The 57,039-nt window shown below is 64.1% G+C and carries 58 protein-coding genes and 3 tRNA genes (2 of these 61 running past the window's edge); 33 read left to right on the forward strand and 28 right to left on the reverse strand.

Going from position 1 to position 57,039, the window contains the following annotated elements; all coding sequences use genetic code 11:
• A protein-coding gene (locus SLQ31_RS17420; RefSeq protein WP_319434909.1) for a TetR/AcrR family transcriptional regulator crosses the window boundary here: on the forward strand, positions 1–276 show its end. The gene continues 360 nt to the left of window position 1, outside the view; only the last 276 of its 636 coding nucleotides appear in the window; its start codon lies off the left edge, out of view; its stop codon occupies positions 274–276.
• 104 nt (positions 277–380) lie between these two features.
• Positions 381–881 (forward strand): DUF5994 family protein, encoded by a 501-nt coding sequence (locus tag SLQ31_RS17425; RefSeq protein WP_319434911.1) that lies wholly within the window; start codon positions 381–383, stop codon positions 879–881.
• 67 nt (positions 882–948) lie between these two features.
• Here SLQ31_RS17425 and SLQ31_RS17430 read toward each other — a convergent pair whose 3' ends face one another.
• The 4 genes from SLQ31_RS17430 to SLQ31_RS17445 all read right to left on the reverse strand — a co-directional run bounded on the left by SLQ31_RS17430 (position 949) and on the right by SLQ31_RS17445 (position 4,683).
• The gene (locus SLQ31_RS17430) at positions 949–1,152 is read right to left on the reverse strand and encodes a cold-shock protein (protein WP_108053573.1); all 204 of its coding nucleotides are present in this window, start codon (positions 1,150–1,152) and stop codon (positions 949–951) included.
• A gap of 79 nt (positions 1,153–1,231) precedes the next feature.
• Positions 1,232–2,635 (reverse strand): DEAD/DEAH box helicase, encoded by a 1,404-nt coding sequence (locus tag SLQ31_RS17435; RefSeq protein ID WP_319434915.1) that lies wholly within the window; start codon positions 2,633–2,635, stop codon positions 1,232–1,234.
• A gap of 201 nt (positions 2,636–2,836) precedes the next feature.
• Positions 2,837–3,721: a cyclopropane mycolic acid synthase family methyltransferase gene (locus SLQ31_RS17440; RefSeq protein ID WP_319434917.1), complete on the reverse strand. Its 885-nt coding sequence runs from the start codon at positions 3,719–3,721 to the stop codon at positions 2,837–2,839.
• 50 nt (positions 3,722–3,771) lie between these two features.
• Positions 3,772–4,683, reverse strand: coding sequence for a cyclopropane mycolic acid synthase family methyltransferase (locus SLQ31_RS17445; RefSeq protein WP_319434919.1), 912 nt, complete (start codon positions 4,681–4,683; stop codon positions 3,772–3,774).
• A gap of 75 nt (positions 4,684–4,758) precedes the next feature.
• On the opposite strand from SLQ31_RS17445, the gene SLQ31_RS17450 reads away from it, so the two are divergent.
• Positions 4,759–5,310, forward strand: coding sequence for a class I SAM-dependent methyltransferase (locus SLQ31_RS17450; protein ID WP_319434921.1), 552 nt, complete (start codon positions 4,759–4,761; stop codon positions 5,308–5,310).
• Positions 5,307–6,014, forward strand: coding sequence for a hypothetical protein (locus SLQ31_RS17455; protein ID WP_319434923.1), 708 nt, complete (start codon positions 5,307–5,309; stop codon positions 6,012–6,014). The genes SLQ31_RS17450 and SLQ31_RS17455 overlap by 4 nt, the downstream gene beginning before the upstream one ends.
• Here SLQ31_RS17455 and SLQ31_RS17460 read toward each other — a convergent pair.
• Positions 6,011–6,871: an NYN domain-containing protein gene (locus tag SLQ31_RS17460; RefSeq protein WP_319434925.1), complete on the reverse strand. Its 861-nt coding sequence runs from the start codon at positions 6,869–6,871 to the stop codon at positions 6,011–6,013. The genes SLQ31_RS17455 and SLQ31_RS17460 overlap by 4 nt on opposite strands.
• Positions 6,872–7,027: 156 nt before the next feature.
• On the opposite strand from SLQ31_RS17460, the gene SLQ31_RS17465 reads away from it, so the two are divergent.
• Together SLQ31_RS17465 and SLQ31_RS17470 are read left to right on the forward strand one after the other, a co-directional pair.
• Positions 7,028–8,278: a L,D-transpeptidase gene (locus tag SLQ31_RS17465; RefSeq protein ID WP_319434926.1), complete on the forward strand. Its 1,251-nt coding sequence runs from the start codon at positions 7,028–7,030 to the stop codon at positions 8,276–8,278.
• A gap of 165 nt (positions 8,279–8,443) precedes the next feature.
• Entirely contained in the window at positions 8,444–9,712 is a 1,269-nt protein-coding gene (locus SLQ31_RS17470) for a L,D-transpeptidase (RefSeq protein WP_319434927.1), read from the forward strand.
• A gap of 9 nt (positions 9,713–9,721) precedes the next feature.
• On the opposite strand, the gene SLQ31_RS17475 is transcribed toward SLQ31_RS17470, so the two are convergent.
• A complete protein-coding gene (locus tag SLQ31_RS17475; protein ID WP_319434929.1) occupies positions 9,722–10,315 on the reverse strand; it encodes a hypothetical protein in 594 nt (197 codons plus the stop codon).
• 216 nt (positions 10,316–10,531) lie between these two features.
• Between SLQ31_RS17475 and usfY the strand changes: the two genes are divergently transcribed.
• Together usfY and SLQ31_RS17485 are read left to right on the forward strand one after the other, a co-directional pair.
• On the forward strand, positions 10,532–10,843 hold the full coding sequence (usfY, locus tag SLQ31_RS17480; protein ID WP_319434931.1) for a protein UsfY: 312 nt from the start codon (positions 10,532–10,534) through the stop codon (positions 10,841–10,843).
• 380 nt (positions 10,844–11,223) lie between these two features.
• On the forward strand, positions 11,224–13,884 hold the full coding sequence (locus SLQ31_RS17485) for an IniB N-terminal domain-containing protein (protein WP_319434932.1): 2,661 nt from the start codon (positions 11,224–11,226) through the stop codon (positions 13,882–13,884).
• 61 nt (positions 13,885–13,945) lie between these two features.
• Here SLQ31_RS17485 and SLQ31_RS17490 read toward each other — a convergent pair whose 3' ends face one another.
• The 7 genes from SLQ31_RS17490 to SLQ31_RS17520 all read right to left on the reverse strand — a co-directional run bounded on the left by SLQ31_RS17490 (position 13,946) and on the right by SLQ31_RS17520 (position 21,817).
• Positions 13,946–16,648, reverse strand: coding sequence for a fumarate reductase/succinate dehydrogenase flavoprotein subunit (locus SLQ31_RS17490; RefSeq protein ID WP_319434933.1), 2,703 nt, complete (start codon positions 16,646–16,648; stop codon positions 13,946–13,948).
• Entirely contained in the window at positions 16,648–17,379 is a 732-nt protein-coding gene (locus SLQ31_RS17495; protein ID WP_413642570.1) for an ABC transporter ATP-binding protein, read from the reverse strand. The genes SLQ31_RS17490 and SLQ31_RS17495 overlap by 1 nt, the downstream gene beginning before the upstream one ends.
• A gap of 23 nt (positions 17,380–17,402) precedes the next feature.
• Entirely contained in the window at positions 17,403–18,269 is an 867-nt protein-coding gene (locus SLQ31_RS17500; RefSeq protein ID WP_413642364.1) for an ABC transporter permease, read from the reverse strand.
• On the reverse strand, positions 18,266–19,699 hold the full coding sequence (locus SLQ31_RS17505; protein WP_319434938.1) for an ABC transporter substrate-binding protein: 1,434 nt from the start codon (positions 19,697–19,699) through the stop codon (positions 18,266–18,268). Before SLQ31_RS17505 ends, SLQ31_RS17500 begins: the two co-directional genes overlap by 4 nt.
• Before the next feature lie 25 nt (positions 19,700–19,724).
• Positions 19,725–19,952, reverse strand: a complete 228-nt coding sequence (locus SLQ31_RS17510) for a ferredoxin family protein (protein ID WP_319434940.1) — start codon at positions 19,950–19,952, stop codon at positions 19,725–19,727.
• Positions 19,949–20,692 carry a GntR family transcriptional regulator gene (locus SLQ31_RS17515; RefSeq protein ID WP_319435809.1) on the reverse strand — a complete coding sequence of 248 codons (744 nt, stop codon included), beginning with the start codon at positions 20,690–20,692 and terminating at the stop codon, positions 19,949–19,951. Before SLQ31_RS17515 ends, SLQ31_RS17510 begins: the two co-directional genes overlap by 4 nt.
• 222 nt (positions 20,693–20,914) lie before the next feature.
• Positions 20,915–21,817 carry a LysR family transcriptional regulator gene (locus SLQ31_RS17520; RefSeq protein WP_319434941.1) on the reverse strand — a complete coding sequence of 301 codons (903 nt, stop codon included), beginning with the start codon at positions 21,815–21,817 and terminating at the stop codon, positions 20,915–20,917.
• 82 nt (positions 21,818–21,899) lie between these two features.
• On the opposite strand from SLQ31_RS17520, the gene SLQ31_RS17525 reads away from it, so the two are divergent.
• From SLQ31_RS17525 to SLQ31_RS17545, 5 genes are all read left to right on the forward strand, one after another.
• A complete protein-coding gene (locus tag SLQ31_RS17525; RefSeq protein WP_319434942.1) occupies positions 21,900–24,251 on the forward strand; it encodes a hypothetical protein in 2,352 nt (783 codons plus the stop codon).
• A 187-nt stretch (positions 24,252–24,438) separates the two neighbouring features.
• A complete protein-coding gene (locus tag SLQ31_RS17530; RefSeq protein ID WP_319434943.1) occupies positions 24,439–25,464 on the forward strand; it encodes an ABC transporter substrate-binding protein in 1,026 nt (341 codons plus the stop codon).
• Complete coding sequence (locus SLQ31_RS17535; protein WP_319434944.1) at positions 25,461–26,255, forward strand: ABC transporter ATP-binding protein; 795 nt, start codon at positions 25,461–25,463, stop codon at positions 26,253–26,255. Before SLQ31_RS17530 ends, SLQ31_RS17535 begins: the two co-directional genes overlap by 4 nt.
• On the forward strand, positions 26,242–27,078 hold the full coding sequence (locus tag SLQ31_RS17540) for an ABC transporter permease (protein ID WP_319434945.1): 837 nt from the start codon (positions 26,242–26,244) through the stop codon (positions 27,076–27,078). Before SLQ31_RS17535 ends, SLQ31_RS17540 begins: the two co-directional genes overlap by 14 nt.
• A 48-nt stretch (positions 27,079–27,126) precedes the next feature.
• Positions 27,127–28,215, forward strand: coding sequence for a metallophosphoesterase (locus tag SLQ31_RS17545; protein ID WP_319434947.1), 1,089 nt, complete (start codon positions 27,127–27,129; stop codon positions 28,213–28,215).
• A 9-nt stretch (positions 28,216–28,224) separates the two neighbouring features.
• On the opposite strand, the gene SLQ31_RS17550 is transcribed toward SLQ31_RS17545, so the two are convergent.
• Both SLQ31_RS17550 and SLQ31_RS17555 read right to left on the reverse strand, forming a co-directional pair.
• On the reverse strand, positions 28,225–28,965 hold the full coding sequence (locus SLQ31_RS17550; protein ID WP_319434949.1) for a glucose 1-dehydrogenase: 741 nt from the start codon (positions 28,963–28,965) through the stop codon (positions 28,225–28,227).
• 36 nt (positions 28,966–29,001) lie between these two features.
• Positions 29,002–29,790 carry a DUF4239 domain-containing protein gene (locus SLQ31_RS17555; RefSeq protein WP_319434951.1) on the reverse strand — a complete coding sequence of 263 codons (789 nt, stop codon included), beginning with the start codon at positions 29,788–29,790 and terminating at the stop codon, positions 29,002–29,004.
• A 63-nt stretch (positions 29,791–29,853) separates the two neighbouring features.
• Between SLQ31_RS17555 and SLQ31_RS17560 the strand changes: the two genes are divergently transcribed.
• Both SLQ31_RS17560 and SLQ31_RS17565 read left to right on the forward strand, forming a co-directional pair.
• Positions 29,854–30,642: an alpha/beta hydrolase gene (locus SLQ31_RS17560; RefSeq protein ID WP_319434952.1), complete on the forward strand. Its 789-nt coding sequence runs from the start codon at positions 29,854–29,856 to the stop codon at positions 30,640–30,642.
• 61 nt (positions 30,643–30,703) lie between these two features.
• On the forward strand, positions 30,704–30,934 hold the full coding sequence (locus SLQ31_RS17565) for a deoxyribodipyrimidine photolyase (RefSeq protein ID WP_163697257.1): 231 nt from the start codon (positions 30,704–30,706) through the stop codon (positions 30,932–30,934).
• A gap of 1 nt (position 30,935) precedes the next feature.
• On the opposite strand, the gene SLQ31_RS17570 is transcribed toward SLQ31_RS17565, so the two are convergent.
• From SLQ31_RS17570 to SLQ31_RS17590, 5 genes are all read right to left on the reverse strand, one after another.
• A complete protein-coding gene (locus SLQ31_RS17570; protein ID WP_319434954.1) occupies positions 30,936–31,526 on the reverse strand; it encodes a TetR/AcrR family transcriptional regulator in 591 nt (196 codons plus the stop codon).
• A 4-nt stretch (positions 31,527–31,530) separates the two neighbouring features.
• Positions 31,531–32,229 (reverse strand): crotonase/enoyl-CoA hydratase family protein, encoded by a 699-nt coding sequence (locus SLQ31_RS17575; protein WP_319434956.1) that lies wholly within the window; start codon positions 32,227–32,229, stop codon positions 31,531–31,533.
• 86 nt (positions 32,230–32,315) lie between these two features.
• Entirely contained in the window at positions 32,316–33,125 is an 810-nt protein-coding gene (locus SLQ31_RS17580) for a hypothetical protein (protein ID WP_319434958.1), read from the reverse strand.
• A gap of 63 nt (positions 33,126–33,188) precedes the next feature.
• Entirely contained in the window at positions 33,189–33,890 is a 702-nt protein-coding gene (locus SLQ31_RS17585; RefSeq protein ID WP_319434959.1) for a hypothetical protein, read from the reverse strand.
• 37 nt (positions 33,891–33,927) lie between these two features.
• Positions 33,928–34,644 (reverse strand): MBL fold metallo-hydrolase, encoded by a 717-nt coding sequence (locus SLQ31_RS17590; protein WP_319434961.1) that lies wholly within the window; start codon positions 34,642–34,644, stop codon positions 33,928–33,930.
• 146 nt (positions 34,645–34,790) lie between these two features.
• Between SLQ31_RS17590 and SLQ31_RS17595 the strand changes: the two genes are divergently transcribed.
• The 12 genes from SLQ31_RS17595 (at position 34,791) to SLQ31_RS17650 (ending at position 41,563) form a co-directional block, all read left to right on the forward strand.
• Positions 34,791–34,863 (forward strand) — tRNA-Thr (locus SLQ31_RS17595).
• 61 nt (positions 34,864–34,924) lie between these two features.
• Positions 34,925–34,998: transfer RNA gene (locus SLQ31_RS17600), tRNA-Met, on the forward strand.
• Positions 34,999–35,042: 44 nt separating this feature from the next.
• The gene (gene rpmG, locus SLQ31_RS17605) at positions 35,043–35,210 is read left to right on the forward strand and encodes a 50S ribosomal protein L33 (protein ID WP_005143733.1); all 168 of its coding nucleotides are present in this window, start codon (positions 35,043–35,045) and stop codon (positions 35,208–35,210) included.
• 92 nt (positions 35,211–35,302) lie between these two features.
• Complete coding sequence (hadB, locus tag SLQ31_RS17610; protein WP_319434970.1) at positions 35,303–35,731, forward strand: (3R)-hydroxyacyl-ACP dehydratase subunit HadB; 429 nt, start codon at positions 35,303–35,305, stop codon at positions 35,729–35,731.
• Between the two features lie 2 nt (positions 35,732–35,733).
• Entirely contained in the window at positions 35,734–36,246 is a 513-nt protein-coding gene (hadC, locus tag SLQ31_RS17615; protein ID WP_319434972.1) for a (3R)-hydroxyacyl-ACP dehydratase subunit HadC, read from the forward strand.
• Between the two features lie 132 nt (positions 36,247–36,378).
• Positions 36,379–36,451: transfer RNA gene (locus SLQ31_RS17620), tRNA-Trp, on the forward strand.
• A gap of 102 nt (positions 36,452–36,553) precedes the next feature.
• Positions 36,554–36,997 carry a preprotein translocase subunit SecE gene (gene secE, locus SLQ31_RS17625; protein WP_319434975.1) on the forward strand — a complete coding sequence of 148 codons (444 nt, stop codon included), beginning with the start codon at positions 36,554–36,556 and terminating at the stop codon, positions 36,995–36,997.
• 115 nt (positions 36,998–37,112) lie between these two features.
• Positions 37,113–37,814, forward strand: a complete 702-nt coding sequence (gene nusG, locus SLQ31_RS17630; RefSeq protein ID WP_319435810.1) for a transcription termination/antitermination protein NusG — start codon at positions 37,113–37,115, stop codon at positions 37,812–37,814.
• Positions 37,815–37,850: 36 nt separating this feature from the next.
• Entirely contained in the window at positions 37,851–38,282 is a 432-nt protein-coding gene (gene rplK / locus SLQ31_RS17635; protein WP_108053213.1) for a 50S ribosomal protein L11, read from the forward strand.
• Positions 38,283–38,345: 63 nt separating this feature from the next.
• On the forward strand, positions 38,346–39,059 hold the full coding sequence (gene rplA, locus SLQ31_RS17640; RefSeq protein WP_319434977.1) for a 50S ribosomal protein L1: 714 nt from the start codon (positions 38,346–38,348) through the stop codon (positions 39,057–39,059).
• 282 nt (positions 39,060–39,341) lie between these two features.
• Entirely contained in the window at positions 39,342–40,334 is a 993-nt protein-coding gene (locus tag SLQ31_RS17645; RefSeq protein ID WP_319434979.1) for an NAD-dependent epimerase/dehydratase family protein, read from the forward strand.
• Positions 40,331–41,563 carry a glycosyltransferase family 4 protein gene (locus SLQ31_RS17650; RefSeq protein WP_319434981.1) on the forward strand — a complete coding sequence of 411 codons (1,233 nt, stop codon included), beginning with the start codon at positions 40,331–40,333 and terminating at the stop codon, positions 41,561–41,563. The genes SLQ31_RS17645 and SLQ31_RS17650 overlap by 4 nt, the downstream gene beginning before the upstream one ends.
• 107 nt (positions 41,564–41,670) lie before the next feature.
• On the opposite strand, the gene SLQ31_RS17655 is transcribed toward SLQ31_RS17650, so the two are convergent.
• From SLQ31_RS17655 to SLQ31_RS17675, 5 genes are all read right to left on the reverse strand, one after another.
• Positions 41,671–42,528, reverse strand: coding sequence for an endonuclease/exonuclease/phosphatase family protein (locus SLQ31_RS17655; protein ID WP_319435811.1), 858 nt, complete (start codon positions 42,526–42,528; stop codon positions 41,671–41,673).
• A 189-nt stretch (positions 42,529–42,717) separates the two neighbouring features.
• On the reverse strand, positions 42,718–43,665 hold the full coding sequence (locus SLQ31_RS17660; RefSeq protein ID WP_319434983.1) for an endonuclease/exonuclease/phosphatase family protein: 948 nt from the start codon (positions 43,663–43,665) through the stop codon (positions 42,718–42,720).
• Positions 43,666–43,793: 128 nt separating this feature from the next.
• Complete coding sequence (locus SLQ31_RS17665; RefSeq protein WP_319434985.1) at positions 43,794–44,342, reverse strand: low molecular weight phosphatase family protein; 549 nt, start codon at positions 44,340–44,342, stop codon at positions 43,794–43,796.
• A 38-nt stretch (positions 44,343–44,380) separates the two neighbouring features.
• Positions 44,381–45,841, reverse strand: coding sequence for a sugar transferase (locus SLQ31_RS17670; RefSeq protein ID WP_319434988.1), 1,461 nt, complete (start codon positions 45,839–45,841; stop codon positions 44,381–44,383).
• 30 nt (positions 45,842–45,871) lie between these two features.
• Positions 45,872–48,196, reverse strand: a complete 2,325-nt coding sequence (locus tag SLQ31_RS17675) for a UDP-glucuronate decarboxylase (RefSeq protein ID WP_319434990.1) — start codon at positions 48,194–48,196, stop codon at positions 45,872–45,874.
• A gap of 484 nt (positions 48,197–48,680) precedes the next feature.
• On the opposite strand from SLQ31_RS17675, the gene SLQ31_RS17680 reads away from it, so the two are divergent.
• Both SLQ31_RS17680 and SLQ31_RS17685 read left to right on the forward strand, forming a co-directional pair.
• The gene (locus SLQ31_RS17680) at positions 48,681–49,598 is read left to right on the forward strand and encodes a class I SAM-dependent methyltransferase (protein ID WP_319434992.1); all 918 of its coding nucleotides are present in this window, start codon (positions 48,681–48,683) and stop codon (positions 49,596–49,598) included.
• A gap of 106 nt (positions 49,599–49,704) precedes the next feature.
• On the forward strand, positions 49,705–50,442 hold the full coding sequence (locus SLQ31_RS17685; RefSeq protein WP_319434994.1) for a methyltransferase domain-containing protein: 738 nt from the start codon (positions 49,705–49,707) through the stop codon (positions 50,440–50,442).
• 21 nt (positions 50,443–50,463) lie between these two features.
• Here the strand turns inward: SLQ31_RS17685 and SLQ31_RS17690 are convergent, their stop codons facing one another.
• From SLQ31_RS17690 to SLQ31_RS17700, 3 genes are all read right to left on the reverse strand, one after another.
• Entirely contained in the window at positions 50,464–51,384 is a 921-nt protein-coding gene (locus SLQ31_RS17690; protein WP_319434995.1) for a glycosyltransferase, read from the reverse strand.
• Positions 51,378–52,475, reverse strand: coding sequence for an NAD(P)-dependent oxidoreductase (locus SLQ31_RS17695; RefSeq protein ID WP_319434997.1), 1,098 nt, complete (start codon positions 52,473–52,475; stop codon positions 51,378–51,380). The genes SLQ31_RS17690 and SLQ31_RS17695 overlap by 7 nt, the downstream gene beginning before the upstream one ends.
• Before the next feature lie 73 nt (positions 52,476–52,548).
• Positions 52,549–53,412, reverse strand: coding sequence for an SMP-30/gluconolactonase/LRE family protein (locus SLQ31_RS17700; protein WP_319434999.1), 864 nt, complete (start codon positions 53,410–53,412; stop codon positions 52,549–52,551).
• Between the two features lie 200 nt (positions 53,413–53,612).
• On the opposite strand from SLQ31_RS17700, the gene SLQ31_RS17705 reads away from it, so the two are divergent.
• From SLQ31_RS17705 to SLQ31_RS17720, 4 genes are all read left to right on the forward strand, one after another.
• Entirely contained in the window at positions 53,613–55,049 is a 1,437-nt protein-coding gene (locus SLQ31_RS17705) for a hypothetical protein (protein ID WP_319435001.1), read from the forward strand.
• 16 nt (positions 55,050–55,065) lie between these two features.
• Complete coding sequence (locus SLQ31_RS17710; RefSeq protein ID WP_319435003.1) at positions 55,066–55,902, forward strand: 6-hydroxymethylpterin diphosphokinase MptE-like protein; 837 nt, start codon at positions 55,066–55,068, stop codon at positions 55,900–55,902.
• A complete protein-coding gene (locus tag SLQ31_RS17715; RefSeq protein ID WP_319435005.1) occupies positions 55,899–56,861 on the forward strand; it encodes a Gfo/Idh/MocA family oxidoreductase in 963 nt (320 codons plus the stop codon). Before SLQ31_RS17710 ends, SLQ31_RS17715 begins: the two co-directional genes overlap by 4 nt.
• 112 nt (positions 56,862–56,973) lie before the next feature.
• On the forward strand, positions 56,974–57,039 hold the 5' portion of the coding sequence (locus tag SLQ31_RS17720; protein ID WP_319435007.1) for a hypothetical protein. Its footprint extends 834 nt past the window's final position; only the first 66 of its 900 coding nucleotides appear in the window; its start codon is at positions 56,974–56,976; its stop codon lies beyond the right edge, outside the window.

Consider the following 57,039-nt stretch of genomic DNA (forward strand, 5'->3'; position numbering starts at 1 on the left):
GACTACTTCCGGCCACAGCTGGCCACGCAGATCGGGATGTGGAAGACGCAGCTCTCATTGCTGCTCACGGCAGGACAGGAACGTGGCGACATCCGCCGAGACCGCCCTAGCGAGGACCTCGCCGACGCTGTGCTGGCGCTGATTCAGGGCGCGTTCGTGCTGACCTTGTCGACTCGTGACGAGCGGACCCTCACTACGGTCTGCACCACGATCAGGGAACTCGTCGAACCGCCGAAGTCAGCTGGTCCGGCGAACTCGGAGCGGGCCGCAGAGTAGACTGGGGGCGGTCCGTTCGCACGATGTCCGCGGATCGACCAGCCTGCTGCGTGAGGAACGCCAATGGATGAACTCGTTACGGCAGCAGCAATCTCATGAACGGCATGCGCGGGCCGCGCCGCAGAGCCAGCCCGGTTCGTCTCAGCCTCAACGACATTCTGGGCGGAGAGATCGACGGAGCGTGGTGGCCACGCACCGGATCGCTGGCCAGTGAACTACCCGACCTGATCGACGTGCTGCACACGCCACTGGGCGAAATCATCGACATCGACATCAACTGGTCGGCAACCGCCGCCGCACCGATCTTGGATGCCCACTTCTCGAACGCCATGCGCGCGATGCGGTGGAACGACAGTCGCCAGCGCATCATGGTCATCGTCGGCAAGAGCGGATGCGCGCGACTGCTGGTGATCCCACACACGACGACCCAAGCGCTCGGGCGGATGGTGATGCGCCGGGCGGCCACGATGCCGCTCATCGGTGATGACCACGATGTTCCGGAGTATGCGGTGGCTGATCAGGTCATCCGTGCCGCGCGGGCGCAAAGCGCGGCCGGGACGGCCCGCTCGCTGGACGGCCCTGCCGTCGACGCCGCCAAGAGCTAGCTGACCAAAAACTAGGGGCTGGTACGGCATTGCCGTACCAGCCCCTAGTGGTGGTATTGGGGTTCGATCAGACCGCGGAGACCTGCGTCGCCTGGGGGCCCTTGGGTCCCTGTCCTACCTCGAACTGAACACGCTGGTTCTCCTCGAGCGACTTGAAGCCGCTGCCCTGGATTTCCGAGTAGTGAACGAACAGATCCTGATCGCCACTGTCGGGAGCGATGAAGCCGAAGCCCTTTTCGCCGTTGAACCATTTCACAGTTCCCTGTGCCATCTGTCTTTCTTCTTTCTTCAGTTAGATGCCCGAAGACATCCAATGCTTCGCTCCGACGGGTCCGCCGGGACGAAATCTATTACGTGCCAACCGCAGAGCTCGGCCGGCTGGAGCGACGACGGCCGGGTTGGCCACCGCCATGCTGACTACCGTTGTGCGGGGCACCGCCGCGCTGGCCACCGCTGCTGCGCTGCCCACCGCTACGTTGGCCGCCACCGCGCTGACCACCGCCGGACTGCCCACCACGTGGGGGGCGGCCCTGAGTAGAGGGGCGGCGCTGGGGTGCGGCGACTGTAACGACTGCTGGTTGCTGGTAGGGGGCGACCTCTCCGACGAGCGCCTGAACTTCCGCCGAATTGGCCGAAACCTGTTGGGGTGCAACGTTGATGCCAGCCTTGCGCAGCAATGCCTGAGTGTCGCGACGTTGCTCGGGGAGCACCACGGTCACCACGTCGCCGGCCCGGCCCGCGCGTGCGGTACGGCCCGAGCGGTGCAGGTAAGCCTTGTGCTCGGCGGGCGGGTCGATGTGCACGACCAGCTCCACGTCATCTACGTGGACGCCGCGAGCGGCGATGTCGGTGGCGACCAGCACTCGCGCAGTGCCCGCGGAGAACGCCGCCAGGTTGCGGTCGCGTGCCGGCTGAGAAAGGTTGCCGTGCAAGTCAACTGACGGAATTCCAGCCTCAGTCAGCTGCTTGGCCAACTTGCGGGCGTGATGCTTGGTGCGCAGGAACAGGATTCGACGCCCGGTTCCGGAGGCCAGCGTGTGCACCAGTTGCTTCTTGGCGTCGACGCTGGCCACGTGGAACACGTGATGGGTCATGTCGGCCACCGGCGACTGGTCGGAGTCGACGGCGTGCGAGACCTCGTTACGCAGGAACCGGGTGACCAGCTTGTCGACCCCGTTGTCCAGGGTCGCGGAGAACAGCAAGCGCTGCCCGCCGGCCGGGGTGGCCGCCAAGATCCGGGTGACACCGGGCAGGAAGCCCAGGTCGGCCATGTGGTCGGCCTCGTCGATGACGGTGACCTCGACAGCGTCGAGGGTGATCAGGCGCTGGCGCATCAGGTCTTCAAGGCGACCCGGGCAGGCCACGACGATATCGACGCCGGACCTCAGGGCGCTGACCTGCTTGTTTTGCGGCACTCCGCCGAAGATGGTGGTGACCCGCAGGCCAGTGGCCTCGGCCAGCGGCTGCAGCGCCGCGGTGATCTGGGTGGCCAGCTCGCGAGTGGGTGCCAGCACCAGACCCGAGGGCCGTGCCGGACGGCGCGTGCTGCCGGTCAGCCTGCTGACCAGCGGAATGGCGAACGCCAGCGTCTTGCCGCTGCCGGTCTTGCCGCGGCCAAGAACGTCGCGGCCGGCCAAGGTGTCCGGCAGCGTCGAGATCTGAATCGGGAACGGTTGGATAATCCCATTGTCGGACATAGCGCGCACCAATGGTGCGGGCACGCCAAGATCCGCAAAGGTTGATTCGGTTTGCATGGTGCCTTTCGGGCATCGAACGTGTGGCGAGATTGCCGGAGGGCAAAATCGATCGCCGCGAGACTGTGTGCTTGGGGCACTAATCAGCTGAACTCGGTTCCCGGAATTCCGGAAGTGCCGGTGAAGTGAAGGTGTTCCACGACGTGTCGGCGACGCTTTCGTGTCGCCAACGTTGGGGCAAGCATAGCAGTCTCTTTGCATTCAGCGCTTCACGAGGGTGAATTGTCCGACCTCGGAGACGCCGCGGCCGAAGAAGTCCGAACAACCCACCAGATAACGCAGGTAGCGGTCGTAGACCTCTTCTGAGGTTGCCTCGATCGCCTGGTCGCGCGCTGCTTGCAATCGCTGTGACCAAATGTCCAAGGTGCGGACGTAATGCGGGGTGAGGTACTCCAGGTTGGCAGGAGAGAACCCGGCCTTCTCGGCAAATTCGATGACGTCCTCGTCGCACGGCACCGCCCCGCCCGGGAAGATCTCCTTCGCGATGAACCGCATGAACTTCAGGTCGGACATCACGATCGGGATGCCCAACTCCGGCCAGCGTCGCAACGGGTGACCCATGATCGTCTGCAGCACCATGCGCCCGTCGTCGGGCATCACGCGGTGGCAGGTTTCGAAGAACGCGGCGTACCGGTCTTTCGGAAACGCCTCGAACGCTTCGATGCTGACGATCCGGTCGACGGGCTGGTCGAATTCCTCCCAACCGCGCAACAGAATTTGCCGTGAGCGATCGGTCTCGACAACGTCGAGCAGCTGCTGACCCAGTGCGCACTGGTTACGGCTCAACGTCAAGCCGAGTGCGTTCGTGTCGAACCTTTGCACTGCGCGCTTCATCGTCGAACCCCAGCCGCAGCCGATGTCGAGCAGTGTCATCCCGGGCTGCAGATCCAACTTGCCCAGTGCCAGATCAATTTTCGCGAGCTGCGCCTCTTCCAGCGACATGTCCTCGCGCTCGAAGTACGCGCAGCTGTAGGTGCGCGACGGATCCTGGAACAGGCCGAAGAATTCGTTCGAAATGTCGTAGTGCGCCTGAACATCCTCGTAGGCCGGTCGCAGGTTCGTTGGGCCCGAACCACTTTCCGTCATCGAGGACCGACCTCCTCTTGCCGAGTCGTTCACGCAGTACTGAAAAGAGGCTAACTGATTGCCTTTTCACACGTAAACTGGCAGATGTCGGTGTAGCCGCTGCGGAACAGCTCGGCACATCCGGTCAGATATTTGTGGAAGCGCTCGTAGATCACCTCGGAGGTGATCGCGATGGCCTCGTCCTGCTTGGTTTCCAGATTGGCTGCCCAGGTGTCCAGCGTGCGGGTGTAGTGCGCCTGCAGATGTTGCTCGCGGGTGACGTGGTAACCCGCGGTGACGGCATGCTGCCGGACCATCGAGGCCAGCGGCAATCGGCCGCCGGGGTAGATCTCGTCCATGATGAACTTGATGAAGCGCACCCGCGACATGGTCAGCGGCAGACCCTTGGCTTTGAACTCCTCGTCCTCGGGAATGATGATCGTGTGTAGCAACATCACCCCGTCGTCGGGCAGCCAGCTGAAGGTCTTCTTGAAGTAGTCGTCGTACTTGTTGAAGCCGAAATGCTCGAAAGCGCCGATCGATACGATCCGGTCGACCTTCCCCTCGAACTCCTCCCACGGCTGTAGCCGTACCTCTTTATGGCGCGGGCTGTCTGAGTTGGCGAACCAGAACTCCTCGATGTGGCGCTTCTGGTTTTCCGACAGGGTCAGGCCGATGACGTTCACGTCGTATTTCTGCACGGCGCGCATGATCGTGGATCCCCAGCCGCAGCCGATGTCCAGCAGTGTCATCCCCGGCTCCAGGCCCAGCTTGCCCAGTGCGAGATCGACCTTGGCCATCTGCGCTTCCTCGAGCGTCATATCGTCGCGCTCGAAATACGCACAGCTGTACGTCTGGGTGGGGTCTTGCCAGAGTTTGAAGAACTCGTTGGAGATGTCGTAGTGGAACTGGACTTCCGTCTTGTCCGACCCGCGAGTCTGCGAAGCCGACTTGGACAGCCATTGAGACTCTGCCTTCGACATCCGACGCGTTTACCCCGTGGTGCGGAAATCAATCGGCCCGGAGCGCACAGGTTTGTCACGGCTACCGTGAGGGACGTGGCCGAGGCCGATCGCGTCCGCTGGGACGACAAATACGCGGGCCGGCCGAGCGGTCTACCTGCGATTCCCGCCGTATTCGCGCGCCACGTTGATGCGCTTCCGACAACGGGGCAGGTGCTGGATTTGGCCTGCGGCGCGGGTTCGGCAGCGGTCTGGCTGGCCGAGCGCGGCCTGACCGTCTGGGGCGTCGACGTATCGGCCGTCGCGATCGAGCAGGCGCACGAGCTGGCGCATCGCCACGGAGTGGCCGAGCGGTGCCGATTCTCCGTCGCCGATCTCGACGACGGCCTGCCGCCGGGGCCACCGGTCGACGTGATCCTGTGTCATCGATTTCGGGATCCGCGGCTGTACCCGGCGATGGTGGACAGGCTGGCGCCTGGTGGCGTGCTGGCGATCAGTGTGCTCAGTGAGGTCGGCGCGCAGCCGGGGTTTTTCCGTGCGGCGGCGGGGGAACTCGACGTCGCGTTCGCAGGTCTGCAGGCGCTGGCCGCGGGCGAAGGTGACGGCCAGGCGTGGCTGCTGGCCCGGGTGGAAGGGGATCGGCGTTGACCGAGCCGTCCGTGATGTTCGCCGGCCGATTCAACGGTCCGCCTGGCAGCGCCAACGGCGGCTACGCCTGCGGTGTGATTGCCGGCCACGTCCCGGCGGATCTGGTCGAGGTGACGTTGCTTCGCCCACCTCCGCTGGACACGGAGCTTCTGGTTGAGGAGTCGGGGCCGGTCTACGAGGTGCGCCCGGCCGGTGGGGAAGTGGTAGCGGTCGCCAAGGTGGTCGACGAACCTGTCGACGTCGTGCCGGCCGTGCTGGACATCCCCGCTGACGCAGCGGCCGCGCTGGCCGACGCCAGCCATCCGTTCCGCAGTTGCTTCACCTGTGGCCCGGACCGCGAGGCCGGTGACGGGCTGCGGATCTTTGTCAAACGTCTTCCCGGCCAATCGATTTTGGCGGACCGGTGGATACCGGACGAGTCGCTGGCCGACGACGACGGCGCCGTGCGACCCGAGATCGTCTGGGCGGCGCTGGATTGCCCGGGTGGCTGGGCGGCGTTCAACCGGATCCCCGGCGGTGTCGCGGTCCTCGGCCGGATGACCGCCCACATCGGCCGGGTACCGCGCGTGGGCGAGCAATGCGTGGTGGTGGCGACATCGGATTGGCATGAGGGCCGCAAGATCGGCGCGCACTCGGCGCTGTACACCGGTGGCGGCGAACTGCTGGCGGCCGCCCGCGCGGTCTGGATCGACTCCACGGTTTAACGCAGTTTGACCATCCTGGTGGTCGAGCTCTCGTCGAGCTCCACCACATCGGTCCGCGAGCGCAGGAAGTCGCTGAACGACTTGAAGCCCAACGACTTTTCCGAAAACGACGGGTCCATGCGCTTCATCTGCGCCTTGACCGCCGAGTTGTGCAACCAGTCCACGTCGTCCTTGTCCAGACCGATCTGCAGCGCCCGCTGCAGCAGGGCGGTCGCCGCGGTCTGCTGGTCGGGTGGTTCAGGCGGGTCGGCGTCAGCGGACTTGGTGCGCTTGGTCCGCTTCGGCGCCTCCTCGGTCGCGATCGGCTCGAACCCCGGCACCCCGGGCAGGGAGTCGTAGATGACGAAGTCGTCGCAAGCCGCCGCGAGCGACTTGCTCGACGAGCCGGCGACGCCGATGCCGACGACGTAGCGACCCAACCGCTTGCAGCGCTGGGCAAGCGGGATGTAGTCGGAGTCGCCGGCCACGATCACCACGTGGGTGAGGTCGGGTAGCCGGAACATGTCCTCGACGGCGTCGACCGCCAGCCGGATGTCGGCGGCGTTCTTGCCATAGGCCGCCGCGGGGAACAGCTGCACCAGATCCACCGCCCGGCCCACCAGCTGTTCGCGGTATTCAGCGTTCACGTCAGCCGACCAGTCGGCGTACGCCCGGGTGAGCACCACCGTGCCGAACGAGGACGCGAAGTCGAGGATCGCGCCCACATCGACACGGGCACGGACCAGCTTCGCGGACTCCAGACCCTTGGCCTTGTCGCGCTGAAAAGAGTTGCGGCCGTTGACCTGGTCGTAACGCGAGATGACGATGTTGTCGAAGTCGAGATACACCGCGACACGCGCAGCACCGGGTTCGGTCATGTGCCCAAGTCTTGTCCATGTTGTAACGCGGCACGCGCCTTTGCCCGAACGCGGCGCCCCGTCGCTACGTCTATGCTTCAAGAGCCCGATTGATCATCGGTATTCCGGCAACAGTGGCCGACCCCTTAACAAAGTCGTGGAGTGAAAAGTTTGAGCGTGAGTCGTCGTGCCCGTGGGGCGTCCCTCGGGATCGTGCTGGCGGTACTGGCCGTGCTCGGCGGTGTCGTCGTTTCGGCCGCCCCACGATGCCCGGAGAACTGCCGTACCGAGGCCGCCGCCCGCAACCCGCAGCCGGCGCCATCGAAGGATCCGGCCGCCGTCGCGCTCAGTCCCGCCGACGGTGCCACCGACGTCGACCCGCTGGGCGGGATCACCGTCGAAGCCACGAGCGGCCTGCTGACCCACGTCGTGATGGTCAATGATGCCGACAAGCCCGTGCCCGGCGTCGTCACCCCTGATTTCAAGACCTGGAAGCCGACCGTGGCATTGGGCTACGGACGCACCTACACCCTGCGAGTCGACGCCCGCGGGCCCGGCGGCGTCCCATCCACGATGTCGTCGACCTTCCAGACCCTGGTGCCCAGCGATCAGAGCGAGGTGTACCTGACCACACCGGCCGGGCATCCGCTCGACGGCGGCCGGTTCGGAGTCGGCACCGTCGTCGTCGCGCATTTCGACGAGCCCATCGCCGACCGGGCGGCCGCCGAGCGACACCTCTCGGTCACCACCAACCCGCGGATGCGTGGATCGTGGTACTGGGTTGACGATCAAAATGCCCACTGGCGCCCGGAAAGGTATTACGCCCCAGGCACTTCGGTGACGGTGCACGCCGACGTGTATGGCGTTCCGCTCGGCGACGGACTGTATGGCGAAGAGGATTCCACGGCAACATTCACCATCGCAGACGCACACGTCACCGTCGCTGACGACACCACCAAGCAGGTCAGTGTGTTCGACAACGGCACGTTGGTGCGCACGATGCCGACCTCGATGGGTCGGGGCGGCTCGGAGACGATCGACGGCCAGACGCTGACGTTCTGGACGCCGCCCGGCGTCTATACCGTCATGGACAAGGCCAACCCGGTGATCATGGACTCGTCCACGTACGGCCTGCCCATCAACTCGCGGCTCGGCTACCGCGAGACGATCCCGTACGCCACCCGCATCAGCCCCGACGGCATCTACCTGCATCAGTTGAACGCGACCGTGTGGGCGCAGGGCAACACCGACACCTCCCACGGTTGTCTGAACCTCAGCAGCGACAACGCGGCATGGTTCTATGACTTCTCGGTGCCCGGGGACGTCGTCGAGATCAAGAACACCGGCGGCCCACCGCTGAAGTTGACCCAGAACGGCGATTGGACGCTGCCGTGGGCCGAGTGGCTCAAAGGCAGTGCGCTGCACTGAGATGGGGTCCGGAAAGTTAAATTCCGCTAATGATTGGGCGTTTGCTGCAGGTGGTGGCCGCGTCGGCCGTCTTCGAGTGACGAGACGGCCTCGTGGCCGTCTATGCTTCCAGGCGTCAATGGTGACGCCGGCAACTCATCGTCGACCAGTTGTGGAGTGATTTCGGTGGTCTTTTCTCGTCGTGCATGCACGGCCAGCCTGGTGGTGGGGGTGTTACTCCTCGGCGTCCTGGGCAGTGACGTCGCCGGGCTGCCTGGTTGCGGCGACGCCTGCAAGACAGCCACCGCCGCCGCGCAGGTGCCGTTGCCGCCGGCGCCGCCGAAGCCGCCCCTGCTGGGCGTCGCACCGGCGAGCGGCTCGGCTGACCTCAGCCCGCTGAGCCGGGTGTCCGCCCAGGTGGTCGGTGGCAGCCTGACGAACGTCTCGCTGGTCGACGACTACGGCAAGACCCTGGCCGGGGCGCTCTCGCCGGACGGGACGTCGTGGCAGCCGACCGTGCCGCTCAAGTACGGGCGCACCTACACGATGAACGTGGCCAGTCAGGGCGCCAGCGGTGTGCCACTGGCGCGGACCACCACCTTCACGACCGCGTCGCCCGACTACCTCACCCAGGTCTACCTCGAGACGCCCGGCGGTCTGCCGATCCACGAGGACATGCGCTACGGCATCGGCACGATCATCGCGGCCCGGTTCGACGAGCGCATCACCGACAAGGTCGCGGCCGAACGGAACCTGGTGGTGACCACCAACCCGCCGGTCAAGGGGTCGTGGTACTGGGTGGATGACAAGACCGCGCACTGGCGGCCCGCGGCGTACTACCCGCCCGGCACAACGGTGTCGGTGGCCGCCAACATCTTCGGGGTGCGGCTCGGCGACGGCCTGTACGGCGATGAGAATGCCAAGGCCACCTTCACAATTGGCGCTGCGCACGTCTCCATCGCGGACGACACCACCAAGACGGTCAGCGTGTTCGACAACGGCAAGCTGGTTCGGGCCATGCCCACATCGATGGGCAAGGGCGGTTACGAAACCATCGCCGGACGAGATTTTTCGTTCTGGACGCCGCCGGGGGTGTACACGGTGATCGACAAAGCCGAATCGGTGACCATGGATTCGTCGACCTACGGTCTGCCGGTGGACTCCTCGATGGGCTACAAGCTGAAGATCCCGTATGCCACCCGGATCAGCACCGACGGCATCTACCTTCATCAGCTCAACGCGACGACCTGGGCTCAGGGCAACACCAACGTCTCGCACGGCTGCCTGAACCTCAACGGCGAGAACGCGGTGTGGTTCTACAACTTCGCGCAGCCCGGTGATGTGGTCGAGGTCAAGAACACCGGTGGCCCCGGACTGAAGATCTGGCAGAACGGTGACTGGACCCTGCCGTGGGGCGAATGGCTGAAGGGCAGCGCACTCACGCCCCAGCCGTGAGGTTGGGCTTCAGGATTTGTGGTTGATGCCGCTGCGGACTGAGCCGGCGGTACCCGTGCGCTTGGTGTGCTTGGCGGCGGTCGGTGCGCTCTTGGTTGTCCGGTGCGTTGCCGGTTTCCGGTAGGCATTGATGCTCGCGTTGGCAGTCCGCCGCGAACTGGCCGTGGCGCGCTTGGCGCGGTCAGCCGTCGGACTTGAATCAGCTGCAACGGTAGCCGACTTCGACTGCGGGATAAGGGCAAACAGCGCTCGGCCAACGTCAACCAACGGGCTCAGATAGGGAGTGAAAAGGACCGCAGGGTCGGAAGGTTTGGCACTGAAGACGGGGAAGACAAAGAACATGAAGAGCCCTAGGGCGATGCTAACGGGCAATGTGTAGAGCGAGGCCGCGTACCAAAGCGTCGCTCCTGCGATCGCCGTGACGGCATTGAGCAGGTTCTCTCGCGTCGGCCCCGCCTCATTGGCCAGCGCACTCGCCGCGGGGGTGCTGCGCGGGGTAATGGCGGTGTGCCCGGCGGGGGTGTTGGTGACGACGGCCTGCAGCTGTATCTCCGATGCGCGCACCGGTGGCGGGATGTCCGCCGCAGCATGTGGTGCGGACACCAGACCCATGGCGACGATTGCCGCCGCGGATGCTGCTGTGAGACGAGAGGTGCGAGATGGCTCGCGAAACGGTGCGTACATAAGTCCCCCCCGGGAGATGTCGGCTGGCAGCAGCGTAAATGACGCTGACGTCAATCGAAGCTGCACGCCCCGTTCTGTGGCCTGGCTCACAATGGGCGTAACCTGGAAAGGGTCTCTGGACGGAAGGGAGACGCCATGAAGGGTGCCTACCGCGATCCGGTCGATCACTCCCGAACAACACAACCGCATGCGGGCGAGTCGTTCATCGACACACTCTGGCTGCCGGGGCTATTTCTCATCGCACTCGGTGTGCTGGGCCTCGCCGGCATCATCGCAGCACTGGCCTACAACCACCATGAACTGCTGCTGATGCTGGGGTCGGTGGCCGCCGGCCTGCTGATTGTGGGCGCGCTGCTGATCATGGCGGAGCACTACCGGGTGAAGCGTGTCGAGCGTCGCTGGTTGTCGGACCATCCCGACCACGCGCACCATCACCACGCGGCGTAGCGGGGTTGTGCTGCGATCGAGCACCCGGGCCTTGCCCGGGCGCGGGTTAGGCGTTTGCCGACCCCGGAATGCCGCCCGACGTGCCCATTTACGGTTTGAGCGATTTGCTGTTAATTACCTGTATGTCAATTTATCGGTAACGGTTGTGAATCAGTTCACAATTTGCGGTTGCCCTTGTTTGAGGCTGTGAACAGTATCTATACCGATCCTATTGCTGGTGTTCTGCAAGACGCGCGGTACACACCCTAGCGATCCCCTAATCCCCTAATGGGGATTGCTGGGATATCCCGGTACAACCTGTGTCGGGTAGGGGACCGGGCCCCATTTCGGGGTGCGCGCGATCTTCATACCGTGATGAGTAATCACCGGAAGGAACTCCCATGGACAACCTGCTCCAATTCATCCTTGACCTCTTCAACAACGAATCCGCTGCGCAGAACTACGTCGCGGATCCCAACGCCGCGCTGGCGAACGCCGGGCTGGCCGGGGTCACCCCTGAGCAGATTCAGTCCGTCGCGGCCTCGGCCGTTCCGGGACTCGAGCTCGGTGGCGGGGACCCGGTCTCCGGGCTGGCTCAGGCCGTCTCGAACCAGTTCGGCTTCGCGCCAGTGGAAAGTGTTGTGCCGAACCTTCTTTCGGCGCCCGCGGTGGCTGCTGACGTCCTGAGCAACCAGGCGCTGGATCTCGGCGTCGACGGCGGTTCGAGCTTGGCTGCCGCGGTGGGTAACGGAATCGGCCTTGGCCTTGGCGAGAGCATCGGCGCCGGCCTCGGCGGCGGGCTCGGCCTGGGCGGCGAGACCGGAGTCGGACTGGGCTCCGGAATCGGCCTCGGTACCGGGCTCGGCGGCGGTTTTCAGTCGGGGCTGGGTGCCGAGCTGGGCGCCGGCTTCCAAGCCGGGATGAGCGTCGAGGTGGAGGCGGGCTTCCACGCCGGCATGGGTGCTGAGCTCGGCGGTGGCGCCGAGCTGGGTGGCCAGAGCGGGGTTGGCCTTGGCACCGGCTTGGGCACAGGTTTCGGCACCGGCTTTGGTGCCGGTGGCGGTGCTGAGCTCGGCGGTGGATTCGAGACCGGCATCGGCGCCGAGATGGGCCTGGGTTTCAACGCGGGCGCTGAAGTCGGCGGTTCCGCGGGACTGGGTGGCCAGACTGGGGTTGGTCTGGGCAGCGGCTTCGGCACCGGTTTCGGTGCCGGCGGTGGCGCTGAGCTCGGTGGCGGTTTCCATTCGGGTCTGGGTGCCGAGATGGGCCTGGGCGGCGAATTTGAAGGCGGCGCTGAGCTCGGTGGGCACAGTGGCGTTGGCCTGGGCACCGGTTTGGGTGCCGGCGGTGGCGCTGAGCTTGGTGGCGGTTTCCATTCGGGTCTGGGTGCCGAGATGGGCCTGGGCGGCGAATTTGAAGGCGGCGCTGAGCTCGGTGGGCACAGTGGCGTTGGCCTGGGCACCGGTTTGGGTGCCGGCGGTGGGGCTGAGCTTGGTGGCGGATTCAATACCGGATTCGGCGCCGAGCTTGGCGGCAACGCTGAAGTGGGCGGCCACAGCGGGATCGGTCTGGGCTCCGGCTTCGGCGCCGGTGGGGGTGCCGAACTCGGCGGTGGTTTCAACGCCGGCCTCGGTGGCGAATTCGGCGGATCCGCAGCAGCGGGTGCGGCCGCCGGTGCCGGTGTGGGCGGAAGCACGCACGTCGGCGGTGGCTCCAACATCCACGGGCACAGCGGCATCGGCGCCCAGGGCGGCGGACAGTTCGCCGGCGGTGCCAATGCGGGTAGCGGTTTCGCGGCCGGCGCCGGCAGCCAGTTCGGTGGCGGTGCGCATGTGAACGATCGGGCTCGCGTCGACGCCAATGACGTCGATGCCGAACGGCGCGTCGCGCTCAGCGGCTCGGCAGGTGCCGGTGGCGGCGGAGCGGCCAACGTCGGAACGGGTTTGAGCGCGCAGGAGAACGCGAGCTTCAACAACACGGCCAACGCTGGTTTCACCAGCCCGGTCGGTGGTGCCGGCTTCAACACCCAAACTGCTGCCGCTGGCGGCGCCGGGATCGGCCTGGGTGGCGGCGGCCTGACCGCCGCCGGCAACACCGCGATCAACACCACGACAGCGGCATCGTTCGCCAGCCCGCTCGGTGGGGCGACCGCGAGCGCGCAGGCTGCTGCGAGTAACACTGCGGCCGTGAGCTTCCTGCACGACGACGGCGCGGCGCTCGGCGGCCAGACCAACGTCGGTGGCGGGTTTGGCGGCCAGACGAACCTCGGTGGCGGCTTCGGTGGCCAGACGAACCTCGGTGGCATGTTCGGCGGACAGACCAACGCCGGCGCATCGCTCGGCGGACACACCAATGTCGAGGCGGCCTCGGCTGTGGAGGCCAATGCGGGCGGCCACACCGGGATCGCCGGTGGCACGAGCATCAACGGTGGCGCCAATGCCTCGGCCGGTGGCAGCACCAGCTTCCTCAACCATGATGCGGCCAACCTGAATCTCCACAACTCCGTCCAGGCGGCAGGTTCGGCTAGCGGTGGGACGTCGGCAGATCATGTGACGGCTGGCGGAAACGGTTCGTACCAGAACGCCTTTGGCGGTCAGGCCAACATCCTGGGCCAGGATTCCGCGGCCCTGGGCGGACACGGCGCCGTCAACACCGGAGCGAGCACCACCGCGTCCACGACAACGCACGGTTCGGCGGTCACTCCGTCGCAGGGCAGCGTCATCCACACCGGTGGCTCCACCGCCGCAGGCGGTTCGGTGAATTCCGGGTCCAACGGCAGCTCGGTGATCACCAGCTCGCAGGGCAGCGCGAATGCCGGTGGCGCAAGCTCGGTCGGGACCACGCATGACTCGGCCACGGTCGATCAGCATGCGGCCATCGACTCGTCGAGCCACGCGGCGGCTGCGGTGCCGGATCACTCGGCGGACCAGTCCACTCACGCGAGCACGGACTACTCGAGTCACTCGCTGTACGACACCAGCCACGACAGCGCGGCCTCGCACACCCAGGCGAGCACCGATGTGTCGTCGCACAACCAGGCCGATCACCACATGGGCTTCTAACCCGTAGACCTGACACCAAATCGGTGGGGAGCGCATGCTCCCCACCGATGTGTGTTTGGGGTCAGTCGGCCAGACTCGCGAACTCGGCCCGCCGGGCCAGCGCCTGCCGGGCATAAGCGCGCACGTCGGCGTCGGTATCGTCCAAGGCCCCTAGCAACGCATCCTGGGCCGCCGGTTCTGCGACCCAGCGCGTCAAACCCAGCACGGCCGCCTTGCGCACGTCGAGGTGGGGATCGATCAGCGCGCGGGACAGGAACGCGATCGCCGCCCCGCCGGCGCCGGACAACGCACGAACCGCGCCCACGCGGATCTGCCACGCCGTGTCGCCCAGTGCTCGCTCGATGAGTGCCAAATCGGCATCGCCATCGCCGATCTCGCCCAGCGCCGCCAGGGCGGCGGCGCGCACCAGGGGATCACGGTCGCCGGCGAGTGCACGAACCGCGACGGGTCCGCTTGCCAGAGTGCCCAATCCGTTGGCAACGGCGATCCGCACCTCCCGGTTCTCGTCGCCGGCGGCCGACGCCACCCCGTCGACATCATCGACGGACACCAACGCACGTACCGCCTCGATGCGGACCCGGTGGTCGGGGTCGGCGAGCGCGGCACGGAAATCGCGAGCCTCGCCGACGCGCCGGAAACTGAGCAGATACAGCGCAGAGCTGCGTACCAGCGGATCCGCCGACGCCAACAGTGGTTGTCCGGCAACCGGATCCGGGAGCACCTCGACGAGTTCTCGCACCCCCTCCGCGGCGGCGCGGCGGACTCCGCTGTCGGCGTCGGTGAGCGCGGCGTACAGCGCGTCCGCATAGCCGTCGCAGAGGTTTTCGGTGAGTGCCACGACAGCGGTGCGGCGGACACCCGCATCGGCGTCGGCCAGGAACTCGGCAAGATCCTCCAGCGATGGCGATTCCAACGCAAGCACGGCAGCGATACGCGGTGAGGGCGGCTGCACGGGCGGGCCGGGCACCACGGTCACCGGTGTCGACGCCGCCTCCCGGTCCCGGACGATCGTCGGCTGCGCGACCGGGATGGGTTCCGTTCCGCCGGTGGGCAAATCGTCGAGCCCGGGCACCGGGACGAAGTACTCTGCGACCGGCCGCTTGAAGAACTCCATCGAGCCTTCTTGGCTCTTGCGGAGATTCAAGTGATAGCGCCAGTTCACGTCGTCGCGGTCGGGCACATCAGAACGATCGTGGTACAGCCCCCACCGGGACTCGGTCCGGGTCAGTGAGGACCGGGCTGCCATCTCCGCGCAGTCTCGGATGAAGGACACCTCCACGGCCCGCATCAACTCGTGCGGTGTCCGGGCGCCGATCTGTTCGATCTCGTCCTGCATCCGCTCGAACGTGTCGACGGCGATCGCCAGCTTGGTCGCCGTCTTCGGCGGGGCCACATAGTCGTTCACGAAACGACGCAGCTTGTACTCCACCTGCGGCTGCGGCGGCCCATCGGGATGCCGCAACGGCCGGTAGGTCAATTCATGAGCCGCGCGGATCTGGTCGGCGGGAAGCTCCTGCGGCGCTTCGAGATCGGCGAGGGTGGCGGCGGCGTCCTCGCCGGCCAGGTCGCCGTAGACGAAGGCGCCGATCATGTAGTTGTGCGGGACACATGCCAGGTCCCCGGCGGCGTACAAGCCGGGGACTGTGGTGCGGGCATGCTCGTCGACCCAGACACCCGATGCGGAATGACCACTGCACAAGCCGATTTCGGAGATGTGCATCTCGATATCGTGCGTGCGGTAGTCGTGTCCGCGGTTGGCGTGGAATGTGCCGCGGGTCGGCCGCTCCGTGGTGTGCAGGATGTTCTCCAACGCCGTCAACGTCTCGTCCGGCAGGTGACTGACCTTGAGATAGATCGGTCCGCGGGCGGATTCGATCTCCCGCTTGACCTCGGCCATCATCTGACCGGACCAGTAGTCGGAGTCGACGAACCGGTCGCCGTTGGCGTTGACCTGATAGCCGCCGAACGGGTTGGCGACGTAGGCACACGCCGGGCCGTTGTAGTCCTTGATGAGCGGGTTGATCTGGAAGCACTCGATGCCGGACAGCTCGGCACCGGCGTGATAGGCCATCGCGTAGCCGTCACCGGCGTTGGTCGGATTCTCGTAGGTGCCATACAGATAACCCGATGCCGGTAGGCCCAGCCGGCCGCAGGCGCCGGTGGACAGGATCACCGCCTTGGCGGCGACGGTGACGAACTCGCCGGTGCGGGAGTTCAGCGCCGCGGCCCCCACCGCGCGGCCGTCGGGGCCGGTGAGCACCCGCACGGGCATCAGCCGGTTCTCGATGCGGATCCGCTCGCGCATCGACTTCTGCCGCAGCACCCGGTAGAGCGCCTTTTTGACGTCCTTGCCTTCGGGCATCGGCAGGACGTAGGACCCGGAACGGTGCACACGGCGGACCGCATACTCACCGTGCTCGTCCTTCTCGAACTTGACGCCGTAGCGCTCGAGGCGCTGCACCATCGCAAAGCCGCGGGTCGCGGTTTGATAGATGGTGCGCTGGTTGACGATTCCATCGTTGGCGCGGGTGATCTCGGCGACGTAGTCCTCGGGCTCGGCCTTGCCGGGGATGACGGCGTTGTTGACGCCGTCCATGCCCATCGCCAGCGCACCGGAGTGGCGCACATGCGCCTTCTCCAGCAGCAGCACCTGGGCGCCGTTCTCGGCGGCCGTCAACGCCGCCATCGTGCCTGCGGTGCCGCCACCGATGACCAGCACGTCACAGTCGAGTCGGGTGGTGTCGGCCAGGTCGGGAATCTGCATCAGGGGAACTCCGGAGTATCCAGTGCGGCAATGGCTTCCGATCGCAGAGCGCTGCGGTCGGCGAGGGCATCGCGTGGGGTGGGAACGTCGAGCAGGGCACGCAGCGGCTGACCTGCTCGCCCGAGGACCGCGATGCGGTCGCCGATGAGCAATGCCTCGTCGACGTCGTGGGTGACGAAGACGACGGTGGTCGGATGTGCACGCCAGGTATCGATCAGCAGCCGCTGCATGCTGGCCCTGGTCTGTGTGTCCAGCGCGCCGAACGGCTCGTCCATCATGACCGCCCGTGGCGCGCCGGCAAGGCCACGCGCCAGTTGCACCCGCTGGCGCATGCCGCCGGACAGGCTCTTGGGCAGATACCGCTCGAAACCGGTCAAGCCGACGTCCGCGATCCAGCGCAGCGCCTCCTCACGGCGCCCGGCCCGCGGAACCCCGCCCAGCTTCAGGGCGAGTTCGACATTGGATTGCACGGTGCGCCAGGGTAGTAACGCATTGTCCTGGAACACCAGGGCCCGCTCGCGGGATGTGGTGCGCACAGGCGCCCCGTCGGCGAGCACCTCGCCGGCGTCCGGTCGGAGAAGCCCGGCCAGCGCCCGCAAGACGGTGGACTTGCCACAGCCGGACGGTCCTGTCAGGACCAGGATCTCACCCGGGCGCACGTGCAGGTCGAGGCCGTTGATGACCGGTGAGCCGCCATAGCTGAGCACAAGGTCGTTGAGCTGCAACGCCATTCCGGTGATCGGGGCAGTGAGTGTCATCGCGTCTTCTCCTCGCCACGCGGCAGCCACCGGGTGACCCGGCGACCCAGCAGCTCAACCGCGGCGGAGGTGGTGAAGCCGAGGATGCCGATGGTGATGATGCCCACGAAGACTTCGGGATAGGCCAGCACGGTGTAGGCCTGCCAGGTGCGGTAGCCGACGCCTAGGCGCCCTGAGATCATCTCGGCGGAGATGACGCAGATCCACGCCACACCGATACCGACCGACAACCCACCGAAGACTCCCGGCAGGATGCCGGGCAGCACCACCCGGACCAACACGTCCCAGCGGCTGCCGCCGAGCGTGCGCACCGACTCCTCCCAGATCGTCGGCAGCGCGCGCACCGCATGCCGGGTACTCACCATGATCGGAAAGAATGCGGCCAGGAAGGTGATGAAGACGATCCCCGCCTCGTCACTGGGGAACAGCAGGATCGCCACCGGGACGATCGCGATGGCCGGGATCGGGCGGGCGAGCTCGGTCAACGGTCCGAAGACGTTGGCGAACGCATCCGAACGGCCCAGCAGAATGCCGGTCACCACCCCGACCAGCGCCGCGAGCGCGAATCCGGTCAGGATCCTGATCAGTGACTGCCCGAGGTCCAGCCAGTAGTCCTGCACAGCAACCCGTTTGGTGAAGCTGCTGACGATCTCGGTCACCGTCGGCAGGGTGTCGAAGCGCAACCAGAACCGGACGTGATTGGCGGTCAGCAGCTGCCACAACCCGATAGCGGCGGCGACCGATGCGATCCGTACCGCCCATGCCCGCCACGGCACGTGCCGCGACGGCGCCGCCGCCGGCGTGGCGGTGACGCCAACGTCGACGGTGACGGGACCGGCGAGCACCGAAGGTTCGGCGGTCACACCGCACCCGCGAGGGCCGCCTGGTAGTCCACCACCGCCGCGCCGGGATGGGCGGCGAGATAACGCTGAGCGCCGGCGTCGGTATCGAACGGCAGGTAACCGTTGCTGCCTGCGGGGGATTGCACCCACACCGAACGGTCGGCAAACCACCGGGTGCCCAGTTCGGTATCGGGGACGTAGGCCGCGATCACCTTCTGGCCCTTGGCGTTAGCCTCGCGGAGCGCCCGCAGCAGGCAGCCGGGGTTGGCCGCGGGCTGGGTGGTGGCCTGCCCGTCGATCCACAGTTCACCGGCCAGCGCGGGGTCGGTGACCGCGACATTGCACACCGGGTCTTGACCACTGACCGGGATCGGGTTGGTGGTGACGGCCACGGCCTTGTCGTAGTCGAGATTCCGTGCGGCGAACGCCTTGCGCAGCGGGTCGGCATTGACGAACTGGTCGATGTTGAGATCAGCGAAGTCGCCGATCGACTTCAGGTACGGAACGTCACTCTTGAAGGCGTCGACCAGCGACGGTTTGATCGTGGTGTCGAACGACACCGCGCCGCCGGGCCCGTTGTAGAGGTACACGACCTCCTGCGGCAATCCACTGCCCTGGGCCACGAGCTGTGCTGATTCCAGGGGCTTCTCATGCAGGAAGTCGGTGGCATCCAGCTGGGCCTGCAGGAACGCGTCGAGCACCTCGGGATGCTGGCCGGCGTAGTCGCGCCGCACGACCACACCGTGGAAGGTCGGTACGTTCAGCTCGGCGCCGTCGAACAACAGCCGGCCCTTGTTCTGGAATGTCAACAGCCCGGGCCAGGCCACGAACTGTGCGAACGCCTGCACCTGACCGGATTCCAGCGCCGATGCGCCGACCTGAGGCTGCTGGTTGAGCACCTCCACCCCGGTCTTCGGATCGATACCCGCCTTGGTCAGCGCCCGGACCAAGGTGCCGTGCCCAGCCGAGCCGACCGATGCCGACACTTTCTGGCCGGCCAGATCGGTGATACTCCGGTCGGGTGAATTCGGGCTCACCACAACCATATTCAGTGCGCCCTTGGCGTTGTATCCGGTGATCGACACCAGCTCGGTCTTGGCGCGCTCGTTGGCTTGGGTTTTGGAGCCGTTGATCAGCAGCGGGTAGTCGCCCATCGAGCCGATATCGATCTTCTCGGCCAGCATCTGGGCGGTGATCGGGGCACCGGTGTCGTAGTCCTGCCATTGCACCGTGTACTTCACATTGGTGCGCTTGGTGATGTCGTCGAGGCGCTTCTCCAGGAAACCCTTGGCCCGCAGCAGCGCACCCGCGGTGACGGTGTTGATGGTTTTGGATTGATAGCCGACGACGACGTTGACCTCGCCGGCCGCCTGTGGCTTCGAGTCCAGCGAGCAGCCGGCAGTGGCCATGACAAGGGCAGCGGTCAGCGCGACCGCAAAGCGGTGTTTCATGAATTACTCCGGGAATTAGGGCTTTTCAGCGGATGAGGTAGGGCATGTTGACGGTGACGGCGCCGGTGGGACAGCGGGCGGCGCATGGGCCGCAGTACCAACACTCGTCGACGTGCATGAAGGCCTTACCGTTCTCCGGGTTGATGGCCAACGAGTCGAGGGGACAGATGTCCACGCAGAGCGTGCACCCGTCGATACACAGCGACTCGTCGATCGTGACCGGCACGTCGGCCCGCTGATTGATCAAAGTCATAACATCTCCCTGATGAGGTTGCCGCGCAGGGTGATTCGGTCTCCCCGCATGCGGATGTATTCGAGGTCGACGGGCCGGCCGTCGTCAAGGTGGGTCAGTCGCTCCAGCAACAGCACCGCCGCACCTTCTGGCACCTGCAGGATGGCCGCCGAGTGCGCGTCGGCGGGCACCGCCTCCACGGCCAGGCTTGCCGATCCCAGTCGTTGCCCGGTGACCTCTTCGAGCAGCGCGAAGATGTCGTTGGTCTCCAGTGGATGCCCGAGGATGTCGGCTCCGACGTCGGGCGCCAGGTAGGTCTTGTCCAAGCTGAGCGGAAGATCGCCGAGGAACCGCAGCCGTTCGATGAAGAGCACCTGTTCGCCGGGCTGCAACCCGAGGCGGCGTGCGACGGCAGGGGGCGCGGCCACCGACATCGCCGCCCGCACCTCGTTGCGGACCTCGCCGTAGCTCTTGAACGTCTCCTTCAACCCGACGAGCGCATCCAGGCCGTGGTCGTACTTACGGATCGCGACCTGGGTACCGACCTTGGGGCCGCGGTCGATGAGCCCTTCGTCCTTCAGCGTGGTCAGCGCTTCGCGAATGGTGTTGCGGGATACCCCGAACTCGGCCGACAGCTCGGCCTCGGTAGGGAGGTCTTGCGGATAGCCGCCGACATGGATTTGATGGCGTACGACATCGGCGACCAGTCGAGCCTGATCGGCCCGCGCCCGGCGGATCGGCACCGGTTCGGCGTCGCCCATCGCACCCTCCTGCCGCATGAACATGTCTCGTCGAACACGGTAAAGCCGCTGCGTGGTGCCACCACCGCGACGGGCGGCGCGGCACTTCCGGCCGGCCCCATTACGCCGGTCGTAAGGGCGTCGGACCAGCCGATACTCGTGATTCGATGGGCATTGCGCCACCACCGCGTCAATTGCCGCAGTTCTGATCGTCCTGAGCGGAAAGCTGTGCGGGGGAGATTGTTACCGGTCGGTGCGGCTGACGTGGTCTTCCACGCACCGGACGAAGGCCTGGCAGGCCGCGGAGCGAACCGTAATCTTGGGCGCGATCAGATTGACCTGCCGATGCAGATTGGCGCCCACCACCGGACGCAGGGCCAGGCTCGCGTCGCCGCCCGCCCGGGAGGTGGCCACCGACTCGGGCAACAACGCGACCCCGAGATCCTTCCGGACGAACTGGATGACCTCGTCGACCCGCGTGACTTCGAAGGCGACTCGACGCGGGACACCGGTGAAGCCGCGGTCGGTTTCGTGGCGGAGGCCGTACCCCGGCGGAAAGTCGATGAAGGGAAGGTCGGCAAGTTGGGTGAGTGCCAACGACGACAGGGCCGCAAGCGGATGAGCGGCCGGCAGTACGGCAACGAGTGGCTCACTGAACAATTCGGTGTGGGTGAGCCGATCCCCGGCGCCGGACACATTCGAGCCCACGATGGCGACGTCGAGCTTGCGGTCGCGGATCGCGTCGATCAGCAGATCGCTACCACCGCTGCGCAGGGTGACGCTGACATCGGGGTAGCGGGCATGGAAGGTTGCCATGAGGGCGGCGACGTCCAGGCTCTCGGTCGGCACTTCCATCATCCCGACGGTCAACCGTCCGCCGATGGTTCCGCTGAGTGCCTGCGCGTCGACGACGAGCCTGTCAACCCCGGCGAGCACCTGATGAACCACCGGGAGCAGGGCCTCGCCGGCCGCCGTCAAGGACACCGACCGCGTCGTGCGTTCGAACAAGGGCACGCCGAGCTCGTCTTCGAGCTTGCGGATCTGCTGACTCAACGCGGACTGGACGACGAAGACGCTCTCGGCGGCCTTGGTGAAGCTCTGGGTCTCGGCCAGGGCCACGACGTAGCGCAACTGCTGCAGGTTCACGGGCGATGATCACTTTCGATGATTAATCGCATCATATCTATGAACTGGACTGGTAGGTGCAGGTGAGGTGAGAATTGGCGCCGTGTCTGTCCCGGCTTCCCTCGACGCGGCGGTGGCTCATGTCTCGGTACGGCCGCAGGCGCCGGTCCGGGCCAACGACTGCTCGGATCCGGTTGTGGCCGAGCGGGTCAACCGCGAACTCGACGCGATCCCGTTCCTGGGCACGTTGTCCTGCGACACCGACGCCGTCGTCGCCGGATCGGTCGAAGAGCTGGTCTTCACCTACACGGTCGGACGCTCGGGCATCGCCGACAGCGGCTGGCTGAAATTGTGCTTCCGCTACTACTCGGACTGGGACCTGCAGACGACGGACCCGCGCGGGCGTGACTACGCGTCGGCACGGTTGCTGCACCGCTCACGCGCCGGCGGCGCGTCCGAGCAGGGCGCGGCCACCGTGCAGCGTCTCGACATCCGCTATGACGTCAAGGGGGGCGAGCGGCCCTTCCAGAAGTCGTTGCTCATCCATGCCGTCGACGGGTATCTACGGCCCGGCGACATCATCGAAATACGGCTCGGTGACCGCACATTCGGCGGTCCGGGTACCCGGGTCCAAACGTTCGTCGAAGACGAATTCGAAGTCCACCTCTTCATCGATCCGCTGGGAACCTCGCGGATGGCCCACGCCGGCGTATGCCAGCTGGCAGTCATCCCCGGCAGCCCGGAACGCCTTGTCGCACATGGCCCGCGGCTGGTTCGGGCCGACGCAGCGAATGCGGTTTTGCGGGCGCACCTGCAGGACCGCTGGGGCAACGTCTGCCGCGACGTCACGGCACGTGTTCGCGCATCGGTCGGCGATGTGACGGTGGCGCGAGCCGGGACGCCCGCGGCGGGCTGGTCCTGTGCCACGCTCTCGGTTCCCGCCGAATCGGCCACCATCGAGGTCGTCGCCGACATCGACGGTGGCGGGCAGCTGGCCGGCGTCTGCCATCTGGATGTCATCGACGAATTCCCATCACCGCGAGCATTTTTCAGCGACCTCCACGTGCATTCGAACGACACCGTCGGGACGCAGAACACGGACTGGAACCTGAGGTTCGGGCGGGACGTGGGCGCGCTGGATGTGCTGGGCTACACCGCCAACGACTTCCAGATCACCGACGAGGCATGGGCCGACGTGGTCGCCGCCTGCCGGCAGGCGAGCGAGGACGGCCAGTTCGTCTGCTACCCCGGCGTGGAGTGGTGCGGCACCGCCGGCGTTGGCGGCGACCACAATGTCGTGTTCCTCGGTGAGGACACCACGTTGGCGCGGTCCCTGGAATGGCATCAGGGCATGGCGAGCAAAGCCATTGTGCCCCAGGCATGGCCGATCACCCGGCTCTACGACGCCTACGCCCACGATCCAGAGTCGTATCTCCTGATTCCGCACGTCGGCGGGCGGCGCGCCGTCCTGGACTGGCACCACCCCGCTCTGGAGCGCCTGATCGAGGTGCACTCGACATGGGGATCCAGTCCATGGTTCTTCGAGGACGCACTGTCCCGGGGCCTACGGCTGGGCGCCAGCGCCGCCAGCGACGAGCACCGCGGCCGCCCGGGCGGCGGCAGCCCGGGTGCCAACATCTTTGGCGGGCAGGGCGGCCTCACCGGGGTGCTGGCCACCGAACTGACCAGAACCGACGTCGGCCGTGCACTACGGAGCCGGCGCACCTGGGCGACCACGGGTTCGCGGTCGGTCGCGCTCTTACATTCCGGTGATCACTGGATGGGCGACGAATTCGTCAACGAGGCAGACGAATTGGTGACCGATTATGACCTGTACGGCACCACGGGCTGGGAAGAACTCGAGATCCGCGACACCACCGGGCAGCTGTGGCGGCGCGACTTCCAAGCCGAGACCGGGCTGTCCGACACGCTGGTCCGGATTCGCTGGGGCGGGGCGCGCCATCGCGACCGCTACCGCTGGGCGACGTGGACCGGACGCCTGCGGGTGACCGGGGCCGACATCGAGGACGTCACCCCGTGGGCGGCGTTGCATCCCGAGCAGCGCTTCGACACCGCCCCCGGCGAAGTGACCTGGCGCACCGCCACTTACGGCAGCGACATCGGTGTGGTGCTGCGTCTTTCGACGTTGGCCGAGGCCCGGCTGGACCTGTTCACCACGGTGATCGAGGACAACCTCGACACGGCGCTGACCCTGCGCGGCGAAGACCTGATCCGCGACGGACACCACGACATCGCCGTCGGCGGATTGAATCTGACGATGCGGGTCGAACGTATCGCCGACCCGGCGAGCCTGCCCGTCAACGCGAACGGCCGCCTGCTCCTCGACTTGCCGGACGCCGACAGCGCGGTCTACCTGCGCGCCCGCCAGGCTGACGGTCATCAAATCTGGACCAGCCCGCTGTTCGTCTCCCGGCTGGATCGAGACTCGGCATGACACCGACTCTGCGATGTCATCTCACCCGGCGGCTGCACATCGATCTGCAGCGTGTCATCGCCGCGGCATGTCCGGGTGCACGCCCGACCGCCCGCTGACACCCACACCTTCACAGCCACACCCTCACCACCCCGGTATCGACCGGCCGTGACCCTCTTTCAGACTTGTTGATCCCCAAGGAGACACCATGCCTCGACGCATGTTCATATCCCGGGCGGCGCTGGCATTCGTCGTGCTCGCCGCCACCCTGTCCGGATGCGGACAGTCCACCCCATCTACCAATTCGGCCCAGAAGGTCACCCTGCGCCTGGGCTACCTGACCCGCGTCACCCACGCCTCGGCCCTGGTCGGCCTGAACAAGGGGCTGTTCGCCAAGAATCTGGGACCCGATGTCACCCTGGACGCCAAGGCGTTCGCCCAAGGCACCGAGGAGGCGACCGCGTTGTTGGCCGGCCAGCTCGACGCGGCCTACGTGGGCCCCAACCCGGCCTTCAACGCGTGGCAGAAGTCCGGTGGGACGGCCATCAAGATCATCTCCGGATCCGCGACCGGTGGAACGACTTTCGTCGTGAAGCCGGGCATCCAGAATGCGCAGGATTTGCGGGGCAAGACCCTGGCCGACCCGGCACTGGGCGGCACACAGGACGTCAGCCTGCGCAGCTGGCTCAAGGAGAACGGCCTGCAGACCAACCCCCAGGGCGGCGGTGACGTCTTCATCAAACCCACCAAACCCGAGTCAGCCATCATCCCGGCATTTACCGCCAATCAGATCGACGGCGCGATCGAGTCGGCACCCTATGACGTCCAGCTGGTCAAGGCTGGCGGCGTACCGCTGTGGTCGGACCCCGGCACGATCACCATTCTGGTTGTGCGGCAGGAATTTCTGCAGGCCCACCCCGACGTCGTGAGTGGGCTGCTCAAGGGGCAGGTCGAGGCCAATGACCTCATCCACGACAACCCCGATGCTGCCGCGCAGGCGGCCAATGCCACCCTGGCCGGAGCGCTGGGCAAGGGACTGGACGCCGACGTGTTGAAGGCGTCGTTCCAGGAGACGACGTTCACCAACGATCCCGGTGCCGCCTCGCTGAACGATCAAGTGCAGAAGGCAGTTTCGGTGGGCCTTCTCGACCCGCTCAAGCTCGACGGAATCTTCGACCTGCACCTGCTGAATGACGTTCTGAAGGGGTCCGGTAAGCCACAGGTCGATGCATGACCAGCTTCGCGTCCACAACGTTGTCCGAATCGAACGCGCAGGCCGAGGTCGCCGTCCGGCTGACGGAGGTGTCGAAGAGTTTCCGGCAGGGCCGCGCGGTCGTGACGGCGCTCGACGGCATCTCCCTGACGGCACGCGTCGGTGAGTTCGTCTGCATCGTGGGCGCATCGGGGTGTGGCAAGAGCACACTCCTATCGTTGGTCGCCGGTCTGGATCAGGCATCATCGGGCGAGGTGTGGGCCGGCAACCGCAGGCCGGCCTTGATGTTTCAGGAGCCAGCGCTGTTCCCGTGGCTGACGGCGGCACGGAATATCGAAGTGCCGCTTCGCGCTCGCGGCGTGCCCAAGCGGCAACGCCGGCAGCGGGTCGAGGAGTTGCTGAAGACGGTCAGGCTCAGCGACTTCGCCGATGCCCGTCCGCATCAGCTCTCCGGCGGCATGCGTCAGCGCGTGGCGCTGGCCCGGGCGCTGGCTCAGGAGGCCGACACTCTGCTTATGGATGAGCCGTTCGGCGCGCTCGACGCGATCACCCGCGATCATCTGCACACCGAACTCGAACGGATCGTCGCCGAGTGTGGCCTCACGGTCCTGTTCGTGACGCACAACGTCAATGAGGCGGTGCGGCTGGGGGATCGGGTGGTGGTGCTGAGCAGCCGGCCCGGCCGGGTGATTGCCGAGGTGCCCGTGCCGGCGCTGCGGCCGCGCAGGACCAACACGGCGGAGGTGGCCGAGCTCGCGGCGGTCATCACCGATCGCCTTCATGCGGTGGAGGGTGGCGATGGTCAGCACTGAATCCCTCCGACGCCCCAGGCAGCGCTTGGGGCGCAGCCCGGGTCGCTTCGGCCGTCCCGTCTGGGCACCGCTGCTCGGCATCGCGACCGTTCTCGTGGCGTGGCAGCTGGTGTATCTGAGTGGCTGGAAGCCGACCTTCATCCTGCCCAGCCCGGCCACCGTGTTGACCGAGTTGTGGGCTCAGGCCCAGCATCCGGTGTTGTGGCAGGCTGTCTGGACGACGATGGGCAGAGCCTTGCTCGGGTTTGGGCTGGCAGTGCTGATCGGTACGGCGCTCGGTGTCGTGGTGTCTCGGAACCGATTGCTGCGTGCGGCGTTCGGCCCGATCATCACGGGCCTGCAAACCATGCCGGCGATCGCTTGGTTCCCGTTCGCGATCATCTTCTTCGGCATCACGACGTCGGCCATTTTGTTCGTCATCGTGATCGGCACGGCACCGGCGATCGCGATCGGCGTCATCGCCGGCTCTGACCACATTCCTCCGCTGCTGCTGCGCTCCGCCAAGAGCATGGGCCTACACGGCATTTCGCTCTACCGGCATCTGATCCTGCCGGCCTCGTTGCCGATGTTCGTCGCCGGACTCAAACAGGGTTGGGCGTTCGCGTGGCGCAGCCTGATGTCGGGTGAACTCGTCGTGATCGTCACCAACACCGCCTCCGTCGGGGTGCTGCTGGAGAACGCCCAGAACATGACCGACATGCCCGCGGCGATCGCAATCATGATCGTCATTCTCATCCTGGGCATCGTCATCGACGCCCTGTTCACCGCGCTGGACAAGGTGATTCGCCGCCGCTGGGGCTTGGTAGACGCGGCGGATTCATGACCCGGATTCATAGCCCGGATTCATAACGATGACAAAGGAGTTCGATTCGTGACGGCAGCGGATACGTCGAAGCCATTTCACCTCTGGGCATTCGGCGACGCGCACGTCGGCACCGACAAGCAGTTCGGCCGGAGCAGCCTCGCCGAGGCGATCTCGCAATCGGAGTTCGGCGGCGCCGAGGGCGGCCCATCGTTCGACTGGGACATCGCCATCGACGTTGGTGACATGTCCGGTGCCCACCACAGCCTGCCCGATGATGCCGAGGGCGAAGAGGTGCGAAAGCAGTTCGCGGCGCTGCGAACCCACCGCCGCGAGGACGTCTACAGCGTGAGCGGCAACCACGACCGCAACGGGCTGTCCGAATCCGAGGCCTGGTGGTGGCAGAAGTGGATCGACCCCCTCGGTGAGCACACCGAATCCTCCGGCGTGGACGCCGCGGCACGTCGGTACGCCGTCGAGGGCACCTGGGAGCGCTATTCGTTCCGGGTCGGAAACCTGTTGTTCCTGATGATGAGCGATCGCAATGAGCCAACCCAGTCGGTCGGGCGCGGCCCGCTCGGTGGCAACCCCGGCGGTGTGGTCAGCGGTGACACGTTCGACTGGTTCACCACGACGGTCGACGAAAACCCGGATGCCATCGTGATCGCGGTCCATCACTACGTGCTGAAGAACACCACCGTGGCATCCGGCGAGTGGGAGGGGGTGCGCCGCAACGCGGCAGGCGAATGGGAGGAGCACTACCACCGTCCCTTCGCGGAGGGCACGCCCCACGGGGCGTCCTATCTGTATTGGGTTGACAGCAAGCCGGATTCGGCCGCGTTCGAGAACTTTCTGGCCGAGCGGCCGGGCCGGGTGCAGATGTGGCTCGCCGGGCACACGCACACCAACCCCGACGACTGTCACGGCGGCAAGACCCACATCGAGCGCCGCTGGGGCACCTGGTTCCTCAACGTGGCGTCGTTGAGCCGCCACCACATGCCGCGCACCACGTTGCCGATCAGCCGGTTGCTGACGTTCACTCCCGGCAGTACCGAGGTGCGGGCGCAGTGCTATCTGCACACCAGCCAGCACGCGCCGCAGGGGTGGTATCCCAAGGCGGAACGGGCCATCCAGCTGGATCGCCCCTTCGAGTGGTGAAGCTCCGGCCTAGGGCATGCGGTGGGGCACGTCGGTGATCAAGCCGCCGTCCATGACGAACTCCGACCCGGTCGCAAACGACGACTCGTCACTGGCCAGGAACAGCACGAACGTCGACACCTCGTAGGGCTCACCGAGGCGCCCCATCGGCGCGGCCACCAGATCGTCGGGCATGTGCGCGGTCATCGGCGTGCGGATCATCCCCGGGTGCAGTGAGTTCACTCGAATGTTGCTGGCGGCCAGTTCAAGTGCGGCGGATTTGGTCAGCCCGCGAATCGCCCACTTGGAGGCGACGTAACCGTGGTTTCCCGGCGTACCGCGCATAGCCTGGATAGACGACATGTTGATGATCGAGCCACCGCCCGCGGCGGTCATCGGCTCGATCACCGATTTGATGCCGAGCATGGTGCCGGTGAGGTTGACGTCGATAACCCGTTGCCACCGTTCACGTTCGAGGTTCTTCAGGGTGCGCCGGTACACGATGCCGGCGTTGTTCACCAGGACATTGAGGGTGCCGAACTCGCGCAGGGCCAGCGCCACGGCCGCTGACCAGTTGTCGGGATCGGAGACATCGAGGTGGACGTAGCGGGCCGCGTCGCCGAGTTCGGCGACCACCGCGGCACCCTCCTCGTCCAGGACGTCACCGAGAACGACCTTGGCGCCTTCGCTAACCAGTAAGCGGGCATGCGCAGCGCCCATCCCGCGAGCGGCACCGGTGATGAGGGCGACCTTGCCCTCGACGCGTCCCATGGCCGCACGGTACCCGGCCACCGGCGGGGACCGGTCTTACCGGACCGCTAGTTGAGACCAGGTGTCCAGCACGTTCTGATAGGCGTCCGGCGATACCGCGATCGATCCCACGAACGGATGTTCCATGGCAAAGGTCAGGTAGAGAACGAATGCCAGCAGCGCTCCCGCGAGCGCGATGAGCGCACCGTGGATGACGACGTCAGGGGACGGGAACATGTACGTGAACAGCAGCATGACCATCCCACCGCCGAGCAACAACACCCACAGCTCGCCGGGGATCTCCGCCTGGCTACCAGAGATGCGCGCCTTGCGGGCGCTGCCGACTTCATCGAGGCGAGTGAGCGACTCCTGGTAGAACGCGGACTCACGCTCGTTGGTCGGTTGCACTTGCAGGAAGCTCCGCCATACATCGGACAGATGGTCGGACTGCTGTTCGATGGTCTCGCCCTGCCGCATCCGGGGAAACTCGTCATCCACGATGTCGTTGGTATAGGCGATCAAACTCTGCTGCAGCGCCTCCCGGCCGGCGACCGGCAGGCCTGCCGAGTCGCGAACGAGATCGGAGATCGCGGCGGCTTCGGCTTGGGTGTCGTTCTCGGCCGAATTCAACTGTTCCCACACCACCACGACAACGAAGGCCACCAGGACCGCATACAGCACCCCGGCCAGGTCGAAGACGTGACCCGCCACCGCGCCCGACCTGGCCAGCCGCCGCTGCGGAAGGATACGTCGCGTCAGCACCAACCCCAGCACGGCGAACCCGACGGTGATGATCACGACGACGAGGCCGACAAGCGGGGCCGGGAGCTGCAGAAGCCTGATCACCAGTCACTTGTTACCGCCGCGTTCGCCCGCCAAACCGCAACGCCGTCGATAGGGTGATCCGCTGTGCTCGAAGTGATCGACAAGGGTGGCGCCACGGCCACCCACGCCACGCCGCTGTTGTTTGTGCACGGTGCCTTTCATGGCGCGTGGTGCTGGGACGACCACTTTCTGAACTACTTCGCCGACCGTGGCTATCACGCGTTGGCACTGAACCTGCGCGGCCACGGCGGCAGCCCGTCGCCGGCGCCGATCAACGAATTCAGCGTCTTCGACTATGTCCGGGACGTGAGTACCGTCGCCGATCGGCTGCCCGTGCCACCGGTGGTCATCGGGCACTCGATGGGCGGGTTCGTGGTGCAGAAGTACCTGGCCGTGCACCGGGCACCGGCCGCTGTCCTGGTCGCCTCGGCGCCCCCGACCGGCATCGCTGTCGCGACGGTGCGGGTGGCTCGCAGGCACTGGCGCCAGTCGATGCGTACGCGGTCGTTCAGCAGGCCGCTGGATTTCTTTGCCGCGCCGGGTGTTTCACGAGCAACCTTCTATCACTCGGCGACGCCAGACGAGATCGTCGAAGCGTGCACGTCGAGGCTGGGCCCGGAGAGCGCCCGAGTGCTCTACCGCGATCTGCTCTTCCGCCACCTCGCCGAGCCCAAGCGAGTCACCACCCCGGTGCTGGTGCTCGGTGCTGAGCTGGACGGGTTCTTCACCCCTCGCGAAGTGGCCGCCACCGCACGGGCCTACCGCACCGAGCCGGTGATGTTTCCCGGGATGGGGCACAACATGATGCTCGAGCGCGGCTGGGAGGCCGTGGCCGACCGGATCGACCAGTGGTTGACAGCAAACCTGCGCTGACGGGCTGGTTAGTTTCCATGCGGAATGGGAAACCACACGCACCCCGACCAAGGAGGCAGGAATGTTGCACACCGTCGTGCTTGCGGCCAGCGACAACATCGAGGCTGCAGGGTTCATCCTGCGTGGCATCAAAGGCATCTTCGTGGCCATCGGCAGCATCATTGCGGCCGTCATCTGTGCGGTCATCGCCGGCGCCAAGGGGCGAAATCCGTTCGGCTGGGGCATCTTGGGGCTGTTCTTCTCGATTATCACGCTGATCGTCATCAGCGTGATACCGAGCAAGAAGTCCTGACTCAGGCCTGAAATCCGGCCAGCACCGCCTGCACCCCGACGTCCCAGCGCCGGTTAACCGAATCCGCCGAGGTGCCCAGCCATCGCCCGGCTTCTTGGACCGCCAAACCCTGTGCCAGAGCCAGCAATATGTGGGCGATGTCCACCGGATCACCCGAGAGCAACCCGGCATCGACACAGCGCTGCACCTTGCCGACGAGGATCTCGCGGACCGTCGGCGCGGCGGCCAGCTGCTCGGGATCGGGTTCGAGGTCCTGGAAGGGCCGGCTGAACATCACTCGCGCCAGGGGCGGGTAGTCCAGGCAGAACCGGCGGAACACCGGGATCACCGCGCTCAGGTCAGCGAGGGCGTCCGCGGTCTCGGCAATGGCGACGAGCTCAGCGCCGAGCCTGCGGAACCCCTCGAAGAACACCGCCCGCAGCAGTCCGTCCTTATCGGAAAACAGCTCGTAGACCGCCGGCACCGAGGTGCCGGCACGTTCGGCAACGCGACGGGTGGTGAAGCCGGACATACCGTCTTCGCACAGCGTGCTGACGGCCACTTCGACCACCCGGTCGCGCAGCTCGGGAGTGCGCTGCTTGACCCTGGGCACGGACTTAGGACAGCCCGAACTCGGAGCCGATGTCGTCGATACCGGCCCGCATGGCGTCCAGGGTGGCCTGGCGGGCACGCAACTTGCTGGCGACGTGGGCGCCGGCGTTGAGGGCGGTCAACTCGCGGGCAGATTCTTCGGCGCGCGAGAGCACCAGGTCGTTGAGGACGATCTCGTCCACCCAGCCACCGGCCAGGGCGGTCTCACCGAGGAAGTTCTTGGCCAGTCCGACCGCCTGCTGATAGGCCGACGGGGTGAGCCGGAGCCGCATGATCTCCAGCGCGGGGTAAGGCAGCACCATTCCGATAGCCACTTCATTGGCCTGAAAGTTGTAGGTGGGACCGGCAATTCGATGGTCGGTGCTGCAGGCCAGGAATGATCCCATGGCGATCGCGTGGCCGGTGATCGCCGCGACGACGGGCTTGGGGAAGGACAGCAGCCGGTGGGACAGGTTGAACCCGCCCTGCAACATGTCGATGGAGGCCTGGATGTCCCCGGAGCGGAAAACCTTCAGGTCGAAGCCACCGCTGAACACCCGCTCGTTGCCGGCGATCACCACCGCACCGGCGTCCTCGCCGAGGGCGCGGTCCAGGTTGTCGTTGATCTCGGCCAGCATGGCCGGACTCAGCACGTTGACCTTGCCGTCGTCCATCGTGATGACGGCGATCGCGTCGTCCTTGCGGTAGCTGACCGATCCGCTCATGGATGCTCCTTCGTCGCAGCGTCTACTTTCGTACCGACGTTACGTAACGAAGTTCCGATTGCCAAGGGGCAATCGCAATCGCAGCCTCAGCCGTGCCGGGACAGCCGAACGACCTCGGTGGGGTGCTCGAACCGTTCCCGCCGCCACCGGCTCTGCGTCTCCTCTGCGGCACGCTTCATCCGGTCGATCTCGGTGCGCAGCACGTCCACCCGCGCTTCCTTGGTGGCGTAGTGGAAGTAGTCGAGGGTGTTGCGCAGCAGTTCGAGCTTCTCCCGCTCGCGTTTGGCCAGATCGTGGCCGGTCATCATCTCGATGCGGCGCACCGGCTGCAGTGCTTCCCAGTCGAGCACGACCTTGGTGCGGTAGACCGTGCGCTTGCGCCCGAAGGTCTTGGCCCACCGGCCCTGCGGTTCGGGGCGGTCGTAGTAGGAGATCACCCCGTCGAAGCGGGAGTCGATCGACGAGCCGAACTGGTTGCGATCCAGCGCTGAATCCCACACCGTGCGCCACTCCTGGGTGGGTGCGAGCTCGGGAATACTCTGCGGCAGAGTCAGTTCCACGATATCGGTGAACCCGTCCTCGGTGTGTTCGTAGCGAGCCACGGTCGGTGGTTTGTCGAAGGTGAATCCCACGTCGTAGGCGGCTGTGCTGCCGTAGTTGCGGACGGCCAGCTCGATGACGTGCCAGTCCGCGGCGTGTGGCTCCATGGCCATCGCGACGTGCGGTCGCGTCTGCTTGGTGTTGCTCTTCTGTTGTCGACGGATCTGCCGATGCGTGTACAGCAGCGCCGCCAGCCCCAGCAGCACTGCTGCCCAGGCGGCTACCGCCAGCCACGTCCCGGCCCCGACTCCGGTTACATCTCCCCACAGATCCGCGAGATCACTCGCGTTTTCCACCCAATTCTTATATCACAGCAAACTGATGTCTTCAGAATTGACGCAAGTGAAAGTTATTGTGGCTCAAGACAACCGGCGCTGAGCGGCGAACGGGCTGGCGGCCGCGAGTGCCCGCCGCTGCCGGGCGGCCAGGGCGACCGGCAGCACGGCAGGGATGCCGCAGGCCTGCGCGAACTGCCCGGCGGTGAGCCCGTCGGCGGAGTTCATATCGCAGCGGCCGAACGGGGGGGCGCCCTCGGGTAGTCCCCCGCCATAGCCCTGGCCGTCGGTGTACTGATGGGCGACCTTGCCGGGGTAAGGGGGATTGGTGCCATACGCCGCGACGACCAGGCGGATGCCCGCCGGTTTGGTGGGCCATAAGCGATTGAGGTCCCCGACGTTGCCATACCCGATCACCTTGGCCGGCGAGCCGAGGTAGGCGCCGACCGCCTCGTAGGCGGCATTGATCCCTGCGGACTGGTCGCCGGAGATCTGTCCGCCCCACGACTCAACGTCGATCATCACCGCCATCCGCGGATGCGGCACGCGCACTTGCGATTTGAAGGTCTCCACGGTCTCGCGCCAGTTGGGCCGCCACACGAAGTACACGATGAAGAACGCGAGCCGGCCGGCGTCGACGTTGCGCAGACACCAGCCGTAGTTGTTCACCCACTGCCGGTCGCGGTAGGTGCCGTCATTGGAGCGGATGCACAACACCGGATAGGGGTAGGTGTCGTTGACGCCGGCCTGCCACTCGGAGATGTCGGCGTAGAGCGTGTCAGCCATGTCGAAAGATTATGACTGTCAACGGGAATGGCGAGACTCAGGCGCCCATCAGTGAGCGCCACTGGTCCAGGGTGGACACCTTGTAGACGTAGTTGGAGCGCTTGACCTCCGACAGGGTGGCGCTGGGCTCGACGGAATACCAGTGCCCGGGGAACACCGTCGGATCATCGGAGAGCGCGGCCAGCTGCTGCAGGCTGCGGAACATCTCGTCGACGTCGCCGCCGGGGAAGTCGGTACGACCGCAGCCGTCCAGGAAGAGGGTGTCGCCGGCGACCAGGCGACCGTCGAGCAGGAAACACTGGCTGCCCGGCGTGTGGCCCGGGGTGTGCAGTAACTCGATTTCGATGGCGCCGACGTCGACCTTGTCGCCGTGCTCGTGAGCGGTGAGGCTGCTCATCGGGATACCGGTCACCCGCGACACATAGAGCGCTTCGTGGGTGTTGACGTGGACGGGCACCTCGACCCGCTCGAGCAGCTCGGCCAGGCCCGCCAGCGTGTAGCCCATCATCGTTCCACCCACGTGGTCGGGATGGTGGTGGGTGACCAGCACACCGGAGAGGTGCATGCCGTCGGCCTCGAGGGTGTCGAGCAGATCGCCGGCGGCGTAGGCAGGGTCCACGACGACGGCGTCGCCGGTCTCCCGGTCCCCGATGAGATAGGCGAAGTTGCGCATCTGCTGCGCCATCATGTCGCCGGCGGCGAAATCGCGGCCAGAGAGCAACTGCCGGAAGTAGAGACGGTCCGTCGATGCCATGGCCTAACAGTAAGCGTTCTCACCAACGGCGCTCGCTGCGGCCTGCGGGTCATTTCACCGCCCCGACGAGCGGTTTGGCTGAGTCCAGCCGCAGGCTGTACCCTCTTTAAGGCCCACGCCGCGCGTCAACCTGCGTCGAGGGTCAGGCCCCCTTAGCTCAGTCGGTAGAGCGTTTCCATGGTAAGGAAAAGGTCAACGGTTCGATTCCGTTAGGGGGCTCGGTGGACACTCGAATCTCTCGGCTGACCTCTGGGCGCGGAGTTTCGCAAGTGCCTATCGGGGCGGTGTAGCTCAGCTGGTTAGAGCGCACGACTCATAATCGTGAGGTCGGGAGATCGAGCCTCCCCACCGCTACAAGTAGTACAACGCAAACGAGAACGTGAAAGAAGGCAACGAACGTGGCCTCCAGTACCGACGTACGGCCGAAGATCACTTTGGCCTGCGAGGTGTGCAAGCACCGCAACTACATCACCAAGAAGAACCGTCGCAACGACCCTGACCGCCTCGAGCTGAAGAAGTTCTGCCCGAACTGCGGTCAGCACCAGCCGCACAAAGAGTCGCGCTGATTTATCGGCCGTCCACCGACGGTCGATAGCACAGGAGACTTACACGACGCTTGCTCGGCGCCGTGAGTGAGACGGAGAGAGTGGCTTCAACGATGGCACTGCGTGAGTTCAGTTCGGTCACAGTGGGCGAAGAGCTGCCCGAACAGGTCATCCACCTGACCCGCGCCGACCTGGTCAACTACGCCGGCGTGTCCGGCGACCTCAACCCGATCCATTGGGACGACGAAATCGCCAAACAGGTCGGCCTGGACACCGCGATCGCCCACGGCATGCTGACGATGGGCCTCGGTGGCGGCTTCGTGACCACGTGGATTGGCGACCCGGGTGCGGTGACCGAGTTCAACGTGCGCTTCACCGCCATCGTGCCGGTGCCCAATGACGGCGTCGGCGCTGAAATCGTGTTCACCGGCAGGGTGAAGTCGACCGACCCCGAGACCAAGTCGGTGACGATCGCGCTGGTCGCCACCACCGGCGGCAAGAAGATCTTCGGTCGCGCCGTGGCGATAGCGAAGCTGGCGTAACGATGCCACTCAAGGCCGATATCCGGGGAATGATCTGGGTGTATCCCGACACCTTCGTGGTGGGTCGCGAGCAGATTCGCCAGTATGCGAACTCGGTGAAGTCCGCGGCCCCGGCCTCGGTCGACGAAAAGGCCGCCGCCGAGCTTGGCCACTCCGGCCTGGTGGCGCCATTGACCTTCGCGTCGATCCTTGCCGTGATGATCCAGCGGCACTTCTTCCAGCACGTGGACATCGGCCTGAAAACCTTGCAGATCGTGCAGGTCGATCAGAGGTTCAAGTACTACCGGCCGATCGTCGAGGGTGACGAGGTGCGGGGCACCATGTACATCGAGACCGTCAACGAGCGCTTCGGTGCCGATATCGTCACCACCCGCAACGTTCTTGTCGACCAGCAGGGCGAGATGGTCATGGAATCGTTCACCACGCTGATGGCGCATGAGGGCGAGAATTCGATCTCGGCGGGCTGGGATCCGGAGACCGGGCAGGTGCTGCGCAAGCCGGTCAGTCAGGACTGACGACGGATTAGCACCTGCCCGATGCGCCGTTGTACACTCGGACCTCGGGGTTTTCCCAGATAAGCGCGCTGTCCGTCGGTTCGGGTTGACCGAACGGGGAGCGCGCGAGCTATGTGGGGCATCCCTTTGCAGAGGGGCGTAGCTCAACTGGCAGAGCAGCGGTCTCCAAAACCGCAGGTTGCAGGTTCAAGTCCTGTCGCCCCTGCAATAACTGAATAAGACTGGACTGGAACATGGTGGACACTGGAGGGTGCACACCGGGGCTGGGGTACTCAGCCCTGACACACTCGACACAAAGGAGCATGCGGTGAGCGACGAGCGCGACAGTGCTGACGCCGCAGGCGACGCCGGACTGGACGGCAGCGAGGACACCGGCGGTCAGACCGTCGTCGTGACCCGGCCCGCGCGTCCCACTGGCAAGCGATCCCGACGTGCCGGCGCCACCGCGCTGGCTGAGCCGGAGGAAACCGAATCGACCGCCGAGGAACTCGGCGTCGAGAAGGACAAGCCCGCCAAGAAGGCCAAGAAGAGCAAGAAAAAGGCCAAGTCCGGCCCGTCTCGCAACCCGATCCTGTTCGTGTGGAACTACCTCAAGCAGGTCGTCGCCGAACTACGCAAGGTGATCTGGCCGAACCGCAAGCAGATGGTCAGCTATACCACCGTGGTCCTGCTGTTCCTGGCCTTCATGGTGGCACTGATCGGCGGGGTCGACCTCGGCCTGGCCAAGCTGGTGCTGTGGGTGTTCGGCTAGCGAACGCTGACGTTTTTAGAGAGGACTGACTACCGTGACAACCCCCGAAGGCGATACGCCCACGGGTGAGGCCATCGATGTCATCGACGAAACCGCATCGGCGGCGGAAACGGACATCGAAGAGACCACACCTGAGCTCGAGGCGGCGCCTGACGCTGACGCGACGCAAGCCGCCGAAGCCGCCGAGGAGGAGCTCGATCCGGCTGCCGCGCTCAAGCTTGAGCTGCGCAGCAAGCCGGGCGACTGGTACGTCATTCACTCGTACGCCGGCTACGAGAACAAGGTGAAGGCCAATCTCGAGACCCGCGTGCAGAACCTCGACGTCGGCGACTACATCTTCCAGGTCGAGGTGCCCACCGAAGAGGTCACCGAGATCAAGAACGGCCAGCGCAAGCAGGTCAATCGCAAGGTGCTGCCGGGCTACATCCTGGTCCGGATGGAACTGACCGACGACTCGTGGGCCGCCGTGCGTAACACCCCCGGCGTGACCGGTTTCGTCGGCGCGACATCGCGCCCGACATCGCTGGCGCTCGACGATGTGGTGAAGTTCCTGCTCCCGCAGGGCGCGGCGAAGAAGGCCGGCAAAGCGGCGTCGACCGCATCCGCTGCTTCCTCAGAGGCCACGCTGGAACGCCCGGAGATCCTGGTGGATTTCGAGGTGGGCGAGTCGGTCACCGTCATGGACGGCCCGTTCGCGACGCTGCCGGCCTCGATCAGCGAGGTCAACGCCGAGCAGCAGAAACTCAAGGTGCTGGTGTCCATCTTCGGTCGCGAAACACCTGTCGAACTGACCTTCACCCAGGTCGCCAAGATCTGATCGCCATCGGCGATCGCTAGAAAGGAATAACCCCGCATGGCCCCGAAGAAGAAAAAGGTCGTCGGGCTGATCAAGCTGCAGATCCAGGCCGGGCAGGCCAACCCCGCCCCGCCGGTCGGCCCTGCGCTCGGCCAGCACGGTGTCAACATCATGGAATTCTGCAAGGCGTACAACGCCGCGACCGAGAACCAGCGCGGCAACGTCATCCCCGTGGAGATCAGCGTCTACGAGGATCGCAGCTTCACCTTCCAGCTCAAGACCCCGCCGGCCGCCCGGCTGCTGCTCAAGGCTGCCGGTATCCAGAAGGGTTCGGCCGAGCCGCACAAGACCAAGGTGGCGAAGGTCAGCTGGGATCAGGTGCGCGAGATCGCCGAGACCAAGAAGGAAGATCTCAACGCCAACGACATCGACCAGGCTGCCAAGATCATCGCCGGCACTGCCCGGTCGATGGGTATCACTGTCGAGTAATTCGATCCCGTGGGAGAGCCAGCTTCGGCTCGCAACCACGACCTCTGAAACTAGGAGACATCAATGAGCAAGAACAGCAAGGCATATCGCGAAGCCGCCGAGAAGGTGGACCGCGACAAGCTCTACAGCCCGCTCGAGGCAGCCAAGCTCGCCAAGGAGACGTCGTCGAAGAAGCAGGACGCGACCGTCGAGGTGGCCATCCGGCTCGGGGTCGACCCCCGCAAGGCCGACCAGATGGTTCGCGGCACGGTCAACCTGCCCAACGGCACGGGTAAGACCGCGCGCGTCGCCGTGTTCGCGGTGGGGGAGAAGGCCGAAGCAGCTCTGGCCGCTGGCGCCGACATCGTCGGCAGTGACGACCTGATCGAAAAGATCCAGGGCGGCTTCCTCGACTTCGACGCCGCGATCGCCACGCCCGACCAGATGGCCAAGGTCGGCAAGATCGCCCGCGTGCTGGGCCCGCGTGGCTTGATGCCGAACCCCAAGACCGGCACCGTGACTCCCGATGTCGCGAAGGCGGTCACCGAGATCAAGGGCGGCAAGATCAACTTCCGCGTCGACAAGCAGGCCAACCTGCACTTCGTGATCGGCAAGGCGTCCTTCGATGAGAAGAAGCTGGCCGAGAACTACGGCGCCGCGCTCGACGAGGTGCTGCGCGCCAAGCCGTCGTCCTCCAAGGGCCGCTACCTCAAGAAGATCACCGTATCGACGACCACGGGCCCGGGGATTCCGGTCGACACGGCCGTCGTCCGGAACTTCACCGAGGATCAGCAGTAAGTCTCTAGCGCAAATGGCCACCTACTCCGGTAGGTGGCCATTTGTCGTTTCAGGACCCGACGAAGGCTGCAAAATGATTGCAGGGCTCGGAGGTTGAGGGTTGTACGACCAATTTGGCGCTGTGTTTGCGCGCGGACACCGTGATGAGTGCTTGGCGATCGACAGCCACAACCGCATCCGAAGTCGCGTGCGAAAAGTCATCGGGGATATGATCGCGCGAGAACGCGCGAGGAGGCGCGACAGGGCGCGAGGGTATGGGGCCGCGCACGAAGGGGGAGACTCATGAAGATTTTGGTTACCGGCGCCGGGGGATTCATCGGCGGCCACCTTGTCGGCACGCTCATCGCGGACGGGCATGAAGTGCGGGCCGTTGATGTCAAACCGCTCGGAGAGTGGTACCAGGTACATGAGGACGCGGAGTCCCGTGTTGGCGATGTGTCGCTCCTGGAAACAGCACGCGAATCGGTCGAGGGTACGGAGCATGTCTACAACCTCGCCGCCGACATGGGTGGCATGGGGTTCATCGAGAACAACCGTGCACTCTGCATGCTGTCGGTACTCACCAGCACACACGTATTACTGGCCGCGCACGAGGCTGGCGTCGACCGATACTTCTATAGTTCGTCGGCGTGCGTTTACGCCGCTGAGAAGCAGACCGATTCGGACGTCAAGGCCCTCAGGGAGTCTGATGCCTACCCGGCAGAGCCCGAGGATGGCTATGGCTGGGAGAAGCTTTTCAGCGAACGGATGGTTCGGCACTTTCGCGAAGACTTCGGCATAAAGACCCGGACGGCGCGCTATCACAACGTCTACGGTCCGAACGGCACGTACGACGGTGGGCGCGAGAAAGCGCCGGCGGCGTTGTGCCGCAAGGTCGCTCTCATCGCGCAGGGAAAGGCGGATTCGCTGGAAATCTGGGGTGACGGCGAGCAGACGCGCAGCTTCATGTACATCGATGACTGCGTCCGCGGAACGCAGGAGGTTCTTTATGGCGACTTCACCGAGCCGGTGAACCTCGGTTCTTCCGAACTCGTCACGATTAACCAGTTGGCCGACATTGTCGAGGACATCGCGGGGGTCAAGGCGAAGCGAAGCTACAATCTCGATGCTCCGCAGGGCGTGCGTGGCAGGAACAGCGACAACACGCTCTTTCATTCCGTGTATGGGTGGGAGCCGTCGATCACGTTGCGTGAGGGGCTTGAGAAGACGTACGCCTGGATCTATGACCAGATCGCGTCGAGCGAGCCTCGCATCGAGGCGCTCGGGGTGCGGTGAGCGAGACGCCGCTCCGAATCCACATTCACGACTGGTGCGGCCATACGTTCCAAGCTCAGCTGTCGCGTGAGTTGGCGCGGCGGGGGCTCGTCGTAGAGCACTCGTACAGCAGTGAATATGTCGGCGGGAAAGGGCGACTGGAGCTCGAGCCGGGCGATCCTGAGACACTGTCGTTCACGACCGTTACCGCGGCGCGTCCGTTCGAAAAGTACAGTCCGGTAGGGCGATTGCGCTATGAGCTCAGCTACGCCGACGCGTGGATCAGCCGGCTCAACGAGACTCGGCCGGATGTCGTCGTGATCTGTAATACGCCGCTGTTGACTGCCGAACGCTTTCGCAGCTGGGCACGCCGAACCCAAACCCCTTGGGTGCTTTGGCATCAAGACATCATCAGCCTCGCGCTCGGCGAGGAGTTGCACCGCAAGCTGCCAAATCCAATCGCACAGCTCGGCGCGCGGACCTTATCGTGGTTGGAGCGCCGAATCGTACAGTCGGCGACGCGGGTCGTGGCTATCGGCGACGAGTTCCGACGTCACTACGACCGTGACTGGAAGCTGCGTCGTCCCGGTGTATCGGTGATCCCGAACTGGGCCCCGTTGAACGAGATCACACCTCGGCCGCTCGACAACCCGTGGAGTGCTGATTGGGTTACTGAGCGCGGTGACGTGACGCTGATCTATGCCGGCACCCTCGGCCGCAAACACAATCCGGGGCTGCTGGTCGACCTGATCAAGGCCGTGCAGGAGCGAGGAGTCGATGCGCGCCTCGTCGTCGCCTCCGAGGGTGAAGGTGCCGAGGTCATCCGCACCCGTATGGGAGAAGTTCCGGTCGCTGCCATCCGTGTGATCGATTTCCAACCCGCCGAACAACTTTCGGACATGCTGAGTTCGGGCGACATACTCGTCGCCATCCTCGAGCCTGGTGCATCAAAGTTTTCGATTCCGAGCAAAGTTTTGTCTTACCTTGCGGCAGGCCGTCCCGTCCTCGGACTCATGCCCGCCGACAACCCGGCGGCCAACGACATCGTCGCGGCGGGCGGACTCGTTGCTCCACCCACCCCGCAGGGAATCGCGCAGGCCGCAGAGTGGGTCGCCGCGATCGGTGATGATGGTGCTGTCCGTGCGGAACTCGGCCAGCGCTCGCGGAAACTCGCCGAGGACAAATTCGATATCAGCCACATCACTGATCAGTTCGCCAAGACCTTGAGCGCAGCCGCGAAGGAAGCGTAGAGCTGCAGGCGTACGTCGCGCTCACGGAGGGGCCGGGGCCAATGTAAACGCATTCCGCCCTGGATCTAGAGCGGCCTCCTGCCTCATAGAGGTGGGCAGTCGTCATGTCAGGATGCGGTCGGGTCTACCGGCAGCAAGATTGTGGTGAGTAGCGCGCGATGATCCGATCCCGGAATCTCGATGGTCCGCACGGATGAGGCGGTCGCATTCCGTGTGAGCACGTGGTCGATGGTGATCACGGGCGGAAACCACCTGTTGGACGGAAACGTTGGGCCGAATCCCGACCCGCTTTGTTCGACCGCATCGCGGAAACCGTTCGTCAACAGATCACGTAACTGGCGCATGTCAGGTGTGCTGTTGTAGTCGCCGCCGATGATCACCGCAGCGGGGCCTGCCGTCCGGGCGAAGCTGTCCAATTGCGCCTTTGCGCCGGCCATTGCACGTCGCCAACCGGCGATGGTGTTCGCGTCATAGGCGACGGGAGAGTAGATGTGCACGCTCGCCAGCAGTGGCTCGAAGCGCAGGCCGGGGACTTGCAAGCGGGCGGCCGGGAATAGAACGCCGCGGTGCCGCGGCGCGGAAAGCCCCCTGATGGGAAAGCGGCTCCACAAGCCGATGCCGCCGGCATCTGCCGCGGGGACGAGCTGTGAATAGGGGAACGTCTTCTCGATACCGGCTCGCTCGAACCGCTGCACCGCTTCTGGCGTCAGCTCGGAGACGGTGATGACGTCGGCGCTGCTGTTGGCCAGATCGATAAAGAATGCGGGATCAGCTTGTCCGTAGCGAAGATTCGCCGAGAGCACCCGAATGTCTTGGTGGGCACCAACATCGGCCGGTTGATCTAGGTAGTACCACGAGATCTGGATCGCAAGACTGACCGCCACGACAGCGACGGCAATCATCGAGAGCAGAGGCCGGCGGCATGAGACCGCCGCTACCAAGCCCGCGAAGGTGGCCAACCACACGTACGGTGACCCGACCGCCAGCACCAGACCTGGAATGTTCGAAATCGGCTGGGTGCGTGCTATCAGGGCAAGGATTGCGAGCGCCAGCGTTGCGAGCGCCAGAGCTATTGATAGGCGGACGCGGATTCTCGTTGACAAGCGAGCAGTCCTCCCGAGTTCCTGCGAATTGATGGCACGCTACCAGTGGGATTAGTCGGCGCTCACGGGCTGCGGGGTGGTCGGGATGCGTACCGTGGCCAGAAGTGCGCGGTGGTCCGAGCCGGCAATCGTAACCGCTCGCATCGAGGTGGCTGTGGCACCTCGGGTTACGACGTGGTCAATGTCCAACGCAGGCGGCAGCCATGAATCGGCCGGGAACGTAGGGACGAAACCTGCCCCGGCCTGGTCGGCTGCGTTGCGGTAGCCATTGGTCAGAAGATTGCGGAACTGCCGCATGTCTGACGTGCTATTGAAATCGCCCGCGACAATCACGGCGGCCTCACCCACGACGGCGGCAAAGGCATCCAGCACGGACTTGGCGCCCGCGATGCTGGTTTCCCAGCCGTCCACGGTGTCTTTCTGGGATGCCACTGGGGAGAAGACATGCACGCTCGCGACGAGCGGCTCGACACGAACGCCGGGGACGTGGACCCTTGCAGCGACAATGTTGAGGCTCCGGGGCTTTCCAGTCGACACCGAATCCAGCGGATACCGGCTCCACAAACCGATCCCGCCGGCGTCGGGTGCTGGAGTGAGGACGGAATAGGGGAATGCCTCGTCGATGCCGGCGTGCGAGAAGCGTTCGACGGCCTCAGGGGTGAGCTCCGAGACGGTCACGACATCCGCAGAGTTTTTGGCCAGTTCGAGGAACCCCGTCGGATCGGCCTGTCCTTTGCGCAGATTCGACGAGAGAACTCGAACGTCTGCGAATTGTGTCGCGGCGGGGCGGTTGAAGGAGTAGCGGGGAATCTGGATCGCCCCGGTGACCGTTACGACGAGGACGGCGACGATCGTCAAGACAGTGCGGCGCGACCAGGCCGACAGAATCAGCGCAACCACGCCGATGAACGGGGCGTAGGGCGAACCGGCCACGACGACTACACCGAGCAAGTTCGAGATCGGGCGGGCGCGGGCGACAACGGTGAGTACGGCGAACAAGAGTGCGGCAACTGCGAGGGCTGTCACGAGGACGCGTCGTTTGCCGGACATCAGAAGGCGACGGGGCTACCCGTGTGCGGCGCATCGAAGTCGGCAGGCGTGGTGCACATTCCGGGGAACCAGACGGATCATGGCGTTCGGCATAGCTCGAGGATGGGTGGCAGCAAGCCGGCGATCTGAGCACCGACAGATGCAAAGACTTCGGGATCCTGCCCGATGGGGTCGGGGATGTCGAACAGCTCGCGTGCCGTGAGTTGTGGACGCAGAGCCGGGAGGTCCGCAACGGTGGTGGCGCCGTGTGCGGAGACAAGTTGAGCGGCCTCGCTCAAGGTGAACGTCCGGTGCAACTTTTGTGGGGCGATCTCCAAGGCCGCGTCACGATGTGCCGTCGTCATGGTCAGGATGAGATCAGCCGCGGACATGATTCTCGGCTTGAGTTGTCGCGCAGCGAAGTCGGACGCATCTCCGCCCAGCGACTCCAGGACTGTCGCGGCATCCCGGTGAATCGGATGTGCGATCACTGCGCGAATCCCCGCGCTGGACGCAATGAAGTTGGGAATCTGAGCCCGATCGGCATAGGCGGCCGCAACCCGCTCAGCGGTTGGTGACCGGCAGATGTTGCCAGTACACACAAACAGTATGTGCAGGACGTACTCCTTGCCAGCCAGCACCCGCACCCAGGCTTATCGCCTGGGTCGAATCAATAAATGGTCAGTCAGTATGCGCCGTTGCGTGCGAAGACAACCTGTGGGGTCTTGGCCATGATTCGGAAGTCCCACATCAATGACCACGTGCTGACGTACACCGAGTCAAGGTGCTGCAGATCAGCGTAGGTGAGCTGGCTGCGCCCGCAGACTTGCCACAATCCGGTGATTCCGGGCTTGACGTCCAGGCGTGCCAGGGCCGCACCATCGATGCGATCGGACTCTTCGGTTGGCAGGGGCCGTGGCCCCACCAACGACATCTCCCCGCGGACAACGTTGATCAGCTGGGGAATTTCGTCGAGGCTGGTCTTGCGGATGAAAGCACCGACCCGCGTCACCCTCGGATCGTTTTCCATCTTGAACATCGGCCCGTCGAGTTCGTTGAGCTCAGCGACGGTGGCCCGCTTCTCCCATGCGTCGGCCGTCATCGACCGGAACTTGAAGATCTGGAACGGACGCCCGGCGCGACCCATCCGCTCCTGGCGGAAGAAGACGGGCCCACGGCTATCAAGTTTGATGGCGACCGCGACAACCAGCATTGCCGGCGCCGCAACCACAAGCGCCAGACTTGCCGCGGCGAGGTCGATAATCCGCTTCGTAGCTCGTGCGCCGGGACCCAACGATGCGGTCGGCAAGTGCATCAGCGTGAGGCCGTGCAGCTCCTCGGCCTCGCTGCGCCAGTTGTGAAGTTCAAAGTAGCGCGGGATCTCCGACACCGGCACCCGGCCCTGAAGGCCACGCAGCGCTTCGAGAACCGCCATATCGCTCGCGTTGGGAAACCCGACGATCACCCGGTCGATGTTGTGAGCCTCGCAGACGGCAGGGAGGTCAGCGAGGGAACCGAGGGTCTGAGCGCTCGCTGGTGCGTCATCGTCGACGTGCCCGACAACGAAGGTGTCGGGGCACCTGCGCAGCCTGGAAGTCAAGCGATCCGAGATCGGCCCGGTGCCCACCACCAGAATGCGAGTCACCGTCGGGTCGAACATCCGAACGACCAGTCGTCGTCCGAAAGGAACCAAGAGAATGGCGGGGAGAGTCATTGCGACCGACGCCGTCAGTGTCATTCTGCCGCCGCGGAAGACAAATGCGTCGAGGGCAAGCGCAAGCAGAGCAGCGGTCGGCAAGCATCGCGCGATCACCGAAGCTCGCCACCATTCACTCGGCCGTAGCCGCGATGCTGGTTGCCGGTACAGCCCGTGTAGGTGTAGCGCCACGGCCATCGCGACTGTCGCGAGGACGACGCTACGGACACCGAGGGCGCCGGCACGTTGCGCGCTGATGTTGGACAGCACCACCGCACCGATAGACGCCGACGCCGTCAGGGTCACGAGATCGGCGATCTGCAGGAAATAGCGGTGTCGGAGACCGACCTTGTGGGCCTGCTTGGTATCAGAGTCAGGTTTTGTCGCTATCGGAGCCGTTCGCCCGGCTTGGTGCGCCGACGAATGTGGTGGCGTGATCTCGATTGTCATTAGTAGTTCCCCCCGTAATTTATTTCCGCGTCACCAGCCGAAGCCGACGAGTCGCAACCCCGATCCGACGAAATCAGCTTCTGGCAGGCAATTCCGTCCATCGATGACGAGATCACCCCGCATGACCCGACGCAGGCCGGCCGGATCGATGGACCGGAACTCCGGCCATTCCGTCGTCACAACAACAGCGTCCACCCGGTCGGCTGCCTCATAGGCATCATGCGCTATCCGGACGGCCGCCAACTCGTCCGGCAGCGTCTTGACGACGGGATCGAAGGCCGATACCACCGCGCCTGCAGCCAGTAGGCGACGGGCTATATCCAAAGCTGGAGCGTCACGCAGGTCGTCCGTTCCAGGCTTGAACGTCAGACCAAGCATCGCGATCCGGCGGCCCTTGAGCACGTGTAGTTCTCGCTGAAGTTTGCGGACAACACTCGCGCGCTGCGATTTGTTGATCCCAACCGTTGCCTGCAGCATTGACGGCGTATAGCCGTATTCCTGGCTCGTCGAAATCAGCGCAGCGACATCCTTGCCGAAGCACGAGCCGCCCCATCCCACGCCTGGGTTCAAGAAGGCATTGCCGATACGGTGGTCGGCGCCGATCGCGGGCAGCACCTGACGGACGTCGGCGCCGAAGAGCTCGCACATCTGCGCCATCTCGTTGGCGAAACTGATCTTGGTCGCCAGAAACGCATTCGCCGCGTACTTGATCATCTCCGCGGACGACAGGTCCGTCGTGATCAGCGCTGGCCGAAGAGTCCGGCGCCCGCCGTCGAAGGATTGCTCGAGAACAGGCGCATACAGCTCGGCGACACGGTTCACATCGGAGGCGGCGCCTCCCAGCACGATCCGGTCCGGATAAAGGAAGTCGTCGATGGCACAGCCCTCGCGCAGGAACTCCGGATTGGACACGACATGGAACGACAGTTGCCGGTCTCCCCCTAGGGCGTCTTCCAATATCGTGCGGGTCCAGTTTCCAGAGCCAACCGGCACAGTGGACTTGTTGACAATCACCACGTCTGCCCGCAGGTAAGGCGCCAACGACTGAATCGCGCCCTCCAGCTGCGTGAGGTCGGGAGCACCCTCCGGGCCGGGGGGAGTTCCCACGCAAAGGAAGACGAAGTCGGCGTCGGACAGCGCGTCCGCGGGACGATCGGTGAACTGGAGGCGACCTGTCGACAGCGCGGTTTTCAACATCTCCGGCAGGCCGGGCTCGACGAACGGTGCCTGCCCTTGATTGAGCTGGCTGGCGCGCATCGAGTCGCTGTCCAGGCCGTAAACGGAATGCCCGAGAAAAGCCAAGCACGTCGAGGTCACCGCGCCCACGTAACCGGTACCGATGACGGCGACCTTGTGGCGGGGGTGCTCTTGCTTTTCTGGGACCGCGTAGGACACAGGCGAACCAGCGGCGAAATCACCGTGAAAACGGTCGCGGAACCAGGAAACGGTCGTCATCAATCCATCGCCGACGTCGACCTTCGGTTCCCATTGCAATCCGGTCTGGGCGAGGGTGATGTCTGGTCGGCGCTGGGAGGGGTCATCCCGTGGCCGCTCGGTGAACTCGATCGGGGAGTCGGATCCCGTGAGCTCGCGGATGAGTTCGGCCAGCTCCAGCATGGTCAGTTCGTGCGGGTTACCGATGTTGACCGGCCCCGAGAGGTCGGAGAACAACAGCCGTATCGCGCCTTCGACGAGGTCATCGACATAGCAAACCGATCGGGTCTGGCTACCGTCGCCGTGAACCGTCATGGGAGCGCCGGCCAGAGCCTGGTTGACGAAGGCGGGAATTGCGCGACCGTCATCCGGGCGCATGCGGGGACCGTAGGTGTTGAAGATCCGCATTATCGCGGTGTTCACACCGTGCTTCGTCCGATATGCGGTAGTGAGTGCCTCCGCGAAGCGCTTCGCCTCGTCATAACATGAGCGGGGACCCACCGGATTGACGTTGCCCCAGTAGCTCTCGGGCTGAGGATGCACAAGCGGATCGCCGTATGTCTCCGACGTGGAGGCGAGCAGGTAACGGGCGCCCTTTTCTTTCGCCAAGCCGAGCGTGTGCAGCGTTCCGAGTGAACCCACCTTCAGCGTCTGAATCGGCAGTTGGGCGTAGTCGATCGGCGACGCCGGCGACGCGAAATGCAGGACGAAATCGACCGGTCCGGGGATCGAGATGAAATCGCTGACATCGGCCTTTATGAGCCGGAAGCCGTCTCGCCCCTGCAGGTGCGCAACATTCTCGGGCTTGCCGGTGATGAAGTTGTCGAGGACGATTACGTCGATATCGTGCGCTAGCAGCGCTTCGGCCAGGTGGGAGCCGACAAATCCGGCACCACCCGTCAGCACGGCCCGACGTCGCATTTTTTACGCCCTCCGAATGCCGCGTTCGACGCCGATTGTTGGCGTCAACTTCCCGAAACCCGTCATGTGCGGGCGGAGCACTTCATTGAGACTTCGCCGCGAACGTTGCGTTGGCCGGATGGCTGTTGCGTGCACGTATTTTTCCCCCGGCCTTCGCCCCCAGCCAGTCCCCAACTCAGACCCCTTGTCAGCTGGCTCTTCCCGGCACTACGACGCTATCATCGCGAGCTGCCTCCAGCAACGGGAATGCCCAATGTTCAACGGTGGCATCGTTGCACCGTAGACGTGGTTTACGGCGCTGTTTGGTCCGGAATTCACGCGGCCGTCAGGGCTCTGCCTTGGTGGGGTCGGCGCTTCCGCCCCCACGCCTGGCTCGTTCGCCCGACCTATACTTCCGACCGGGGGTCTGCCTCCCGTGAGGTGTCGCTTGAATGTGTGAGCGTGGCATCACCGCGCTGAGCAAGTCGGAAGTGGGGGTGTACCTGTGGCGAGTGCGGAGGAAGAGTTTCAACTTCCCACGATCACGGACGAAACCATCGCTCGTTATCGGCAGAATTACGGTCTTCCGTCGAGCGTGACCGTTACCGAGCAGATGGTTCGACAACATGTCGAACTTGAGCACCACCTCACAGAACGGCTCATGAACTCACGGCCGGACAACCGGACGGCGGTTTGGGTCGAGAGCTACGACAGGCTTTATCACGATCTGCCGTGGTTGGCGGGAGCTCCCTCAACCGGCGAAACCAATACCGATCTCGAGTTCAGCCATTTCCTCAAGTTGATTCCAGCCGGCTCTCGTGTAATCGAAATCGGATCGGGTGCCGGGTCGTTGTCGCGGTACCTGACTGAGCACGGCCGGCCGTGCATCGCGACCGATATCACCGAGGAACGCGGAGGCACGCGAAAGGACGACTCGGTCGAATGGCATGCGACTGATGGTGTCCATTTGGATGACTACGAAGATGGCCCGAAGTACGACGTCGTCCTCTCAACGCAGGTGATTGAACACTTACACCCGGAGGATGTCGAACGGCACTTCCGGGGTGCGTTTGAGTTGCTCAAACCGGGTGGCGCCTATGTATTCAATACGCCACATGTCTTTATGGGCCCCGCGGATTTGTCGCGTGTATTTGCTTACGACCGGGCCCGTTTCATGCATCTCAAGGAATACACCCACGCAGAGCTAGGAACGCTTGCGCGACGGGTCGGTTTCGGGAGCTTGCGCGCCGTCTACGTTCCCCCCGTCCCCATCAGGGCCAGGTTGCCGTTCACGCTGAGGGGTAGGTGGCTCTATCGCTACTTGACCGTGTTGGAGCGGCTAATTGGAGGGAAGAGAGTCCCCAAGCCGATTCTGAGGGCACTCTTCTTCCACTGCGATGTTTTCCTAATTGCGGTGAAATAGGTAGGTATCACGGCGTGTTGGCCGATACGGCCTCGAGCTCGCGAGGGTCGCTCGTGGCCTGGCCGCTACCTCACCGTCTTGGCGAAGGGCTGATACTTTGAGCGACATGGATTCTCCCGATGGGGCGCACCACGACTATTTCTACGGCGTCCGTGAGTCAATCGACTTCCGGCCGGAGGCTCGCGGTATCTACGAGCAGCGGGTGGCTTCTAAGGACCTTGTGCTTGACGTTGGTGGGCGCAACGCTCAGTCGCGGAGCCACCGTCAGCTGAGGGAGCTGTCGGTCAATCCGGAGACGCGGATTGTTTCGACCGACGTGGTTGACGATTATTCGCCAGATCTAATCGACGATATCTGTCACTCGAATATCGACGACGAGACCTACGACGGCGTTTACGTGGATGCCATACTTGAACACGTCGAAGAGTATTGGTTGGCTATGGACAACATTCACAGAATCCTGAAGCCGGGCGGTGAAGTCTTCATTTATGTGCCATTTTTCTGGGAAGTGCACGATCTTATGGACTTTCACCGATTTACCATCGCTGAGGTCGATCGGCTGTTGAAGGGCCGGTTCTCTGAGTACCGGCTGTTTTTGCCTGGCGAGCAGGGATACGGCGGGGTCCTCTGGCAGCTTCTCACTTTCTATCTGATCGATCAGTTCCCAAGGGCCCACAACGTACTGGCGAAAATCACCAACGTCGCGGCAGTGCCCCTGATCGCGCTGCGTTATCTGGCTGGACCGTACCGCAAAGGACGCAGCAGGATTTCATTCAAAGAGTACCGATTTTTATGCACGCATATCTATGTGAACCATGGGTTCTGTGCTTGGGCGAAGAAGTAATCTTCGTCGACAAGAGGGTCGCTAACGGCGTCGGCGGTCGAGTTCTTCGAGGGTGGTTTTGAGGAAGTGATATCGAATTGCGAACTTTGGGCTGTGTCTCAAAAGCGCTGTTAATGCGCATTTGATACGAAGCTGTCGTTTGGGAGTGCTGAAGAGTTCAATGACGTCTCCGCCGAAGATCGCTGACCACTTCGCATTCACCTCGGCAGCACTTCTAACCGATGCGACCGCGAGTCGTGAGATGTAGTCGACGGTCGTGCGATCGGCCGGGATGACGTGACGCAGTTTTAGAGAGCCAACCGTTCCGACACGGTAGCCATTGCTTATCGCAAAGAAATCCAAGTCAATATCCTCTGACGAGGACAGTTGTGTGCCAACCCGTCCCGACACGTAAGCGCTGCCCTCGGCGATGGATCGGTAGTAGCCCTCAATGACATCTCGGCGTACGGCCATACCAGCCCCGATGGCGAAGTGCTCGTTATACGGAGGTCTATCGGTGAGATAGGTACCTTCGGTCGGAAGGCGGCGTATGGCCAACATGTTCTCGAAGGTCGCCAGCCATGCGGGCGGCTGCTCGTCGTATTCGGGCAATATAGCGCCACTCACAACGCCAATTGTTGGGTCCGCGAAGATCCTGCTCACTTTCGACAGGTAGTCGGGCGCAAGCATATTATCGTCGTCAACGAAAACCAAAATCGATCCGCGAGTATTTGTGAGCCCGCATTCACGCGCCTTGGAAAGGCCCTGTTCGGGCTCGGATACAACGCGAATGTCACCGTCTGCGATATACGGTCGGCCGCTTACCGGGAGATTGCTGTTATTGTCTACAACCAAGAGTTCCCACGTCGCGGGGTCCAAGTCCTGCGAAAGGATCGCGTCCAGCGCTCTGGCCAATACATCGTCGGCGGGATTGTAAGTGCAGACGACGACCGATATCAGCAATTCTGCCGCCTACTGATCGTATAACCAGCGTCGCTCATCCAGGATTCAACACGGGACCAGGACTGCTCGAAATCCACGGGGGGACTCCATTGCGCCAATACACGCGTTTCGAACTGTGTCTGGGCACTCATGATGTTGAGGACAGTTCTTTCGATGGTCGTCAGGCCGTAGCCGGTCGGAAGAGCTTTCGTGAAGCGCTTCTTGACCCGGTCATATCGCCCTTCGCCCAAGCCTCTGATCAGAGTTCGCAAACTCGATCCCGTGATTCGATTTGCGGCGAGACTCCGATAGAGTGCTCCAGGCCGCAGCGAGGCAAATGCCTCTTGGGCTTCCGCCTTGAGGCCCAAGGGATCTCGTTGCAGGCTTGGTACCCGAACAGCTTTCTGTCCCAATGCCGATTCGATCTGTTCGATCCAAGCACTCCACCGGTAGGACGACATTTCCGCCAGGTGATAGAACTGGTGGCCGCGCAGCTCGTCGCGGTCGATCAGGTACGACAGATAGGAGGCGGCGTTCGCCACGTCCGTGGCGTTGCAGTATCCGTCGACGCCCTCAATTCCAACCGGCTCGCCGAACAGTGTCTTATTCACCAACGCGACGGTCCAATTGGGCGAACCGGGCCCCCAGATGTTGCCGAGCCTCACGATTTGGACACTGTTCGACTGGAATTCGCTGAGGATCAAATTTTCCAATTCGATCTTGGCCTCGATGTATGCGTAATCCCGGGCCATCTCAACAGGTGCGGCAACTATGGGCCTCTCGAAGCCGTAACCAAAGACTGCCTGAGTGCTGACATGAATGAGCCGGGTATTCGGGCCGGCAACGGCCCTGATCTGACCGAGAATTTCTCTATTTCTGGCCGGAAAGTAATGGGGGGCACCCGTGGTCGGGTAGGCAAGATTTACGACGACGTCGACGGTGCCCACTGATGAGATGTCTTCGGGTGCAACGATGTTGAATCCAGAGTCGCGGAGCAGGAATCGGCCGTTTTCTCTGGTGATTGCAGTTATTTCGTGATCGGCTCCACGTAGCTGCCTGGCCAACTCCAAGCCAACGAAACCGGCCGCGCCGATTATGGCGACACGCTTCACGGTATTCCGCCCCCCATGTGGTCGGGAATCCGAGGACCCGACGACGCCCAAGTCCTGAGGATATCACCGGGCTTCACCCCGCGAACTCCGCCAGTGGAGCGCCGAGAGTATCGGTCTGAACTGCGAAAACTGACCCGGCAAGCGGCTCGATTCCGGGGGCAAGGTCCTGTGCGGAGGTCGTGATGAAGAGGACGTTGCGGTCGCTGCCGCCGAAGGCGCACGAACTCACCTGCGAGACTCCAGGGACGTTGATTGTCTCAACATGGCGGCCGGTGACGTCGAAGTGGCTCACACAGCCGGCGCCCCACAGAGCGACCCATAGGCCGCCCTCCTCGTCGATGGCCATTCCGTCGGGGAAACCATTGGGCTGGCCGATCCAGGCGTGGTTTCGCCGACCAGACCAGCCACCGGTGACCGGATCGACATCGAAGACGTCGATGCGCCGAGTCGGAGTGTCGACGTAGAAGACCTGTGAGCCGTCCGCCGACCATTGCACGCCGTTGGAAATCGAGACGTCCTCGAGCAGTGTGGTCACGCGGTGGTCGGCCGACACCCGAAAAACGGAACCAGCGCCTGGTGTCGTCGCGTAAGCCATTGTGCCGATGATGAAACCGCCCAAGGGATCGCAGCCACCGTCGTTGGTTCGCAAGGCCGGATCAGATGTCACCTCAGCGATCGGATCGCACATCGTGAGCGACTCATCGCAGAGTGCGATGCCGTGTTCGGTCGCTACCGCGTAGCCTCCCGAGGCCCTGCGTCTGATCACTGTCACGACGGGGATGGGCAACTGGTGACGGGTGCTGACACCAACATCGTCGACCGACACGACTGTCCCCGCCAACGCGTCGACGAACAGAAGGCTGTCGGTGCGTTCGTCCCAGAACGGGCCCTCAGCGTGATATGCAACGGCGCGAGCGAAAAGCTGAGCTTCGAGCACGGCTCGTCACGACCTCAACGTTGGGTGGCGGCACCTAGGGGACGGCAATGTGACGTCGCCCAGCGGGTGTTTGACCGGCGTTTCTATCGTAGCCTGAGCACCAGACCATGGACACATCATCACTGGCCTCGGCGCTTGCTGCCACCGCAGCTCCTACGCGATCTGTTGGCACGCTTCCGCCCGGTGCGGAGCACTGAGCCATGCGGTCAATCGTGTCGCGGGTCTGGAATTCGCCGACGTATACGACGTGGGGCAGCCTTCTCGCCAACTCTTTGAGCGCCGTCGTGGTATTGCCCCTGGTTCTCACGCGGTTCAGCGCGCAGGAGATCGTCGTCTGGTATCTCATGGCGACTTTCCTTGGTCTGCAACACGTTGTCGATATCGGGTTCAGCCCCACCTTCAGCAGGATTATCACCTACCTTGTTGGCGGACTAGGAATCGACGAATTGTGGCGTCCCAGCAAGAGCGGTTCCGGAATTCTGGATCGGGAAGATCTGAACCGCGTCTACTCGACAATGAGTTCGATATATCTGTGGCTGGGACTTGCTTGGACGTTATTGCTGCTCGTCGTGGGCTCTTTGGCGCTCCAGAGGCCGATCTCGCACGTACAGGACTCTCGATCAGCCTGGCTGGCCTGGGGGGTGATTCTGGGGGTTTCGTACGTTTCATTCTGGGGAGAGAAGTATGTCTCTTACCTGATGGGATTGAACCAAGTTGCGCTGCTGCGACGCTGGGACACCATGGCTGCACTCGGCGCCATCGTCTCCAGCTTCCTGGTGTTATACCTTGGCGGTGGATTGCTTGAACTGGTGATCGCAAACCAGTCTTGGCAAGTACTCAAAGTCGTCCGAAACCGATGGCTTGCGCGTTCTGCCGGCGGCGCAATGATGCGCGAATTCACGAAAACGCCATTCAACAGACAAATCTTCGACTCCGTTTGGCCCAGCGCCTGGCGCAGCGGCATTGGTGTCTTCTTGAGCTACGGCGTAATTCAGTCGAGCGGTATCATCTATGCCCAGGTGGGCAGCACCGCGAGCGTCGCGAGTTACTTGCTGGGCATGCGCTTCATGCAGATTCTTACGCAGTTCGCCACGGCCCCCTTCTATAGCAAGATCCCCGTCTACTCAAGGCTTTATGCTGAGGGGAAGAAGGAGGAGCTGCTGCAAATCGCACAGCGCGGTATGCGTTTATCGCACTGGGCGTTTGTCGTCGGTTTCCTCGGTATTGAGTTCGTGGTGCAGCCGCTGCTGAAATTTATCGGCAGCAACGCGGCATTTCCGAGCCCGCTGTTGTGGACGTTGATGGGCCTGGCTTTCTTCGCGGAACGATTCGGCGCCATGCATATTCAGCTCTACAGCACAACTAATAAGATCATATGGCACATCGCCAATGGCGTCAGCGGTACGATTTATTTGATAGTCAGCCTCGGGCTGCTCAAAGTGATCGGGGTTTATGCGTTTCCAGTGGGAATCATTGTCGGGTATTACGGATTCTATTCTTGGTATTCTGCGAAGCACTCCTATCAAGAATTTGGAGTGCGACCCGTGGCGTACGAGAAATCATGTTCCATGATTCCGGGAGCGGTACTGCTCGCGTCATTTGTCGTGATTCTTGTTCAGTCCGGGTTCCGGATCTGAATTTAGGGGGAGGAAGATGGGAAACACATCCAAACGGATACTCGGGCGGCTGCAACGCGAAAATGCCAAGTATCAGAAGTCGCTGAGAGAGCTCGTATGGTCGGCAAGTTCTGAGGGCAGGCACAGCAACAACAAGTTGGCCGATCTGCGCGGGATGTTCGCGGGGCAGCGCTGTTTCGTGATGGGCAACGGACCCAGCCTGCTGAAGTGTGACCTCAGTCTCCTGAAGAACGAGGTCACGATCGGCAGCAATGCGCAGTATCTGTCGTGGGACACCATGGGATTCATACCGACCTTTCTCACCGTCGAGGACCGGCTGGTGGCCGAGGATCGCGCGAAGGAGCTTTGCGCCCTCGAGCGGCCGGTGAAGATTTTTCCGCGGGATCTTTTGTACTGTCTTCGGGATAGCCAAAACGCGATCTTCATAAATTTCGTCAGGGACTATCAGCCATTCCCTCAATTCACTTCTGACTTTCAAAATATCGTGTACTGGGGAGGGACGGTGAGCGTCTTGAACCTACAGCTTGCGTACTACCTCGGCTGCGACGAGATATACCTAATAGGATTCGACCACAACTACAAGGTGCCAGATGATGTGAAAGATTTTGTGATCACATCGCAGGGCGATGATGTCAACCATATTCACCCAGATTACTTTGGCAAAGGCTATCGCTGGCACGACCCAAATTTGGCCCGCATGGAGCAGTCATACGCCGAGGCTCGCCGGTTCCTGGACGCGAAGGGAATTCCAGTCAGGAATGCCACGGTTGGCGGACATCTCGAGGTATTCGAGAGAACCGATTACGCTAGCTTATTCACGTCTAACATGCCCCAAGGAGACAGCCGAGAATGAACGCAAGACGGAGATTGGGCGTCATCGGTTGCGGCGCTGTCGTACAGACGAATTATCTGCCCGCCCTCGCCTACTACCCTGATATACATTTCGCCCGCGTCACCGACCTGAACGCTGAGGCTGCCGCCCATGTCGCAGCGGTGAGCGGTGCGGAGGCGTCATCGCTGGACCAGATCATGGCGGATTGCGAGATCGTCATTGTTGCGACACCGCCGGGTACTCACCGCGGTCTGGTCGAGCAAGTCCTGGCCGATGGTCGAACTGTCATATGCGAGAAGCCGTTTGTCGGAGAGAAGGCCGACGCTGAGGCTCTCGCAAGCCTGGCCGCAGATCGCAAGAGCAAGCTCTTTGTCGCTCACTTCCGTCGCTGCTTTCCGTCGGTCCGCTTGGGCCGGGCGTTGATCGAGTCGGGGATACTGGGCCACGTCACGCGTGTGAGCGCATACGAAGGTGGCCGCTTTTCGTGGCAGTCGAAATCGAGTTACGTCTACAAGGATCCTCATGGCGGTGTGCTGTTCGACACCGGATCCCATACTCTCGACATGCTTCTTTATGTCGCGTGTCTGGACACTGGGAGTTTGAAAGTGACCAGCGCCCGCACCGAGAGGGACCGGCCCGAGCCTTCCAATGAGCTGGAGGCGCATGTCTCTATTTCTCGGGAAGGCCACGAAATTCCGGGGCACTTCAAGTTGAGTCGCATCGGTGCGACCGCGAACAAAATCCTCGTGGAGTGTGACAACGGTTTCGTCGAATTGCCAGTCGGGCTGGCCAACTACGTGAGGATCGGTAAGCAGGACGGACGTGCCGTCATTGTGCACGCCCGAGAGTCCTACGCCGACCTCATGGAGTGCTTCGCGCTCCAACTCAAGGAGATGTTTTTCCCCGATGAGGACCGAACCTTTGCAGCTGAGCGGTTCATCAACCTGACCGACTTGCTCGAATCCGTGAATGATGGCTGACGAGGCGCAGCGGAGTTCAGCAGTCGCGGGAGGGTTCGCAGTGGTCACGTTCCCGCCGCTGCCCTGGAGACCTGTCGTAGTACCGTAGGAACAGAAATCAGATGGGGGAAGTATGGCAAGTCGAGTCCGCGGTGCGATCGCACGGCTACCGAAAGCCCGCCAGGCGTACGAATGGATT

The organism is Mycobacterium sp. RTGN5 (assembly GCF_033804465.1).
GTDB lineage: Bacteria > Actinomycetota > Actinomycetes > Mycobacteriales > Mycobacteriaceae > Mycobacterium.

Bases quoted from the DNA above. Each gene is read 5' to 3' on its own strand.
- SLQ31_RS17425 (WP_319434911.1), top strand. From the start codon at position 381: ATGCGCGGGCCGCGCCGCAGAGCCAGCCCGGTTCGTCTCAGCCTCAAC.
- SLQ31_RS17430 (WP_108053573.1), bottom strand. From the start codon at position 1,152: ATGGCACAGGGAACTGTGAAATGGTTCAACGGCGAAAAGGGCTTCGGC.
- SLQ31_RS17435 (WP_319434915.1), bottom strand. From the start codon at position 2,635: ATGCAAACCGAATCAACCTTTGCGGATCTTGGCGTGCCCGCACCATTG.
- SLQ31_RS17440 (WP_319434917.1), bottom strand. From the start codon at position 3,721: ATGACGGAAAGTGGTTCGGGCCCAACGAACCTGCGACCGGCCTACGAG.
- SLQ31_RS17445 (WP_319434919.1), bottom strand. From the start codon at position 4,683: ATGTCGAAGGCAGAGTCTCAATGGCTGTCCAAGTCGGCTTCGCAGACT.
- SLQ31_RS17460 (WP_319434925.1), bottom strand. From the start codon at position 6,871: ATGACCGAACCCGGTGCTGCGCGTGTCGCGGTGTATCTCGACTTCGAC.
- usfY (WP_319434931.1), top strand. From the start codon at position 10,532: ATGAAGGGTGCCTACCGCGATCCGGTCGATCACTCCCGAACAACACAA.
- SLQ31_RS17485 (WP_319434932.1), top strand. From the start codon at position 11,224: ATGGACAACCTGCTCCAATTCATCCTTGACCTCTTCAACAACGAATCC.
- SLQ31_RS17490 (WP_319434933.1), bottom strand. From the start codon at position 16,648: ATGCAGATTCCCGACCTGGCCGACACCACCCGACTCGACTGTGACGTG.
- SLQ31_RS17495 (WP_413642570.1), bottom strand. From the start codon at position 17,379: ATGGCGTTGCAGCTCAACGACCTTGTGCTCAGCTATGGCGGCTCACCG.
- SLQ31_RS17505 (WP_319434938.1), bottom strand. From the start codon at position 19,699: ATGAAACACCGCTTTGCGGTCGCGCTGACCGCTGCCCTTGTCATGGCC.
- SLQ31_RS17510 (WP_319434940.1), bottom strand. From the start codon at position 19,952: ATGACTTTGATCAATCAGCGGGCCGACGTGCCGGTCACGATCGACGAG.
- SLQ31_RS17515 (WP_319435809.1), bottom strand. From the start codon at position 20,692: ATGGGCGACGCCGAACCGGTGCCGATCCGCCGGGCGCGGGCCGATCAG.
- SLQ31_RS17530 (WP_319434943.1), top strand. From the start codon at position 24,439: ATGCCTCGACGCATGTTCATATCCCGGGCGGCGCTGGCATTCGTCGTG.
- SLQ31_RS17535 (WP_319434944.1), top strand. From the start codon at position 25,461: ATGACCAGCTTCGCGTCCACAACGTTGTCCGAATCGAACGCGCAGGCC.
- SLQ31_RS17540 (WP_319434945.1), top strand. From the start codon at position 26,242: ATGGTCAGCACTGAATCCCTCCGACGCCCCAGGCAGCGCTTGGGGCGC.
- SLQ31_RS17550 (WP_319434949.1), bottom strand. From the start codon at position 28,965: ATGGGACGCGTCGAGGGCAAGGTCGCCCTCATCACCGGTGCCGCTCGC.
- SLQ31_RS17565 (WP_163697257.1), top strand. From the start codon at position 30,704: ATGTTGCACACCGTCGTGCTTGCGGCCAGCGACAACATCGAGGCTGCA.
- SLQ31_RS17575 (WP_319434956.1), bottom strand. From the start codon at position 32,229: ATGAGCGGATCGGTCAGCTACCGCAAGGACGACGCGATCGCCGTCATC.
- SLQ31_RS17585 (WP_319434959.1), bottom strand. From the start codon at position 33,890: ATGGCTGACACGCTCTACGCCGACATCTCCGAGTGGCAGGCCGGCGTC.
- SLQ31_RS17590 (WP_319434961.1), bottom strand. From the start codon at position 34,644: ATGGCATCGACGGACCGTCTCTACTTCCGGCAGTTGCTCTCTGGCCGC.
- hadB (WP_319434970.1), top strand. From the start codon at position 35,303: ATGGCACTGCGTGAGTTCAGTTCGGTCACAGTGGGCGAAGAGCTGCCC.
- hadC (WP_319434972.1), top strand. From the start codon at position 35,734: ATGCCACTCAAGGCCGATATCCGGGGAATGATCTGGGTGTATCCCGAC.
- rplK (WP_108053213.1), top strand. From the start codon at position 37,851: ATGGCCCCGAAGAAGAAAAAGGTCGTCGGGCTGATCAAGCTGCAGATC.
- rplA (WP_319434977.1), top strand. From the start codon at position 38,346: ATGAGCAAGAACAGCAAGGCATATCGCGAAGCCGCCGAGAAGGTGGAC.
- SLQ31_RS17645 (WP_319434979.1), top strand. From the start codon at position 39,342: ATGAAGATTTTGGTTACCGGCGCCGGGGGATTCATCGGCGGCCACCTT.
- SLQ31_RS17670 (WP_319434988.1), bottom strand. From the start codon at position 45,841: ATGACAATCGAGATCACGCCACCACATTCGTCGGCGCACCAAGCCGGG.
- SLQ31_RS17675 (WP_319434990.1), bottom strand. From the start codon at position 48,196: ATGCGACGTCGGGCCGTGCTGACGGGTGGTGCCGGATTTGTCGGCTCC.
- SLQ31_RS17685 (WP_319434994.1), top strand. From the start codon at position 49,705: ATGGATTCTCCCGATGGGGCGCACCACGACTATTTCTACGGCGTCCGT.
- SLQ31_RS17705 (WP_319435001.1), top strand. From the start codon at position 53,613: ATGCGGTCAATCGTGTCGCGGGTCTGGAATTCGCCGACGTATACGACG.
- SLQ31_RS17710 (WP_319435003.1), top strand. From the start codon at position 55,066: ATGGGAAACACATCCAAACGGATACTCGGGCGGCTGCAACGCGAAAAT.
- SLQ31_RS17715 (WP_319435005.1), top strand. From the start codon at position 55,899: ATGAACGCAAGACGGAGATTGGGCGTCATCGGTTGCGGCGCTGTCGTA.